Below are 41,886 nucleotides of genomic sequence, written 5' to 3' on the forward strand. Positions count from 1 at the left end.
CGAACTGGCCTTCGCTGGACTCGGTCAGGTAGCGGAATTCACCTTCCATCAACAGGCCACGCTTGGCCATGTAGCGGGGATAGAGGGTGGCGTCGTAGTTCGGCGCGAGGTTGAAGTAGTACGGCGTGACCAGCATGAAGCCGGTGTCGCTGCTGGTGCTGAACGACGGTGGCAGGAAGCCGGACTGGCGACGGTCGTCGATCGGGAAGTAGATATACGGGGTGTAGAGCACCGGAATATCTTTGACCCGCAGGGTGACGTTGGTCGCGGTACCGAAACCGGTAGCCGGGTTCAGGGTGATGTTGTTGCCCTTGAGCTCCCAGGCGTTGCTGTTCGGCTCACAGGTGGTGTAGGTACCGTCCTTCAGGCGGATGATGGCGTTCTCGGCACGCTTGGCGTACAGGGCGCTGCCGCGCACGCGAGACTTGTGCATCACGTATTCGGCGTTGTCGACCTTGGCCTCGCCCGTGTCGAGCTGGATGTCGGCGTGGTCACCGACGACCAGCGAGCCGTTGTCGCGGATCTTCACGTTGCCGCTCAGCTCGCCGCGGTTCTCGGCCTGGTAGAGGTTGGCCTCGTCGGCCTCGACCTGCATGCTGCCCTGGCGCATGACCACGTCACCGGCGAGGGTGGCAATCTGCTGCTCCTGCTGGTAGCGGGAAACCTTGGCACCGATGAAGGTCGGCGCTTCGTCCTTCGGCGTGTCGTCGCTCATGCCCGGACGGGTCGGTTCGATATAGGCGCCGGCGCAGTACGGACCGGCTTCGGCGAGCTGGGCTGCGGTCAGCTTCTCGCGAGGCACCCAGTCCAGGTGGCTGTAGTCGGCACTGCGGGATTTCAGACCACGGCCCTTGGCCTCGGTGACCAGGACTGGCTTGGGACCGTTGTCCTCGGCGCTGCCGGCCTGTTCCGGCGTGGCATTGGCCGAGCTCACCGCCGCGCCATCATGGATCGGGCGGGGTGGCAGGGTGGCGGCGTTGGTCTTGGGTTTGCAGTCCCATCCGCCGGATGCGGAAACCTGGCAGTCGAACTGCTCGGCGGCCACCACGTACGACGTGGCCAGAGGTTGCAGCGCCAGCAGACCGCCGGTGACCAGCAACGGGAATTTTTTACGAAACGCGGGGGATTTCAATGCCATCTTATTAGTCCGGGCTTCCTGCGTGCCATCTGCCCGCGTGTGGGGCCGCACGCCTCTCGATGGTCTGAAAAAGATGCTGGATGATAAAGCATGCCCCGCTTGACGGCTAGGCTCTCTAAGAAATGCATCCCAGTCGCCGATACAGCGATGAAAACAGGCTCGGAATGCGCATTTACAACCAGTAAACTCCGCTTCCTCGTCTGTATTCGCCTTGCCCGGCCTGCGTCCGAATACATTCCATATCCAGTCCGGGGCCGTCGGAGACCCTTGCAATGCCCGATCACGATGTACGCCTGCAGCACCTCACCGCCTGGCTCGACGAGCAACTGGCCAACCTGTTCCGCGCGCAGGGCTGGGGGCCGGTGCCCGCGGCCAGCCTGACCGCCGCCAGCAGCGACGCGAGTTTTCGCCGTTACTTCCGCTGGCAGGCCGATGGTCGCAGTTTCATCATCATGGATGCGCCTCCGCCCCAGGAAAACTGCCGTCCCTTCGTCGACATCGCCCGCCTGCTGGCCAGCGCCGGGGTCAATGTGCCGGTGATCCACGGCGAAGACCTGGAGCGCGGCTTCCTGCTGCTGAGCGACCTGGGCAACCAGACCTACCTCGACGTGATCGACGCCGGCAATGCCGACGCCTTGTTCCACGATGCCATCGATGCATTGCTGGCGTTCCAGCGTTTGCCACTGGATGCACCATTGCCCAGCTATGACACGGCCCTGCTGCGCCGCGAGCTGGAGTTGTTCCCCGAGTGGTACGTCGGCCGCGAGTTGGCGCAGCGCTTCGACGAACGGCAGGCCGCCGCCTGGCGGCGGGTCAGCGCGCTGCTGATCGACAGCGCCCTGGCCCAGCCGAAGGTGCTGGTGCACCGCGACTACATGCCGCGCAACCTGATGCGCAGCGTGCCGAACCCGGGTGTGCTGGATTTCCAGGACGCCGTCTACGGTCCGGTCACCTACGACATTACCTGCCTGTTCAAGGATGCCTTCCTCAGCTGGCCGCAGGCGCGGGTCGCCGGCTGGCTGCGTGACTACTGGCAACGTGCCCGGGCGGCGGGCATTCCGGTCCAGGCCGACTTCGAGGACTTCCACCGCGCCAGCGACCTGATGGGCGTGCAGCGTCACCTGAAAGTGATCGGCATCTTCGCCCGCATCTGCCACCGCGATGGCAAGCCGCGCTACCTGGGCGATGTGCCGCGCTTCTTTGCCTATATAGATGAAGTGATTTCCCGACGGCCGGAGCTGGCCGAGCTGGGTGAGCTGCTCGCCAGCCTGCGCCCGGCGGTGGAGGCGCGCCCATGAAGGCGATGATCCTCGCGGCGGGCAAGGGTGAGCGGATGCGTCCGCTGACCCTGCATACGCCCAAGCCGCTGGTGCCGGTGGCGGGCGTGCCGCTGATCGAGTATCACCTGCGAGCCCTGGCTGCGGCGGGCTTTACCGAGGTGGTGATCAACCATGCCTGGCTGGGCCAGCAGATCGAGGATCATCTCGGCGACGGCTCGCGCTGGGGCCTGAGTATCCGCTTCTCGCCGGAAGGCGAACCCCTGGAAACCGGCGGCGGCATCTTCAAGGCACTGCCGTTGCTGGGGGAGGCGCCGTTCCTGCTGGTCAACGGCGATATCTGGACCGATTACGACTTCGCCCGTCTGCGTCAGCCGTTGCATGGCCTGGCGCACCTGGTGCTGGTGGACAACCCGGGGCATCACGGTGCTGGAGACTTCCGCCTCGCAGGCGATCAGGTCGAGGATGGCGCCGGCGCCCCAGACACCCTGACCTTCAGCGGTATCTCGGTGCTCGACCCGGCGCTGTTCGCCGGCTGCCAGGCGGGCGCGTTCAAGCTCGCCCCGCTGTTGCGCCAGGCCATGGCCGCTGGCCGGGTCAGCGGCGAGCATTTCCGTGGGCACTGGGTGGATGTCGGCACCCTGGAGCGTCTTGCCGAAGTCGAGCGCCTGCTCGCCGAGCGCCGCTGACATGCTGTGGCCGAGCACAGTGATCGGAGCCGGTGCCGGCTTCGCTATCGCCAGCATTCCTGGCGCGCTGTTGGGAGCCCTGCTCGGGCAGGCGATGGACCGCCGTTTGCAGTTGCACAGCTGGGCGCATCTGCGGGAAAAACTCGGCGGTCGTCCGGTTCTGCGCGACGACGAGGTGCTGTTCGTCCTGCTGGGACGCCTGGCGAAAAGCGATGGTCGCGTCGTCGAGGCGCATATCCAGCAGGCACGCCAGGAAATGCAGCGTCTGGAAATGAAGGACCTCGCCCGGCAGAGAGCCATCGCCGCGTTCAACCTCGGCAAGGCCGGGCGCGAGAAGGTCGACGGGCATCTGCAACGCCTGAAGCTGCAGCCGCATGCCGCCGAAGGGGTATTGCGCGCCTGTTGCCGGATGGCCTGGGCCGACGGTCGTGCCGGGCGTGACGAGCGGGAATTGCTGCTGCACTGGGGCCGGCAACTGGGCTGGTCGGCGGCCAAAGTGCAGGCCCTGGCGGGCGACTACGAGCCGCGCAAGGCCGCGCTGGAAGGACCGGGCAGTTATGCCGAGGCCCTGCGCCTGCTGGGTGTGACCACGGACACCGGTTCAGGCGAGGTCAAGCAGGCCTATCGGCGCCTGATCAGCCGCAACCATCCGGACAAGCTGCAGGGCAGCGGCGCCAGCCCGGCCAGGGTCCGCGAGGCGACCGAGCGCACCCGCGAACTGCACCAGGCCTACGCCATCATCCGCAAGCACCGCGATTTCTAATCGATCTCGCTAGGGCTCAGCCAGCCACGAATCCGCCTGAACAACTGCTCCTGTTCCGCGGAGCGGTTGCCGGGCATGGCGGTCAGGGCGACCTGCTTGTAGTCGCTGTCCTTCATTCGCTTGCTGGCCTGCAGACGCTGCTTCGCCGCCTGACGGGCCGATCCCTGGTCGTTGTAGTAGAAGTCGGCGGTCGGCACTTTCAGAGTGGCGGTCAGGCTGTCCAGGCTGCGCTCGGCCTTGACTGGCGTCTGCACCGAAACCATCACCAGTTTCTGTACCTGCGCCGGCTGCCGTTCGCTCAGGTAGCGGGTTGCCCAGTAGGCACCGGTACCGCTGCCGAGGACCACGACGCTGCGCGCGTTGTGCTGCTGGGCGTAGGCCACGGCGGCGTCGAGGCGGGCGAAGATGCGCTCGGCATCGCTGTTGTCGCCGCTGTTCTCGGCGCTGGCGGTGTCGCTGGCTTCTGTCTCGCTCTCCACGGCGGTGGCCTGGGCGATATTGGCATTGGCGTCGGCCGGGGTGTCCTTGGCCGGTGCCGCCTTGCTGGTGTCTTCGGTCTTTGCTGCGGGCGCCGGGCTTTCGCTGCGTGCCACCGGGCTGTCAGTGAGCAGGTCGGGCAGCGCCAGGCTCAGGGTGCCCCAGTCGGCATCGGGGAATTTACGCCGCAGCGGGCCGACGGTCTTCGGCCAGTCGGCGCTTTCACCGGCACCGGCGAGGATCACCAGCACACCTTGCGGTGTCGGGCTGTTGGCCGGCTTCCACAAGGCCAGGAATGTGTCGCTGCCGGCTTGCAGGGTCTGCTGTTCTTCCTTGGGCACCTGGCGTTCCAGGGCAAGGGCGTCTTCCTGGTTGCGCTCGATCAGGGCAGGGCGCTGAGCGGTGGCGTCCGGGGCGGTTTCTGGCTTTTTGCCATCCTCGGCATGGGCACTACAAGGTAGTATCAAGGTCAGGCATAACGCAGGAAGCGTCGTGCGATAAAGTGAGAACATTGATCGATCCAGGCCAGAATGATACCGGCAGCCTAATGGTATTTGTCCGGGACGGCCACGTTTGGCGGCCGTCCTTCTATTGACGAGATTCAAGATGATTCGTTTGCGCCGTCTGTGGGTTATCGGCTGTCTGTGCTTGCCCTTGATCGTCCTGGCCGGCCCCGCGCCGTCGACCGTGCAACTGGGCCCGGCGCAGCAGCAGTGGCTCGAGCAGCACCGCAGCTTGCGTGTCGGGATGATCCTGCAGGCGCCCTTCGCCCAGTTCGACCGGCGCCTGCAGCAGTTGTCCGGGGTCAACGTCGAGGTGATGAACATGCTCGCGCGCAACCTCGGCCTGGACCTGACCTGGCGCAATTTCTCCGACCAGGCCGAGCTGGAGCATGCCCTCGCCGCCGGCGAGATCGACCTGGCCCCCGGCCTGACCCAGACCCCCGCGGGCCTGCGCCTGTGGTTGTTCAGCGATCCCTACATGCGCGTGCCGCAACTGATCGTCGGCCAGCGCAGCGGCGCGGTGATGGTGGATGTGGAGAAGATCGGCGACATCGAGCGGGTGGCCGTGCGCATGCCCAGTGCGGTGGCCGACTACCTGCGTGCGACTTACGCGAATCTCAACCTGCAGGGCGTTCCCGGCGAGCGCCAGGCCTTGCAACTGGTGGTCGGCGAGCAGGCACGTTATGCGGTGGTGGACGAGGCGCAACTGAGCCGCTTGTCCCGGGAAAGCGAATTCAGCGAGCTGGCTGTGGTCGGCGACATCGGTTTTCCCCAACTGCTGCGGGTGGCTTCGCGGCGCGACTGGCCGCTGCTGGCAGACATCCTCGAACGTGGTCTGCAGGCGATATCGGCGCGGGACCTGGAGGAATTGCACACGCGCTGGCTGCAACCCAAGTACCCGCGCCTGAGCGAATCGCCGGGCTTCTGGCAGAACCTTGCGCTGCTGTTTGCCGCACTGTTTTTCAGCGCGGTGGCGATCGTGGTCTGGCAGCGCCGTCAGCAGCACTTTCTCGAGCACAGCCTGCTCGCCGCGCGGGAGGATATTGCCCGCCGCCTGGACCGCGAGCAGGCCCTGCGGCTGAGCCAGTTTTCCCTCGACCAGAGCACCGTGGGCATTCTCTGGGTGCACTGGGACAGCCATGTGCGCTATGCCAACCGCGCCGCGGAAAGCATGCTCGGCTATGCGCCTGGCGGAGTGCTGGAGCGGCCGCTGATCGACTTCGAGCCGCAACTGCACATGGACCGCTGGCTGGACCTGTGGAAGCGCTCGCGGGCCAGTGTCGAGACGGCGCAACGCTTCGAAACCCAGTGGCTGCGTGCCGACGGCAGCCTGCTGCCGGTGGACGTGTCGTTGAGTTTCCTGCGCTTTCGCGATGCCGAATACCTGGTGGTCTATCTCACCGACGTCAGCGAGCGCCGCCGGGCCCAGGCGGCCCAGCGCGAGAGCGAGGCGCGGCTCAAGGGGATCGCCGCCAACGTGCCGGGACTGGTGTTTCGCCTGGAGCGCGATCCGGGTATCGACGAGTTGGAGTTCCCCTACATCAGCGAGGGCAGCGAGGCGCTGGTCGGCTACGCGCCGGCGGAGATCCAGGACCCGGAAATGGGCTTGCGCAACCTCGTGCACAGCGCCGACCGGGCCGACTATCACCGGGTCCAGGACCAGGCCCTGGCCAGCGACAGCGACTGGTCGTGGCAAGGCCGGATCCTCACTCGCCAGGGCGAACAGCGCTGGGCCGACATCAAGGCCAGTGCGCGGACCCTGAGCAATGGCCGGGTGGTCTGGGACGGTATCGTCTGGGACATCACCCAGAGCAAGCAGGTCGAGCTCGAACTGGCCAGCTCCCGCGAACAGCTGCGCGAGCTGGCCGCGCACCTGGAGAGCGTGCGCGAGGAGGAAAAGGCGCGAATCGCCCGCGAGGTGCATGACGAGCTGGGGCAGATGCTCACCGTACTCAAGCTGGAAACGTCCATGTGCGAGCTGGCCTATGCCGACCTCGACCCCGGGCTCACCGAGCGCCTGGGCAGCATGAAGAAGCTGATCGCCCAGCTGTTCCAGCTGGTGCGCGATGTGGCGACCGCGCTGCGTCCTCCGATTCTCGACGCCGGCATCGCCTCGGCGATCGAATGGCAGGCCCGTCGCTTCGAAGCGCGTACGCAGATTCCGTGCCTGGTGCAGGTTCCGGAACACCTGCCGCCGTTGAGCGACGCCAAGGCCACCGGGCTGTTCCGCGTGCTGCAGGAGGTGCTGACCAACGTCATGCGTCATGCCCGCGCGCATACTGTGGAGATCAGCCTGACCCTGGAAGGCGCGATGCTGTGCCTGCGCGTCAGCGATGACGGCGTCGGCTTCCGGGTGGACGACAGCGATGCCCGGCGCAGTTCCTTCGGGCTGGTCGGCATGCGTGAGCGGGTGTTGATGCTGGGCGGTGACATGCACCTGGAAAGTGAGCCGGGCGAGGGCACCAGCCTGAGCGTACGAATTCCTCTGGATTGAAACGGGAGCGCGACAGTGATTCGAGTATTGGTGGCAGAAGACCACACCATCGTGCGCGAGGGCATCAAGCAACTGATCGGCCTGGCCAAGGACATGCAGGTGGTGGGCGAGGCGGGCAATGGCGAGCAGTTGCTCGAGGCGCTGCGGCATACGCCGTGCGAGGTGGTGCTGCTGGACATCTCCATGCCTGGGGTCAACGGACTCGAGGCGATCCCGCGGATTCGCGCGCTGAACGCGCCGCCGGCGATCCTCGTGCTGTCGATGCACGACGAGGCGCAAATGGCGGCCCGCGCCCTGAAGGTCGGCGCCGCCGGCTACGCCACCAAGGACAGCGACCCGGCGCTGCTGCTGACCGCCATTCGCCGGGTCGCCGGGGGTGGTCGCTACATCGATCCGGACCTGGCCGACCGCATGGTCTTCGAAGTGGGCCTGACCGATACCCGGCCGCTGCACTCGCTCCTGTCGGAGCGCGAATTCTCGGTGTTCGAGCGCCTGGCCCAGGGCGCCAACGTCAACGATATCGCCCAGCAGCTGGCGCTGAGCAACAAGACCATCAGTACGCACAAGGCGCGTCTGATGCAGAAGCTGAATGTGACGTCGCTGGCGGAGCTGGTGAAGTATGCGATGGAGCACAAGCTGCTCTGAGTGTTCTGGAAGCGACCTCGGCAAGATTGATGTCGTCTGGGCGGGCCTCATCGCTGGCAACGCCAGCTCCCACAGTATCCGCAGCGCTGCTGAACCCTGTGGGAGCTGGCGTTGCCAGCGATGAGGCCATCAGCAACGGCACATATCTAAAACCGTCATCTTTGTAGGGCAATCCCTACAAGCACCTTTCCAGCCGGCTGATAGGAATCTCTCAGCCCCCCCGATTTTCGCCACCCCGACCCTTCTCTACGCTTGGATCACAGCAGTCATCCAACAAAAAGGTGCGGGTATGAGTGAGGTCAATTCGAACGCTGCGACCAGCGAGACGCTGGTCAGCTTCCGTGGTGTGCAGAAGAGCTACGACGGCGAGTCGCTGATCGTCAAAGACCTCAACCTGGATATCCGCAAGGGCGAGTTTCTCACCCTGCTCGGCCCTTCCGGTTCGGGCAAGACCACCAGCCTGATGATGCTGGCCGGCTTCGAGACGCCGACCGCTGGCGAGATCAAGCTGGCCGGTCGTTCGATCAACAACGTGCCGCCGCACAAGCGCGACATCGGCATGGTGTTCCAGAACTACGCGCTGTTCCCGCACATGACCGTGGCGGAAAACCTGGCCTTCCCCCTCAGCGTGCGCAACCTGAGCAAGACCGACATCAGCGAGCGGGTCAAGCGCGTGCTCAACATGGTCCAGCTGGATGCCTTCGCCCAGCGCTATCCCGGCCAGCTCTCCGGCGGCCAGCAGCAGCGCGTGGCCCTGGCCCGGGCACTGGTGTTCGAGCCGCAGCTGGTCTTGATGGACGAACCCCTCGGCGCCCTCGACAAGCAGCTGCGCGAACACATGCAGATGGAGATCAAGCACCTGCACCAGCGCCTGGGCGTGACCGTGGTCTACGTGACCCACGACCAGGGCGAGGCGCTGACCATGTCCGACCGCGTCGCAGTGTTCCACCAGGGCGAGATCCAGCAGATCGCCGATCCGCGCACCCTCTACGAAGAGCCGAAGAACACCTTCGTCGCCAACTTCATCGGCGAGAACAACCGCATCAATGGTCGCCTGCTCAGCCGCGACGGCGATCGCTGCCAGGTGGCCCTGGCCCGTGGCGAGAAGGTCGAGGCCCTGGCGATCAACGTCGGCGAGGCCGGCGAGCCGGTGACCCTGTCGGTGCGTCCGGAGCGCGTGCGTCTCAACGGCCACAGCGAAAGCTGTGTCAACCGCTTCTCCGGCCGTGTGGCCGAATTCATCTATCTGGGCGACCACGTGCGGGTCCGTCTGGAAGTCTGCGGCAAGGCCGACTTCTTCGTGAAGCAGCCGATCGCCGAACTCGACCCGGCGCTGGCCGTGGGCGACGTGGTACCGCTGGGCTGGGAGGTCGAGCACGCCCGCGCGCTCGATCCACTCCTGGAAGCCCACTGAGGTTTGCTAACCAACACCCTGCACTGTGGAGAGAATAAGAATGCTCAAACACTTGAAGTTGACCGCCCTGGCACTGGGTCTGTGCACCGCGACCCACGCCCTGGCGGCAAGCGATCTCACTGTGATTTCCTTCGGCGGCGCCAACAAGGCGGCGCAGGTCAAGGCGTTCTACGAGCCTTGGGAAAAGGCGGGCAAGGGCAAGATCGTCGCGGGTGAGTACAACGGCGAGATGGCCAAGGTCAAAGCCATGGTCGACACCAACAGCGTGTCCTGGAACCTGGTCGAGGTGGAGTCGCCGGAACTGGCTCGCGGCTGTGACGAAGGCATGTTCGAAGAGCTGGATCCGGCGCAGTTCGGCAGCGAGTCCGATTTCGTGCCGGGCGCCATCCAGCCATGCGGCATCGGCTTCTTCGTCTGGTCCACGGTGATGGCCTACAACGCCGACAAGCTGAAGACCGCACCGACCAGCTGGAAAGACTTCTGGGACACCAAGACCTTCCCGGGCAAGCGCGGCCTGCGCAAGGGCGCCAAGTACACCCTGGAATTCGCCCTGATGGCTGACGGCGTGGCACCGAAGGAGGTGTACAAGGTCCTCGCCACCAAGGAAGGCCAGGATCGCGCGTTCAAGAAACTCGACGAGCTGAAACCGAGCATCCAGTGGTGGGAAGCCGGCGCCCAGCCGCCGCAGTACCTCGCCTCCGGTGACGTGGTGATGAGCTCGGCCTACAACGGCCGCATCGCCGCCGTGCAGAAGGAAAGCAACCTGAAGGTGGTGTGGAACGGCGGCATCTACGACTTCGACGCCTGGGCCATTCCGAAGGGCGCGAAGAACGTCGAGGAAGCGAAGAAGTTCATCGCCTACTCGGTGCAGCCTGAGCAGCAGAAGATCTACTCGGAAAACATCGCCTACGGTCCGGCCAACTCCAAGGCGGTCGCGCTGCTGTCCGACGAGGTCAAGAAGGACATGCCGACCACCCCGGAAAACATCGCCAACCAGGTGCAGATCGACGTGGCGTTCTGGGCCGACAACAGCGAGCAGCTGGAACAACGCTTCAACGCCTGGGCGGCCAAGTAAGTCGCCCCTCCGGAGCGTCGGCGTGAGGCCGGCGCTCCCCGTTTTCCAAGATTTCCGGAGTTCGCTATGGCCATCGCAGTGCCCATCAAAGAAGGCGCAGGTCCCACCCTCAAGCAGCGCCTGGCGCGTGCCGAGCGGGTCAACCGCTTCAAGGCGCAGGCCCTGATCGCGCCGTTGGCGCTGTTCCTGTTGCTGGTGTTTCTCGTGCCGATCGCCGCGCTGCTGTACAAGAGCGTCGGCAACCCCGAAGTGGTGGGCGGCCTGCCGCGCACCGTGGTCGCCGTGGCCGAGTGGGATGGCAAGAGCCTGCCGGGCGAGCCGGTGTACAAGGCGCTGAGCGAAGACCTCGCCGAATCGCGCAAGAACCAGACCCTGGGCGACCTGTCCAAGCGCCTGAACATGGAGCTTGCCGGCTATCGCAGCCTGCTGGCGAAAACCGCCCGGGCGCTGCCGTTCAAGAGCGAGCCGGCTTCCTATAAAGAAGCCCTGCAGGAACTGGACGAGCGCTGGGGCGACCCTGCCTACTGGCAGGCGATCCGTCGCAATACCAGCGGCGTGACCCCGTTCTACCTGCTGGCGGCCCTCGACCACCGCATCGACGACCTCGGTGAACTGGCCCCGGCTACCCCGGACCAGGCCATCTACCTGGACATCTTCACCCGTACCCTGTGGATGGGCTTCGTCATCACCGCCATCTGCCTGGTCCTGGCCTATCCATTGGCCTACCTGCTGGCCAACCTGCCGACCCGGCAGAGCAACCTGCTGATGATTCTCGTGCTGCTGCCGTTCTGGACCTCGATCCTGGTGCGGGTGGCGGCGTGGATCGTGCTCCTGCAGTCCGGCGGCCTGATCAACAGCGCGCTGATGGCGGTGGGCATCATCGACAAGCCGCTGGAGCTGGTGTTCAACCGCACCGGTGTGTACATCTCCATGGTCCACATCCTCCTGCCGTTCATGATCCTGCCGATCTACAGCGTGATGAAGGGCATCTCGCCGACCTACATGCGCGCGGCGATCTCGCTGGGCTGCCATCCCTTCACCAGCTTCTGGCGCGTGTACTTCCCGCAGACCTACGCCGGTGTCGGTGCCGGATGCCTGCTGGTGTTCATCATGGCAATCGGCTACTACATCACCCCGGCACTGCTGGGCAGCCCGAACGACCAGATGGTCAGCTACTTCGTGGCCTTCTACACCAACACCAGCATCAACTGGGGCATGGCGACCGCGCTGGGCGGCCTGCTGCTGCTGGCCACCGTGCTGCTGTACCTGATCTATAGCTGGCTGGTCGGCTCCAGCCGCCTGCGCCTGAGCTGAGGAGCGAAATCATGCTGAGCCCCTACATGTCGCCCGTCGAGCGGGTCTGGTTCTACAGCTTGCGCATTCTCTGCGGGCTGGTCCTGCTGTTCCTGGTGTTGCCGGTGCTGGTGATCATCCCGCTGTCGTTCAACAGCGGCAGCTTCCTGGTCTACCCGCTGCAGGGCTTCTCGCTGCAGTGGTACCACAACTTCTTCGCCTCCGATGAATGGATGCGCGCCCTGAAGAACAGCATCATCGTCGCCCCGGCGGCGACGGTGCTGGCCATGATTTTCGGCACCCTGGCCTCGATCGGCCTGACCCGCGGGGACTTCCCCGGCAAGTCGCTGATCATGGCCCTGGTGATTTCGCCGATGGTGGTGCCGGTGGTGATCATCGGGGTCGCCAGCTACCTGTTCTTCGCCCCGCTGGGGCTGGGCAACAGCTTCCTCTCGCTGATCCTGGTGCATGCGGTGCTCGGCGTGCCGTTCGTCATCATCACCGTGTCGGCGACCCTGCAGGGCTTCAACCACAACCTGGTGCGCGCCGCGGCCAGCCTGGGTGCCTCGCCGATCACCACCTTCCGCCGGGTGACCCTGCCGCTGATCGCGCCGGGGGTGATCTCGGGGGCGCTGTTCGCCTTCGCCACCTCGTTCGACGAAGTGGTGGTGACCCTGTTCCTCGCCGGCCCCGAGCAGGCGACCCTGCCGCGGCAGATGTTCAGCGGGATTCGCGAGAACCTCAGCCCGACGATTGCCGCCGCCGCGACGCTGCTGATCGCCTTCTCGGTGATCCTGCTGCTGACCCTGGAGTGGCTGCGCGGGCGCAGCGAGAAGCTGCGGACCCAGCAACCCGCCTGAGGCTGGCGCGTTCCCTGTAGGAGCGGGCTTGCCCGCGAAAGGACCGCGCCAGCGGTCCCCGATAGCGGTGACGTCGGGGACCGCTGGCGCGGTCCTTTCGCAGGCAAGCCAGCTCCTACGGGGGGTATGTGAGTCAATGCTGGGCGTCCGACCACCGCACCGGCCTTTTCCCTGATGTACAATGCGCGCCACCGTGAATTTGCCCAAAGGTGCGCCATGCAGCCCTTCGCTATTGCCCCCTCGATCCTTTCCGCCGACTTCGCCCGTCTGGGCCAGGAGGTCGACGACGTGCTGGCCGCCGGTGCCGACATCGTCCACTTCGACGTCATGGACAACCACTACGTGCCCAACCTGACCATCGGTCCGATGGTCTGCTCGGCGCTGCGCAAGTACGGCGTGACCGCGCCGATCGACGTGCACCTGATGGTCAGCCCGGTCGATCGCATCATCGGCGACTTCATCGAGGCTGGTGCCACCTACATCACCTTCCACCCGGAAGCCTCGCAGCACATCGACCGCTCCCTGCAACTGATCCGCGACGGCGGCTGCAAGGCCGGCCTGGTGTTCAACCCGGCCACCGGCCTGGATGCGCTGAAGTACGTGATGGACAAGGTCGACATGGTCCTGCTGATGAGCGTCAACCCCGGTTTCGGCGGGCAGAAGTTCATTCCCGGCACCCTCGACAAGCTGCGCGAAGCCCGCGCCCTGATCGACGCCAGCGGCCGTGACATCCGCCTGGAAATCGACGGCGGGGTCAACGTCAGCAACATCCGCGAAATCGCCGCGGCGGGTGCCGACACCTTCGTCGCCGGCTCGGCCATCTTCAATACCCCGGACTACAAGGCCGTGATCGACCAGATGCGCGCCGAACTGGCCCTGGCACGCGCATGAGCGGCTTCGAGCAGCTGTTCCCGCAACGCCTGCCGAAGCTGGTGATGTTCGACCTCGACGGCACGCTGATCGACTCGGTCCCGGATCTGGCGGCGGCGGTGGATCGCATGCTGCTCGAAATGGGACGTCCCCCCGCGGGCATCGCCGCGGTGCGCCAGTGGGTCGGCAACGGTGCTCCGGTGCTGGTGCGCCGGGCCCTGGTCGGCGACATCGAGCATTCGTCGGTGAACGAACAGGAGGCCGAGCACGGCCTGCAGATCTTCATGCGCGCCTATGGCGAAAGCCATGACCGTACCGTGGTCTATCCGGGCGTGCGCGATACCCTGCGCTGGCTGCAGGAGCAGGGCGTGGAAATGGCCCTGATCACCAACAAACCTGAGCGTTTCGTCGGTCCGCTGCTGGACCAGATGCAGATCGGCCTCTACTTCCGCTGGGTCATTGGCGGCGACACCCTGCCGCAGAAGAAGCCTGATCCGGCCGCGCTGCTGCATGTGATGCGCATGGCCGCGGTCGAGCCGGACGACGCGCTGTTCGTCGGCGACTCGCGCAGCGATGTGCAGGCGGCGAAGGCCGCCGGGGTGAAGTGCGTGGGGCTGACCTACGGCTACAACCATGGCCGTCCGATCAGCGAGGAATTGCCGGCACTGGTGATCGACGACCTGCGCGCCTTGCTCCCGGTTGCTTCGCTGCAGCCACTGAGCTAACGTTGAGCCCTTCGACCCCCTACCTGGTAGAGATTCCATCGTGGTAGCACCTGGCAAACTCTGGATGAAAGTCATCAAGGCCCTGGCCCGTTGGCGTTGGCGCGCCTGACTTCCCTCCCGCCGGCTGCGATCCGGCACGTTTGCCATTTGATCTTTCTTGCCCTACCGCCACGAGGCAATCATGACCCGCGAAGAATTCCTGCGCCTGGCCGCTGAAGGCTACAACCGCATTCCCCTGGCCTGCGAAACCCTGGCCGACTTCGACACGCCGCTGTCGATCTACCTGAAACTGGCCGACCAGCCCAACTCCTACCTGCTCGAATCGGTGCAGGGCGGCGAGAAGTGGGGGCGCTACTCGATCATCGGCCTGCCGTGCCGCACCGTGCTGCGGGTCCATGACCACCAGGTGCGCATCACCCTCGACGGCGTCGAGACCGAGCGTCATGACGTGGAAGACCCGCTGGCCTTCGTCGAGACCTTCAAGGACCGCTACAAGGTGCCGACCATCGCCGGTCTGCCGCGCTTCAACGGTGGCCTGGTCGGCTACTTCGGCTATGACTGCGTGCGCTATGTCGAGAAGCGCCTGGGCAAATGCCCGAACCCGGATCCGCTGGGCGTGCCGGACATCCTGCTGATGGTCTCGGACGCCGTGGTGGTGTTCGATAACCTGGCCGGCAAGATGCACGCCATCGTGCTTGCCGATCCATCCCAGGAAAATGCCTACGAACAAGGCCAGGCGCGCCTGCAGGAACTGCTCGAGCAACTGCGCCAGCCGATCACCCCGCGCCGTGGCCTGGACTTCAGCGGCCCAGCGGCTGCCGAACCGGCGTTTCGCTCCAGCTTCACCCAGGCGGACTACGAGCGTGCGGTGGATACCATCAAGGAATACATCCTCGCCGGCGACTGCATGCAGGTGGTGCCGTCGCAACGCATGTCCATCGACTTCGGCGCCGCGCCGATCGACCTGTACCGGGCGCTGCGCTGTTTCAACCCGACGCCGTACATGTACTTCTTCAACTTCGGCGACTTCCACGTGGTGGGCAGCTCGCCGGAAGTGCTGGTGCGGGTCGAGGACAACCTGGTCACCGTGCGTCCGATCGCCGGCACCCGTCCACGCGGCGCCACCGAGGAAGCCGACCGGGCCCTGGAAGAAGACCTGCTGTCCGACGAGAAAGAGATCGCCGAGCACCTGATGCTCATCGACCTGGGCCGCAACGATACCGGTCGGGTATCGGAAGTCGGCTCGGTGAAGCTCACCGAGAAGATGGTCATCGAGCGTTATTCCAACGTCATGCACATCGTTTCCAACGTCACCGGCCAACTGAAGAGCGGCCTGACCGCGATGGACGCGCTGCGGGCGATCCTGCCGGCGGGCACCCTGTCCGGTGCGCCGAAGATTCGCGCGATGGAGATCATCGACGAGCTGGAGCCGGTCAAGCGCGGTGTCTACGGTGGTGCGGTGGGGTATTTCGCCTGGAACGGCAACATGGACACCGCGATTGCCATCCGTACCGCGGTGATCAAGGACGGCGAGCTTCATGTCCAGGCCGGTGGCGGCATCGTTGCCGACTCGGTGCCGGCGCTGGAGTGGGAAGAAACCATCAACAAGCGCCGGGCGATGTTCCGTGCGGTGGCGCTGGCTGAGCAGAAGCCTCGGTAACAAGACTGTTGTAGGAGCGTGGCTTGCCCGCGAAGGACCGCATCGCGGTCCTTTCGCAGTGGTTCGTCACACGACAAGCCAGCTCCTACGAGGTGGTGGGCGTCAGAACTCCAGGCTCAGCGCCAGATTCACCCCCTGCTGGGTCAACTCATCACTGGTGACCCGGTTGTAGCTCCCGCGCAATGCCAGTCCCGGCGCCAGGGTCTGGCTCACACCAAGACTCACCCGCGTCAGGCTGCTATGCGGCGCATACCCGGTCAGGGTGAAATCGTTCGCCGGCAGGCTGTTGAGGTGTATGGTCAGGTCCTGGCGGTCATCCTCGAACTCGTGCTCCTTGGCCACCTCGCCGAACGCCAGCGTCGCTGGTGTCACCTGGAATTTCCCTTGCAGACCCAGGCCCAGCCGTCGCGAATCGCGCTTCTGGTCATCGAAGGTCAGCGCTGTGGAGCGTGAACCCTCTTCGCTGTAGCCATCCACCTTGATCCGTGCGTAATCGGCGCTGACGAACGGTGACAGATGCCACGGACTTCCCGGTTCCGCCAGGTCGAAGCCGAGGCGGGCGGACACTGCGAGCAGGTCGCCATCCGTGTCGCCTTTCTCGCTGCGATCGTTCGGGCCGAGGGCGAAAGTGCGCTTCAGGTCGTCATAGTCGAGCTTTCCGCCGGTCAGCGCGGCATCAGCCCACCAGCGGTCGTGGTTGAACTGCGCGAACACCGTGGCGAGATAACTGTTCAGGCGGTAGTCGGAATCCTGCGGGCCCGCTTCAAGCTTCTGCCGATAGAAGCCGCCGGCAATACCGACACGCCAGTTTTCGTCGAGACGATAGCTGCCGCCCACAGTGAGGCTGTAGCCGTGACCGTCGGCACTGGCCGAACTGCTCTGGCTGTCGAGGTCGAGCTTCTGGCCGCTGGCGGCGACGATTGCCTGCCATTGTCCGACCGCCTGCCAGTCGGCCTGCCACTGGTTGCGCAGTTCGCTCTGGTGGACGTTCAGGGTGCCGTAGGCCATTTCCGGCAGAAGGGTCAGCTCCCAAGGCGCGGAGAGAATGGAGTAGCCGTAGTCGGCGATCATCTTCTGACCGGCGATGGTCGGGTGCACCGAGTCGTTGAACAGCAGCTTGGTCGGGTCCGGGTTGGTGCCGTTGGCGCCGTAGACCGGGTTCTGCGTACAGCCGTTGCCGCTGTAGCAGGTGCGCAGCAGGTTCTGGTCGGCGGCCAGGCCGAACTGCGTCGGCGCAGCGAGTGCCTCGTTGAACAGCAGGGGAATGTTCAGCGGGATGATTTCGGCATCGATGCGCGCCAGCTGGCTGACCAGCGTCTGGTTGAACACCGCGCTGAGCTGCGAGCTCGGGCCCTGCAGTGGCGTGCCGTTGAGCGCCGGGGTCAGGCCGAGGTCGGGCAGCAGCCAGACCATGATGTAGCGCGCGCCGGCCTGTTGCAGCGCCTGGGCGCTGGCGGCCAGCTGGCTGGCCGAGGTGGCCGCGGCGACGGGCGAGGTGATCAGCCCCTGGAGAAAGTCGTTACCGCCGCCGGTGAGGTAGTACAGCGCATTCGGATCGGCCAGGCGCCCGCCGGCCAGGTAGCCGGGACGCTGGCGCAGCACCGTGCCGGCGCCGGGGTTGCCGGGCGGGATGACCACCAGGGATTCGCCGGTGATGGACTGGTAGATCTGGTCGGTGCGATAGCCTCCGGTCGCCCAGTTGTTGCCGTCGGGGAGCCCCAGCGCGGCGTTCACCGGCGAAGTGGAAGCGTTCAGGTCAGCCGCGGCGACCCCGAGATAGCCGCCGAGGATCATCGACGACACCGGGGCGAAGGTCCCGTCCGGGTTGCGGTTGGTGTAGCGCTGGCTGCTGCCGGGCGCGCCCGCGGGGTCGGGGAACTGGCCGGCATCGGCGAGGCTGTCGCCGAAGACGATCATGGTGGAGTAGGGGGATGGAGCGGCCATGGCACTGGAGCAGGCGGCGGCCAGCAGGCACGCGGCCGATTGACGCAGATAGCGGCGTTTTCTCATCGCAAGAGTCCTTCTTGTCATTGTTTTTGGGCATTGCGCGGGTTGAAGGTAGCAAATCCGTCGCTTCCTGGCCTGCCGATATTGCACGCATTGTTTCCGTAAGCTACTGTGCCGAAACGTATGAACGAGACCTACCCCGTGTTGATCGTCAGCAAACTCTTGATGCGCGTTATCAAGGCCCACGCCCGTTGGCGTTGGCGCGCCTGACTTTATCTCCTGCCGGTTTCCCGGCCCGTTACGTTTTGCCTTTCTGAAATGATTTCACACACCTCTGCAACAGTTGGTAATGACTGGGGCGGGTGGCACTGCATGTCGGCAGTCGGGAAGGCAGTCATTCAAAGTCAGTATTCAAGAGGTTGAACCCAGATGTTACTGATGATCGACAACTACGATTCCTTTACCTACAACGTCGTGCAGTACTTCGGTGAGCTGGGGGCGCAGGTCAAGGTCATTCGCAACGACGAACTGACCATCGAGCAGATCGAAGCCCTGCAGCCCGAGCGCATCGTCGTTTCTCCCGGGCCGTGCACCCCGACCGAAGCGGGTGTCTCCATCGCCGCCATCCATCATTTCGCCGGCAAGCTGCCGATCCTTGGCGTGTGCCTGGGCCACCAGTCCATCGGCCAGGCCTTCGGTGGCGATGTGGTGCGCGCACGCCAGGTCATGCATGGCAAGACCAGCCCGGTCATCCACGAGAACAAGGGCGTGTTCGCCGGTCTCAACAATCCGCTGACCGTGACCCGCTACCACTCGCTGGTGGTCAAGCGCGAAACCCTGCCGGACTGCCTGGAAATGACCGCCTGGACCGCCTTCGAAGATGGCGCCGTCGACGAGATCATGGGCCTGCGCCACAAGACCCTGAACATCGAGGGCGTGCAGTTCCACCCCGAGTCGATCCTCACCGAGCAGGGCCATGCGCTGTTCGCCAATTTCCTCAAGCAGACCGGCGGCCACCGCTAAGGATTGAGTATGGATATCAAGAATGCGTTGAGCCGGATCGTCGGCCACCTGGACCTGTCCACCGAGGAAATGCGCGATGTGATGCGCCAGATCATGACTGGCCAGTGCAGCGAAGCGCAGATCGGTGCCTTCCTGATGGGCATGCGCATGAAGAGCGAAAGCATCGACGAGATCGTCGGCGCCGTCTCGGTGATGCGTGAGCTGGCGGACAAGGTCGAGCTCAACAGCCTTGATGGCGTGGTCGATATCGTCGGTACCGGCGGCGACGGCGCGAATATCTTCAACGTTTCCACCGCCTCGGCACTGGTCGTCGCCGCCGCCGGCTGCACCGTGGCCAAGCATGGCAATCGCGCGGTCTCCGGCAAGAGCGGCAGCGCCGACCTGCTGGAAGCCGCCGGCATCTACCTGAACCTCACGCCGATCCAGGTCGCCCGCTGCATCGACAGCGTGGGCATTGGCTTCATGTTCGCCCAGACCCACCACAGTGCCATGAAACATGCCGCCGGCCCACGTCGCGACCTGGGTCTGCGGACCCTGTTCAACATGCTCGGCCCGCTTACGAATCCGGCTGGTGTGAAGCACCAGGTCGTCGGCGTGTTCACCCAGGCCCTGTGTCGCCCGCTGGCGGAAGTGTTGCAACGCCTGGGCAGCAAGCATGTGCTGGTGGTGCACTCGAAGGATGGCCTGGACGAATTCAGCCTCGCTGCGCCGACCTTCGTCGCCGAGCTGAAGAACGGTGAAATCAGCGAATACTGGGTCGAACCGGAAGACCTCGGGATGAAGAGCCAGAGCCTGCACGGCCTGGCGGTCAGTGGTCCGGAAGAGTCGCTGGCGCTGATTCGCGATGCCATCGGCAAGCGCAAGACCGAGAATGGCCAGAAAGCCGCGGAAATGATCGTGCTCAACGCCGGCGCTGCCCTGTACGCCGCCGACCTGGCGATGACCCTCAAGCAGGGCGTCGAGCTGGCCCACGATGCACTGCACACCGGCCTGGCCCGGGAAAAACTCGAGGAACTGGGCGCCTTTACCGCGGTATTCAAGCAGGAGAATGAAGGATGAGTGTGCCGACCGTTCTGGAAAACATCCTCGCCCGCAAGGTCGAGGAAGTCGCCGAGCGCAGCGCCCGGGTCAGCCTCGCCGAGCTGGAGCGTCTGGCCGCGGCGGCCGATGCGCCACGCGGTTTCGCCAATGCGCTGATCGAGCAGGCCAGGCGCAAGCAGCCAGCGGTGATCGCCGAGATCAAGAAGGCTTCGCCGAGCAAGGGCGTGATCCGCGAGAATTTCGTTCCCGCCGAGATCGCGGTCAGCTACGAGAAGGGCGGGGCGACCTGCCTGTCGGTGCTGACCGATGTCGATTATTTCCAGGGGGCCGACGCCTACCTGCAGCAGGCCCGCGCCGCGGTGCAACTGCCGGTGATCCGCAAGGACTTCATGATCGATCCGTACCAGATCGTCGAAGCCCGTGCCCTGGGGGCCGACTGCGTGCTGCTGATCGTCTCCGCCCTGGACGACGTGAAGATGGCCGAGCTGGCCGCCACCGCCAAGAGCGTCGGTCTCGACGTACTGGTGGAAGTGCATGACGGCGACGAGCTGGAGCGTGCGCTGAAGACCCTCGACACACCGTTGGTCGGGGTCAACAACCGCAACCTGCACACCTTCGACGTCAGCCTGGAAACCACCCTCGACCTGCTGCCGCGCATCCCTCGCGATCGCCTGGCAATCACCGAGAGCGGCATTCTCAACCGGGCCGATGTCGAGTTGATGGAAATCAACGAGGTCTATTCCTTCCTGGTCGGCGAAGCGTTCATGCGGGCCGAGCAGCCGGGTGTGGAGCTGCAGCGTCTGTTCTTCCCCGGACGTGTGGTGCCAGGCCAGAACGGTCTGGATTGATCGATTCGAAGCCGGCGGATGCCGGCTTTTTCATTTCTGTAGGAGCTGGCTTGCCTGCGATGGACCGCAACGCGGTCCCGATTGCGCTGCTTTGGAGAGGGGGAAAAGGACATGAGCGAACAACCTGTAGCCGTCACCGTCGAAGCCGGACTGCATGCCGAGCAGGATCTGCTGGCGGCCGTGTGCAAGGGCGAGCGCGATCACGGCCTGCTGTTCTGGCGTCCGACCGACCGGGCGCTGGTGATGCCACGTCGCATGAGCCGGCTGGAGGGCTTCGAGGCGGCCTGCGGCGAACTGGCGATCTCCGGCTGGCCCGTGCTGCTGCGCGAAACCGGCGGTGAGCCCGTGCCGCAATCGTCGGCGGTGATCAATATCGCGCTGGTCTATGTGGCGCCGCGCAGCGAAGGCGATCAGAACCGCATCGAAAGCGCTTACGAGCGCCTGTGCCTGCCGCTGTGCGAGGTGCTGCGGGAGTGGGGCGGGGTGGCCTCGGTCGGCGAGATCGAAGGGGCGTTCTGCGACGGGCGCTACAACGTCAATCTCAATGGTCGCAAGCTGGTCGGCACCGCCCAGCGCTGGCGCCAGGGCCTCGACGGCAAGCGCCCGGTGGTGCTGGTGCACGGTGCACTGCTGCTGGATAACGAACGCGAGTCGATGGTCGCGGCGGTCAACCGCTTCAACGAATGTTGCGAGCTTGAGCAGCGCTGCCTGGCCGACAGCCATATCGCCCTGCACGAAGTGGTACCCGAGGCGCCGCTGCTGGAGCGCCTGGCCCAGGCCTACGCCCAGACCCTCTGCGCCATCCCGCGGGACTAGCGGGTGCCGAAGACCACCATGGTCTTGCCTTTCACATGCACCAGGTTGCGTTCTTCGAGGTCCTTGAGAACGCGACCGACCATCTCCCGCGAACAGCCGACGATCCGACCGATTTCCTGACGGGTGATCTTGATCTGCATGCCGTCCGGGTGAGTCATGGCATCGGGTTGCTTGCACAGCTCCAGCAGGCAGCGGGCGACCCGGCCGGTGACGTCGAAGAACGCCAGGTCGCCGACCTTGCGGGTGGTGTTGCGCAGGCGCTGGGCCATCTGGCTGCCCAGGGCGTAGAGAATGTCCTGATCCTGGCGCGCCAGTTCACGGAATTTCTCGTAGCTGATTTCCGCGACTTCGCACTCCGTCTTGGCCCGCACCCAGGCACTGCGCTGCTGTTCCTTGCCCGCTGGTTCGAAGAGGCCGAGTTCGCCGAAGAAATCGCCGCTGTTGAGATAGGCGATGATCATTTCCCGACCATCGTCGCCTTCGATCAGGATGGTGACCGAACCCTTGATGATGAACGACAGGGTTTCAGCGGTATCGCCGGCACTGAGGATGTTGCTTTTGGCCGGGAAGCGGCGGCGCTGGCAATGTGCGAGCAGCTTGTCGACGTTCTTGATCTTGGCTGAAAGTGGTGCGGCAACCATGGTTAAGCCCCGAAATACGCGGTCCGTGAGTATTTGTAGTTTTGGGATGGGTGCAAAACGCCATCAATTTGGCGTCAGTTTATCAGACACGGCCTCTGTATCGGCATATTTACTCAAACGCTTAAGCCTTTTCGCCTGTGCCTGTAGGGACTAAGCTGGCAGCCATTTTTTCAAGCATGCGGAGATCGGGTTATGAAGGCGCGTATCCAGTGGGCCGGTGAGGCCATGTTTCTGGGCGAATCGGGGAGCGGGCACGTCGTGGTGATGGACGGTCCGCCCGATGCCGGCGGGCGTAACCTGGGCGTTCGGCCGATGGAAATGCTGTTGCTGGGCCTGGGCGGCTGCAGCAACTTCGATGTGGTCAGCATCCTGAAGAAATCCCGCCAGGCCGTGGAAAGCTGCGAAGCCTTCCTCGAAGCCGAGCGCGCCAGCGAGGATCCGAAGGTGTTCACCAGGATTCACCTGCGCTTCGTGGTCAAGGGTCGTGGCCTGAAGGAGGCCCAGGTCAAGCGCGCGGTGGAGCTGTCGGCGGAGAAATACTGCTCGGCTTCGATCATGCTGGGCCGTGCGGGCGTGGAGATCACCCACAGCTACGAGATCGTCGAACTCGGCTGAGTGCTCAGCGCCGCAGTGCCGGTAGCCAGCTCATCAGGCTGGCCGGCAACGCGGCGCGCCATCTTTCGCTGAGGCGCTCGCGGTGCCGCTGATAACGCAGGCCGAGGCCGATGACCGCCAGGCCGATCAGGCTCAGTACCAGCGGGAACAGCAACGACTCGGCGAACACCTCGTACGACAGATAACCGAGGTACGCCGCCACTCCCAGCGCGCCGAAGACCATGAACATCGGGCGGCGCAGCAGTACCGCGACCAGCATCAGGACGACGTTGATCAGGCAGTACAGGGCCTTGCCCAGTTCACTGTCGCTGTTCATCGACGTCAGTCCGCCCCAGAACGCCAGCAAACCGGCCAGATAACCCCAGAACGCATAGTCCCTGCGGGTGCGGCCGTCGATCAGCAGGAATGCCAGCAGCAGGCCCAGGCCGAACCATAGCGAGACTTCCTGGCGTTGCTCCCAGGTGAAGGTGTCGCCGTGGAACCATTCGCTCAGGTCCATGGACATGAACCACAACGCCACGGCGATCGGCATGACGATGAACGGGAAGGGGATCAGCCGCAGCATCAACAGGCCAGCCGCTATCGTCGCCACTTCCATCAGCAGCCAGCCGCCCTGCACGTAGCGGTAATAGTCGTGGTAGTCGGCCTGGGTGTCATCCAGCGGCCACAGCCCGGTGAGGCGCTCGATGGCGAACGCCGCCAGCGGCACGATGCTCACCGCCACCGCGGCGAGTACGCCGGCGGGAATCGGCTGGCCACGGCGTTGCATGGCCAGGCCGGCGCAGGTCAACGCGGCGATGTACAGCAGCGCAACGGCGAGCAGTGCGTGGTCACCAATGCGCATCCAGGCTTCGCTGAGCAGCCAGCCCATGGCCCCCATGATCAGCAAGGCGCCGAGATAGAACGCCACATGAGCCAGCTGGAAGCTGGGTTGCTCCACCGGCTGCTGGCGCAGGAAGCGCAGCAGCGCCTGTTCCTGCTCGGCGCTCAGCACGCCGGCGTCAACGGCGCGAGCCAGATCCCGGGTTGCGAAGCGCTCGTTCATCGGCGATCAGATGCGGTAGGTGCTTTTGGTCATGACCTTGGCCATCAGGCTCATGCCGAACTTGACCGGAGGCGGGAAACGGAAGCCGCCGGCATCCAGTGCCGCTTCCGCGTGATGTTCCTCGTCGATGCGCATCTGTTCGAGGATCGCCCGGGATTTCTCGTCTTCTGCGGGGATTTGCTCAAGGTGTTCATCCAGATGCTTGCACACCTGGTGCTCGGTGGCGGCAACGAAGCCCAGGCTGACCTTGTCGCTGACCAGCCCGGCGAGCGCGCCGATGCCGAAGGACATGCCATAGAACAGCGGGTTGAGCACGCTCGGCGAGCTACCCAGCTGGCGAATGCGCTGTTCGCACCAGGCCAGGTGGTCGATTTCCTCATCGGCGGCCTGTTCCATCGCCTTGCGCACTTCCGGCAGCTTGGCGGTCAGGGCCTGCCCCTGGTAAAGCGCTTGGGCACAGACTTCACCGGTGTGGTTGATGCGCATCAGTCCGGCGACATGGCGGGCCTGCTTGTCGTCGAGCTCGGATTCGGGCTGGACGATCGCAGGAGACGGGCGGGCAGGTTGGCCGCTGAAGGGCAGCAAGGTGCGCATGGCGGTGTCGGCCTGCAGCAACAAGCGGTCGAGCGGCGAGTATTGACGTTCGGTAGCCATCGGGCACCTCCGCAAGAATGTGCCCGACAGTTTAACCCAATCCCTGTTACAGGGCTTGCGCTGGATCAGCCCGGTGGCCAGTGCATCTGACGCTGGCCGAGCACATGCATATGGATGTGGTAGACGGTCTGGCCGCCCAGCTCGTTGCAGTTCATCACGACGCGGAAGCCGTCTTCGCAACCCAGTTCCCGGGCCAGGCGCTGGGCGGTGAACAGGATGTGTCCGGCCAGGCCCTTGTCTTCCTCGGTGAGGTCGTTGAGGGTGCGGATCGGCTTTTTCGGGATTACCAGGAAGTGTACCGGTGCCTGCGGGGCGATATCGTGGAACGCCAGGACCTGGTCGTCCTCGTAGATGATCTTCGCCGGGATTTCCCGGTTGATGATCTTGGTGAAGATAGTATCCACAACGCTTGCTCCATGGTGGTGGTCGGGCCTGAGTGTACTCAGCCGCTGCGCTGTCGCCCAGTGGCGATTCGCTCAGCGCGGACAGTAGGCGCGATTGATCGCACCGGCCAGCTTGCGGCTGATCCAGCGGCCCAGCAGGCGTGGCGCGCGGGCCAGCCAGCGATTGCGGCGGCCGGGGATGATGATGGCCTGGTTGCGGTCCAGCGCGCGTACCGTGTACAGCGCTACTTCTTCCGCGCTCAGGCAGCGCTTTCCGTTGTCCAGGCGGGGAATGCGCCGGTTCGGCGAGCGTACCGGGCCGGGGCAGAGCACCGAGACTTTGATCCCGGTCTGTCGGAGTTCTTCCCGCAGGCCTTCGGAGAAGTGCAGCACGTAGGCCTTGCTCGCGGCGTAGCTGCTCATCCACGGCCCCGGTGCGAAAGCGGCCAGCGAGGCGACATTGAGGATCTGCCCGCCGCCCTGCACGGCCATGGCGTTGCCTAGGGCATGGCAGAGGCGAGTCAGGGCAAGGATGTTGACCTCCACCAGATCCTGCTCGTCGCCCCACTCCTGAGCGAGGAAATGCCCGTAGGAGCGAATCCCGGCGCAGTTGACCAGCAGATCGATCTGTCGCTCGCCTTCCTCCAGCTCCAGCAGGAAACCCGACAGGCGCAGCGGCTCGCCGAGGTCGCAGGCGCGGAACAGCACCTCCACACCGAAACGCTGGGTCAGCTCGATGGCGACCGGCTCCAGCCGTTCGCGCTGGCGCGCCACCAGGATCAGGTTGCGACCGCGCCGCGCCAATGCTTCGGCCAGTGCCAGGCCCAGACCGCTGGAGGCACCGGTGATCATGGCGTAACGGGTCATGCAGTTCTCCAATGGCGGGGTGTTCGAAAAGGGCGGGTAGTCTACAGCGAGCGCGGGGCAAAGGCTGCCCCGTCAGCGTGGCCAGTGCGTGCCGAGACGATTCGCCGTGGCCAGCGCCTGGCGATACTCCTCGTCGAGACGGGCGATCAAGTCTTCCGTCGGCAATTGCTCATCGATGGCGCCGACACCTTGCCCGGCGGACCACACGGTTTTCCACGCCTTGGCTTCCTCGTGGATTGGCTTGAGCTGGATATCGCCGCCTTTGGCCAGGCTGCCCAGGTCATACCCGGCGCGTTCCAGGCTCTGGCGCATGAAGCTGGCGGGTACGCCGGAAACCGCCGGGGTGTGCACGATATCGGCGGCCTTGGCTTCCAGCAGCATGGTCTTGTATTCCGCCGAGGCCTGGCTCTCCCGGCTGGCGATGAAATGGGTGCCGAGATAGGCCAGGTCGGCGCCCAGCAATTGCGCGGCGAGGATCTCGTGACCGCGGTTGAGGCAGCCGGCGAGCAACAGGGTCTTGTCGAAGAACTCGCGGATCTCGCTGACCAGGGCGAACGGGCTCCAGGTCCCGGCATGCCCGCCGGCACCAGCGGCGACCGCGATCAGTCCGTCGACGCCAGCCTGCGCGGCTTTTTCCGCATGGCGGCGCGTCGTGACATCGTGGAACACCAGGCCGCCATAGCTGTGCACGGCGTCCACCACTTCCTTGACGGCACCAAGGCTGGTGATCACCACGGGCACCTTGTGCTCGATGCACACCGCGAGGTCGGCCTGCAGCCGTGGATTGCTCTGGTGGACGATCAGGTTGACCGCGTAGGGCGCGGGATTGTCCAGCTCGGCCAGGCCGGCGTCGATTTCTTCCAGCCAGGCCTTGAAGCCCGCGGTATCACGCTGGTTCAGTGCGGGAAAACTGCCCATCACGCCGTTGCGGCAACAGGCCAGGACCAGCTGCGGGTTCGAAATCAGAAACATCGGAGCCGCCACCACGGGCAGGCGCAGGCGTTGTTCGAGCAGAGCGGGCAATGACATGGCAGGTTCTCGAGTGAGTGATGGCTACTGTCAGAACGGCTTGACGACCACCAGAATTACGATGAGCAGCAGAAACACCACCGGCACTTCGTTGAACCAGCGGAAATAGGTATGACTGCGGGCGTTTTCACCACGGGCGAAGCGTTTCACGTTGGCGCCGCACATGTGATGGTAGCCGGTGAGCAGCACCACCAGCGTCAGCTTGGCGTGCAGCCAGCCCTGGCTCAGCCAGCCGGGGGTCAGGTAGAGCATCCAGATGCCGAAGACGAACGCGGCGATCATCGCCGGGCCCATGATGAAGCGGTAGAGCTTGCGCTCCATGATCACGAAGCGCTCGCGGCTGATCTGGTCCTGGCTCGCGGCGTGGTAAACGAACAGGCGCGGCAGGTAGAACAGTCCGGCGAACCAGCAGACGATGCTGACGATGTGCAGGGCTTTGATCCATAGGTACAGCATGTTTTCTATTCCTTGGCGGTTCACGGTCGTCAGATAGTAGTGGTTAGGCGCCGCGCCCGTCATCTCAACGGTTGTAGGTGTCACCCCGGACCCCTATCATCGCTGGTTTTCCAGTCGGTTCGTTGATAGGGGGCAGTTCATGGTCAAGGTCGGTATCGTCGGCGGCACGGGTTACACCGGTGTCGAGTTGCTGCGTCTGCTGGCACAGCATCCTCAGGCTGAAGTCGCAGTCATCACCTCGCGCTCGGAAGCGGGCCTGGCGGTGGCCGACATGTACCCGAACCTGCGAGGCCATTACGACGGTCTGGCCTTCACCGTGCCGGACACCAAGACCCTGGCCGCCTGCGACGTGGTGTTCTTTGCCACGCCGCACGGCGTTGCCCATGCCCTGGCCGGTGAGCTGCTGGCGGCCGGCACCAAGGTCATCGACCTGTCCGCCGACTTCCGCCTGCAGGACGCCGACGAGTGGGCCAAGTGGTACGGCCAGCCCCACGGCGCGCCTGAACTGCTGAAGGACGCGGTCTACGGCCTGCCGGAAGTCAACCGCGAGCAGATCCGCCAGGCGCGCCTGATCGCCGTTCCTGGCTGCTACCCGACCGCTACCCAACTGGGCTTCCTGCCGTTGCTGGAAGCCGGTATCGCCGATACTTCGCGGCTGATTGCCGACTGCAAGTCGGGCGTCAGTGGCGCCGGGCGTGGTGCCAGTGTCGGCTCGCTGTTCTGCGAGGCGGGCGAGAGCATGAAGGCCTATGCCGTCAAAGGTCACCGTCACCTGCCGGAAATCCGCCAGGGCCTGCGCCGCGCCGCCGGCGGTGAAGTCGGCCTGACCTTCGTGCCGCACCTGACCCCGATGATTCGCGGTATCCACTCGACCCTGTACGCAACCGTCGCCGATACCTCGGTGGACCTGCAGGCACTGTTCGAGAAGCGCTATGCCGATGAACCGTTCGTCGACGTCATGCCGGTCGGCAGCCATCCGGAAACCCGCAGCGTGAAAGGCGCCAACGTCTGCCGCATCGCCGTGCACCGCCCGCAGGACGGCGATCTGGTGGTGGTACTGTCGGTCATCGACAACCTGGTGAAGGGCGCGTCCGGCCAGGCGGTGCAGAACCTCAACATCCTCTTCGGCCTCGACGAGCGCCTGGGCCTGTCCCACGCCGGCCTGCTGCCATAAGGGGCTGACACATCGGGCTGCGGGCGGCACTTATACTTTCCGCTTGTAGCCTGATGCCGCTTCTATAGTTGACCGATTTTCTAGGGGAAGCGGATAATGCGCGCCATCACGCAATGGCGGCATAACGCCGGGAGATATTCAGCATGAGCGTCGAATCCTTCACCCCTTCGGCTTTGCAGTTCACGCACAACGCCGCGCACAAGGTGAAGACCCTGGTTGACGAAGAGGGCAATGATCGTCTGAAGTTGCGAGTTTTCGTGACGGGCGGTGGCTGCTCCGGCTTCCAGTACGGCTTCACCTTCGATGAAGACATCGCGGAAGATGACACCATCGTCGAGCGCGAGGGCGTTGCCCTGGTGGTCGATCCGATGAGCTTCCAGTACCTGGCCGGTGCTGAAGTGGACTACCAGGAAGGCCTGGAAGGTTCGCGTTTCGTCATCAAGAACCCGAACGCCACGACCACCTGTGGTTGCGGTTCTTCGTTCTCGATCTGATTCGCCGGGACCCTTTGCTGACGCCGCGCTAATGCGCGGCGTTTTGCTTTCTGCGGTTCACGCCGGGTAGATGGCGCCGAGCACGCGCAGGCCGCGGGCACCGGTGACGCTGGGGCGGTTGCCGGCAATGCCTTCCAGACAGCAGTGCGCCAGCCAGGCGAAGGCCATGGCCTCGACCCAGTCCGGGTCGACACCGAACGCCGCGGTGCTGCTTACCTTCGCGTTCGGCAGCAGGTCGGCCAGGCGTTGCATCAGCGCGCCGTTGTGCGCGCCGCCGCCACAGACCAGCAGGACCTGGGTGTCCTCCTGGGCCTTCCTCAGCGAATCGACGATGCTCAGTGCGGTCAGTTCCAGCAGGGTGGCCTGCACATCCTCGTCGGCGCAGGCCGGCTGGGTGCTCAGGTGGTGCTGTAGCCAGGGCAGGTTGAACAGCTCCCGGCCGGTGCTCTTGGGGCCGGTCCCGGCGAAGAACGGATCGCTCAGAAGATTGCCCAGCAGGCCAGGAAGGACCTTGCCGCTGGCTGCCCAGGCGCCGTCGGCGTCGTAGCCGAGTCCCTGCTTCTGGTTGATCCAGGCGTCCAGCAGCACATTGCCGGGACCGCAGTCGAAGCCGCTGACCGGCTTGTCCTTTTCGATCAGGCTGAGGTTGCTGAAACCGCCGACGTTGAGCACCGCCAGGCGTTCGCCCTGGCTGGCGAACAAGGCATCGTGAAACGCCGGTACCAGCGGCGCGCCCTGGCCGCCGGCGGCAACGTCGCGCCGGCGGAAGTCACCGACCACGGTAATGCTGGTGAGCTCGGCGAGCAGGGCGGGGTTGCCGATCTGCACGGTGAATCCACGGGCGGGTTCGTGGCGGATGGTCTGGCCATGGCTGCCGATGGCGCGGATATCTTCAGGGCGAAGATGCTGCGCATCGAGCAGATGCTGGATGCCCTGGGCCGCGAGGCGTACCCACTCGGCTTCCGCCAGGGCGGCGCGGGCGATCTCGTCGGGACCGCTGGCGCACAGGCCAAGCATGGCCAGGCGCAGCGTCTCGGGCATGGGAATGTAGTGGCTGGCGAGCAGAGAGACCTGCGGCGCCTGCTCGATCAAGGCGATGTCCAGACCATCGAGGCTGGTGCCGGACATCACGCCAAGGTAAAGGGCCATGGGTCAGCGCTTGTTCAACGCCAGCATGGTGGCCTTTTCCTGGTCCATGCGTGCGATGAGTGGCTGGCTGAGTTGCATGAAGCGCTGGCGTTCGGCCTTGGCGATCGGATCGGCCATCGGCAGTTTCTGGCCCAGCGGATCGACGTGTACGCCGTTGACCTGGAACTCGTAGTGCAGGTGCGGTCCGGTGGACAGGCCGGTGGTGCCGATGTAGCCGATGACCTGGCCCTGCTTGACGGAACCGCCGGTCTTCACGCCCTTGGCGAATCCCTGCATGTGTCCGTAGAGGGTCTGGTAGGTGTTGCCGTGCTGGATGATCACCGTGTTGCCGTAGCCGCCGCGACGACCGGCGAGCAGGACCTTGCCGTCACCGGCGGCCTTGATCGGCGTGCCGCGTGGCGCGGCATAGTCGACGCCCTTGTGGGCGCGGATCTTGTTCAGGATCGGGTGCTTGCGTCCGGCCGAGAAGCGCGAGCTGATGCGGGCGAAGTCCACCGGCGTGCGGATGAACGCCTTGCGCATGCTGTTGCCGTCGGCGGTGTAGTAGCTGGTGGTACCGGCCTTGTTGGTGTAGCGCACGGCACTGTAGGTCTTGCCGCGGTTGGTGAAGCGCGCGGAAAGGATGTTGCCGGTGCCGACCACCTTGCCGTCGACCACTTTCTGCTCGTAGATCACGTCGAATTCGTCGCCCTGGCGGATGTCCTGGGCGAAGTCGACGTCATAGCCGAAGATGTTGGCCATATCCATGGTCATGTTGTGCGACAGACCCGCGCGCTGGGCCGAGGCCGAAAGCGAGCTCTTGATCACGCCGTGCACGTAGGCGGAGCGGGTCACCGGCTTGGTCACTTCGCGGTTGAAGGCATAACCGTTGGCACTCTTGGTCAAGCGGATGGTTTCCAGATCGCTTACCTTGCTGTGCAGGCTGGCCAGCTGGCCGTCCTTGTCCAGTTCGATCTGCAGTACCTGGCCATGCTTGAGCTGACTGAACTGTTTCGCCTGCTTGTTGCTGGCCAGCACTTCATGCACCGCATTGGCGGGCAGGCCGAGCTTGGCGAACAGGGTCGACAGGGTATCGCCACGGGCAACGGTGACTTCGCGGTGACCGGGTTCCTTGGCAGGGGCTGCCTCGGCGACTTCCTCGGCCTTGGGGGCCGGCTCGGTCTTGGCGGTTTCTTCGCTCGGCGTCGTGGCGGTGTCGATCTGGGCGAATGGCGAGGCGCTGGACTCTTCCACGGCCAACGGCTGCTCGGGCTGGGCCTTGAGCTGCTCGGCAGGGGCTTCCAGCTCCAGATTCAGAGTGGTGCGTTTGGCTTCGACCTCGCTGGATGGGAACACCAGCAAGGCCAGGCTGAGTAAGGCGGCGATGCCGCTGGCGGCCAACAGGTGGCTCTTCGGATAAAGCGGGGGCGCTTTAGGCGGTGAGTTGGTCATGAGTGAGATGGCTTTGAAAAAGATGAAATGGAAAAGATGAATGACATGATGAAGATGAAATAACTGTATAAAATATAACCAAATCCCTTCCAAAGCAAGCGACGCAGACGTCAGCAGCCAGTCCGCGGGTCACATCCGGCCCGATCTTGTAATTGACGGCTGATCTTGTATGGTTGGGGCCCTTTAGAATCTGAGCCTGCGGGTCTGTTTATGAAGTCGGTTGAAGAGCAGCTAGCGCTGATCAAGCGTGGAGCGGAAGAGGTACTGGTCGAGTCCGAACTGGTCGAGAAACTCAAGCGCGGTCAGCCGCTGCGCATCAAGGCGGGTTTCGATCCCACTGCACCCGATCTGCACCTGGGGCACACGGTGCTGATCAACAAGTTGCGCCAGTTCCAGGATCTGGGGCATCAGGTCATCTTCCTGATCGGTGACTTCACTGGCATGATCGGCGACCCGAGCGGCAAGAGCGCCACCCGTCCTCCGCTGACCCGCGAGCAAGTGCTGGACAATGCCGAGACCTATAAACAGCAGGTTTTCAAGATTCTCGATCCGGCCAAGACCGAAGTGGCGTTCAACTCCACCTGGATGGACAAGCTGACTCCGGCCGACTTCATTCGCCTGGCCTCGCAGTACACCGTGGCGCGCATGCTCGAGCGCGACGACTTCGACAAGCGCTACACCAGCAACCAGCCGATCGCCATTCACGAGTTCCTCTATCCGCTGGTGCAGGGTTACGACTCCGTGGCGCTGAAGGCCGACGTCGAGCTGGGTGGTACTGACCAGAAGTTCAACCTGCTGATGGGGCGCGAGCTGCAGCGGGGTTATGGTCAGGAGGCTCAGAACATCGTGACCATGCCGCTGCTGGAAGGTCTCGACGGCGTGAAGAAGATGTCCAAGTCGCTGGGTAACTACGTGGGCATCCAGGAAGCGCCGGGCGTGATGTACAGCAAGCTGGTGTCGATCCCGGACACCTTGATGTGGCGTTACTTCGAGCTACTCAGTTTCCGTTCGCTGGAAGAGATCGATGGCTTCCGTGCCGAGGTCGCTGCCGGCGCCAACCCGCGTGACATCAAGATCAAGCTGGCGGAAGAGATTGTGGCTCGCTTCCATGGTGAAGAAGCGGCGGCCAACGCTCATCGTGCCGCGGGCAACCGCATGAAGGACGGCGAGCTGCCGGAAGACCTGCCGGAGATCGAAGTGGTCGCGTCGGAAGACATGCCGATCTCGGCCGTGCTGAACAAGGCGGGCCTGGTGAAGAACTCCGCGGCGGCTCGGGATCTGCTGGCTGCCGGTAGCGTGCGTGTCGATGGTGAGGTCGTCGATCGTGGTTTCGTCTTCGCTCTGGGTGAGACCCGTATCTGTCAGGCTGGCAAGAAGGCCTTTGCGCGGATCACGCTGAAGGCCGAGTAAGGAAAGGGCCCTCTATATATAGAGGTGTCAGTTCTGTTTCAGGGCTGTTTTGAAAAAAGTTTCAACTCAGCCCTTGACGCCCTGCTTTATCTCTCTATAATTCGCCCCACTTCCGGCGCAGTCGAAACGGAAAACTCCTTGAGAATCAATGAGTTGGATGTTTCAGGTAGTATCGGAAGTGCTTCGGTCGTAGACGAAGGCGGTTGAAAAAGGCAGTTGACAGCAGGTTGTAAAAAATAAACGCTTGACAGACTTAGAGGAAGGCGTAGAATGCGCGCCTCGGTTGAAGCGAAAGACTTCAGCCACCGCTCTTTAACAACTGAATCAAGCAATTCGTGTGGGTGCTTGTGATAATGGACTGATAGTCAGAAAGATTATCAGCAGAACGCTGGCGGCAGGCCTAACACATGCAAGTCGAGCGGATGAGAAGAGCTTGCTCTTCGAGTTAGCGGCGGACGGGTGAGTAATGCCTAGGAATCTGCCTGGTAGTGGGGGACAACGTTTCGAAAGGAACGCTAATACCGCATACGTCCTACGGGAGAAAGCAGGGGACCTTCGGGCCTTGCGCTATCAGATGAGCCTAGGTCGGATTAGCTAGTTGGTGAGGTAACGGCTCACCAAGGCGACGATCCGTAACTGGTCTGAGAGGATGATCAGTCACACTGGAACTGAGACACGGTCCAGACTCCTACGGGAGGCAGCAGTGGGGAATATTGGACAATGGGCGAAAGCCTGATCCAGCCATGCCGCGTGTGTGAAGAAGGTCTTCGGATTGTAAAGCACTTTAAGTTGGGAGGAAGGGCAGTAAGCTAATACCTTGCTGTTTTGACGTTACCGACAGAATAAGCACCGGCTAACTCTGTGCCAGCAGCCGCGGTAATACAGAGGGTGCAAGCGTTAATCGGAATTACTGGGCGTAAAGCGCGCGTAGGTGGTTCGTTAAGTTGGATGTGAAAGCCCCGGGCTCAACCTGGGAACTGCATCCAAAACTGGCGAGCTAGAGTAGGGCAGAGGGTGGTGGAATTTCCTGTGTAGCGGTGAAATGCGTAGATATAGGAAGGAACACCAGTGGCGAAGGCGACCACCTGGGCTCATACTGACACTGAGGTGCGAAAGCGTGGGGAGCAAACAGGATTAGATACCCTGGTAGTCCACGCCGTAAACGATGTCAACTAGCCGTTGGAATCCTTGAGATTTTAGTGGCGCAGCTAACGCATTAAGTTGACCGCCTGGGGAGTACGGCCGCAAGGTTAAAACTCAAATGAATTGACGGGGGCCCGCACAAGCGGTGGAGCATGTGGTTTAATTCGAAGCAACGCGAAGAACCTTACCAGGCCTTGACATGCAGAGAACTTTCCAGAGATGGATTGGTGCCTTCGGGAACTCTGACACAGGTGCTGCATGGCTGTCGTCAGCTCGTGTCGTGAGATGTTGGGTTAAGTCCCGTAACGAGCGCAACCCTTGTCCTTAGTTACCAGCACGTTAAGGTGGGCACTCTAAGGAGACTGCCGGTGACAAACCGGAGGAAGGTGGGGATGACGTCAAGTCATCATGGCCCTTACGGCCTGGGCTACACACGTGCTACAATGGTCGGTACAGAGGGTTGCCAAGCCGCGAGGTGGAGCTAATCTCACAAAACCGATCGTAGTCCGGATCGCAGTCTGCAACTCGACTGCGTGAAGTCGGAATCGCTAGTAATCGCGAATCAGAATGTCGCGGTGAATACGTTCCCGGGCCTTGTACACACCGCCCGTCACACCATGGGAGTGGGTTGCACCAGAAGTAGCTAGTCTAACCTTCGGGAGGACGGTTACCACGGTGTGATTCATGACTGGGGTGAAGTCGTAACAAGGTAGCCGTAGGGGAACCTGCGGCTGGATCACCTCCTTAATCGACGACATCAGCCGTATCATGAGCTCCCACACGAATTGCTTGATTCATTGAAGAAGACGGAAAAGCAGCTTATTGGGTCTGTAGCTCAGTTGGTTAGAGCGCACCCCTGATAAGGGTGAGGTCGGCAGTTCGAATCTGCCCAGACCCACCAATTAAGTTACACCGCCTCAGTCTGGGGCCATAGCTCAGCTGGGAGAGCGCCTGCCTTGCACGCAGGAGGTCAGCGGTTCGATCCCGCTTGGCTCCACCATAATCTGCATCCTGTTCAAAGCTTAGAAATGAGCATTCGCGTCGAATGTTGATTTCTAGTCTTTATTGACTGGTCCGTTCTTTAAAAATTTGGGTATGTGATAGAAATAGACTGAACGACACTTTCACTGGTGTTGATTCAGGCTAAGGTAAAATTTGTGAGCAACTCGTAAGAGTGTTGCAAATTTTCGGCGAATGTCGTCTTCACAGTATAACCAGATTGCTTGGGGTTATATGGTCAAGTGAAGAAGCGCATACGGTGGATGCCTTGGCAGTCAGAGGCGATGAAAGACGTGGTAGCCTGCGATAAGCTTCGGGGAGTCGGCAAACAGACTTTGATCCGGAGATCTCTGAATGGGGGAACCCACTCAGCACAAGCTGAGTATCTTGTACTGAATACATAGGTACACGAGGCGAACCAGGGGAACTGAAACATCTAAGTACCCTGAGGAAAAGAAATCAACCGAGATTCCCTTAGTAGTGGCGAGCGAACGGGGACTAGCCCTTAAGTTGATTTGAGATTAGTGAAAGGCTCTGGAAAGTGCCGCCATAGTGGGTGATAGCCCCGTACACGAAAATCTCTTGTCAATGAAATCGAGTAGGACGGAGCACGAGAAACTTTGTCTGAATATGGGGGGACCATCCTCCAAGGCTAAATACTACTGACTGACCGATAGTGAACCAGTACCGTGAGGGAAAGGCGAAAAGAACCCCGGAGAGGGGAGTGAAATAGAACCTGAAACCGTATGCGTACAAGCAGTGGGAGCCTACTTTGTTAGGTGACTGCGTACCTTTTGTATAATGGGTCAGCGACTTATATTCAGTGGCGAGCTTAACCGAATAGGGGAGGCGTAGCGAAAGCGAGTCTTAATAGGGCGTTTAGTCGCTGGGTATAGACCCGAAACCGGGCGATCTATCCATGGGCAGGTTGAAGGTTAGGTAACACTGACTGGAGGACCGAACCGACTACCGTTGAAAAGTTAGCGGATGACCTGTGGATCGGAGTGAAAGGCTAATCAAGCTCGGAGATAGCTGGTTCTCCTCGAAAGCTATTTAGGTAGCGCCTCATGTATCACTCCAGGGGGTAGAGCACTGTTTCGGCTAGGGGGTCATCCCGACTTACCAAACCGATGCAAACTCCGAATACCTGGAAGTGCCGAGCATGGGAGACACACGGCGGGTGCTAACGTCCGTCGTGAAAAGGGAAACAACCCAGACCGTCAGCTAAGGTCCCAAAGTCATGGTTAAGTGGGAAACGATGTGGGAAGGCTTAGACAGCTAGGAGGTTGGCTTAGAAGCAGCCACCCTTTAAAGAAAGCGTAATAGCTCACTAGTCGAGTCGGCCTGCGCGGAAGATGTAACGGGGCTCAAACCATGCACCGAAGCTACGGGTATCACTTAGGTGATGCGGTAGAGGAGCGTTCTGTAAGCCTGTGAAGGTGAGTTGAGAAGCTTGCTGGAGGTATCAGAAGTGCGAATGCTGACATGAGTAACGACAATGGGAGTGAAAAACTCCCACGCCGAAAGACCAAGGTTTCCTGCGCAACGTTAATCGACGCAGGGTTAGTCGGTCCCTAAGGCGAGGCTGAAAAGCGTAGTCGATGGAAAACAGGTTAATATTCCTGTACTTCCGGTTATTGCGATGGAGGGACGGAGAAGGCTAGGCCAGCTTGGCGTTGGTTGTCCAAGTTTAAGGTGGTAGGCTGGAATCTTAGGTAAATCCGGGATTTCAAGGCCGAGAGCTGATGACGAGTTGCCTTTAGGCGACGAAGTGGTTGATGCCATGCTTCCAAGAAAAGCTTCTAAGCTTCAGATAACCGGGAACCGTACCCCAAACCGACACAGGTGGTTGGGTAGAGAATACCAAGGCGCTTGAGAGAACTCGGGTGAAGGAACTAGGCAAAATGGCACCGTAACTTCGGGAGAAGGTGCGCCGGCGAGGGTGAAGGACTTGCTCCGTAAGCCCATGCCGGTCGAAGATACCAGGCCGCTGCGACTGTTTATTAAAAACACAGCACTCTGCAAACACGAAAGTGGACGTATAGGGTGTGACGCCTGCCCGGTGCCGGAAGGTTAATTGATGGGGTTAGCTAACGCGAAGCTCTTGATCGAAGCCCCGGTAAACGGCGGCCGTAACTATAACGGTCCTAAGGTAGCGAAATTCCTTGTCGGGTAAGTTCCGACCTGCACGAATGGCGTAACGATGGCGGCGCTGTCTCCACCCGAGACTCAGTGAAATTGAAATCGCTGTGAAGATGCAGTGTATCCGCGGCTAGACGGAAAGACCCCGTGAACCTTTACTATAGCTTTGCACTGGACTTTGAATTTGCTTGTGTAGGATAGGTGGGAGGCTTTGAAGCGTGGACGCCAGTTCGCGTGGAGCCATCCTTGAAATACCACCCTGGCAACTTTGAGGTTCTAACTCAGGTCCGTTATCCGGATCGAGGACAGTGTATGGTGGGTAGTTTGACTGGGGCGGTCTCCTCCTAAAGAGTAACGGAGGAGTACGAAGGTGCGCTCAGACCGGTCGGAAATCGGTCGTAGAGTATAAAGGCAAAAGCGCGCTTGACTGCGAGACAGACACGTCGAGCAGGTACGAAAGTAGGTCTTAGTGATCCGGTGGTTCTGTATGGAAGGGCCATCGCTCAACGGATAAAAGGTACTCCGGGGATAACAGGCTGATACCGCCCAAGAGTTCATATCGACGGCGGTGTTTGGCACCTCGATGTCGGCTCATCACATCCTGGGGCTGAAGCCGGTCCCAAGGGTATGGCTGTTCGCCATTTAAAGTGGTACGCGAGCTGGGTTTAGAACGTCGTGAGACAGTTCGGTCCCTATCTGCCGTGGACGTTTGAGATTTGAGAGGGGCTGCTCCTAGTACGAGAGGACCGGAGTGGACGAACCTCTGGTGTTCCGGTTGTCACGCCAGTGGCATTGCCGGGTAGCTATGTTCGGAAGAGATAACCGCTGAAAGCATCTAAGCGGGAAACTTGCCTCAAGATGAGATCTCACTGGAGCCTTGAGCTCCCTGAAGGGCCGTCGAAGACTACGACGTTGATAGGTTGGGTGTGTAAGCGCTGTGAGGCGTTGAGCTAACCAATACTAATTGCCCGTGAGGCTTGACCATATAACACCCAAGCAATTTGAGCGACGAGCCAGATTGCGGTGTGGTGAAGACGAAACGAACCGAAAGTTTGCGACTCACAAGACATCACATACCCGATTTGCTGTAGCGCCGAAAGGCGAGACGGCACACAGAATGAACTCAGTAGTGAAACGACGCATCGCCGATGGTAGTGTGGAGCTTCTCCATGTGAGAGTAGGTCATCGTCAAGATTCAATTCCGAAACCCCTATCTGCAAATGCAGGTAGGGGTTTTGTCTTTCATGGGCGAAATAAATCCATCGAGCGTATCTGGGGCAAATCGCAGACCGGTGCCTCTCTGATTTCTATGCAATCTCACCGGTCATGGCTATCATGCGTGCCTCATTATGTATCGAGATTGGCATGCTGAAGTTGTTAACGCTCCTCAAGGACGGTCGATTTCATTCTGGTGAAGCCTTGGGCGCAGCACTGGGGGTGAGCCGCAGTGCTGTCTGGAAGCAATTGCAGCTCCTTGAGTCGGAACTGAATCTAACGGTTTACAAGGTTCGTGGCCGCGGCTATCGGCTGGCCTCGCCCTTGATGCTGCTCGATGCGGAACAGATTTCCCGGTTGACCGCCAAAGCATCCTGGCCGGTGCTGATTCATGACGAAATCGACTCTACCAACGCCGAGGCTTTACGCTTGATCGCGAGCGGTCGGGCGGCGCCATTCCTGGTGTTGGCCGAACGCCAAAGTGCTGGGCGTGGGCGCCGCGGTCGCGCCTGGTTGAGTCCGTTTGCGCAGAATCTCTATTACAGCCTGGTGCTGCGGGTAGAAGGTGGCATGCGCCAGCTCGAAGGGCTCAGCCTGGTAGTGGGCTTGGCGGTTCGGCAGACGTTGCTTTCCCTCGGTGTCGCCGGCGCTGGGCTGAAATGGCCAAACGATGTACTTGTGGAAAATCGCAAGGTGGCGGGGATTCTCCTGGAGTTGGTTGGTGATCCGGCGGATGTCTGCCATGTCGTGCTCGGTATCGGGATCAACGTCAATATGCAGGAGGCCGATATCGATCAGGCCTGGACTTCGCTCGCCCTTGAGTGTGGGCGGTTGGTCGACCGAAATCAGCTTGCGGCTCTGCTTAGCGATAATATGCAGGCCTATCTGGCTCGTCATCACGAGCATGGCTTTGCCGGCCTGCAGGGGGAGTGGGAAGACGCTCATCTTTGGCAGGGCCGGGCTGTTTCGCTGATTGCCGGCTCCAATAGCATTAATGGTACGGTTCTGGGCGTCGATCGTCAGGGCGCCTTGCGACTTGAGGTTGATGGGGTTGAAAAGAGCTTCAGTGGTGGAGAGCTCAGCTTGAGGTTGCGCGATGATTCTTGAGCTCGATTGTGGGAACAGCTTTATCAAGTGGCGGGTTATCCGGCGTGCCGATGCCGTAGTCATGGCCGGGGGGGTTGTCGACTCGGATAAGGCGTTGCTGCTTGCGGTGGGGGCGACTGGGCTTTCTCCGCGCTTCTGTCGGTTGGTGAGCGTTCGTAGCGAAGAAGAAACCAGTGTGCTGGTAGAGGCGCTTGTTGCTTCCTTTGCACTCTCGGTTCGAAAGGCTGGCCCTGCACGGGAACTTGCGGGTGTTCGGAATGGCTATGAAGACTATGAGCGACTAGGGCTGGATCGGTGGCTGGCTTTGTTGGGTGGTTATCATCTGGCGAAGAGGGCGTGCGTTGTCATCGATCTCGGTACGGCGGTCACCTCCGATTTCGTGAGTGCGAGTGGTGAGCATCTCGGTGGCTTCATCTGTCCTGGAATGCCTCTGATGCGTAATCAGTTACGCACGCATACACGGCGAATTCGTTACGACGACGCATCTGCCGAGCAGGCGCTGACGAGCCTGGCGCCCGGGCGTGCGACGGTGGAGGCGGTGGAGCGTGGTTGCATGCTGATGCTGCAAGGATTCGTCCTGACCCAGCTCGAGCAGGCGCGTGCGCAGTGGGGCGAGGAGTTCACCTTGTTCGTTACGGGTGGTGATGCTTCGCTGGTGAACAAGGTGGTGCCATTGGCTCGCGTTGTTCCTGATCTGGTATTCGTTGGGCTCGCCATCGCTTGTCCATTGGACTGAGGTGCATATGCGTTGGTTGTTTCTTCTGCTACTGGTCCTGAATGTCTTCTATTACGTATGGCACCAGCAGGAGGCTCCACTCAAGGCCAAGGAGGTGGAGTCTCTGTCTCTGTACAAGGGCAGCCAGCAGGACATTCGCCTGCTGAGTGAGGCTCGAGAGGCAAAGTCCGAGAAGGATTGTCTGTACCTGGGAGGGTTGGCGACGCCCGAAGTGCTTGAAGCCTTGCGGCAACGCCTGATCAGCCTGGATATCGCCTCCAGAAAGGTCGTCGGCAAGGTGGCGGACAACCCGGGTTGGTGGCTGCAGATCAGGCCTGAAAGCCGGCATTTGCTGGACGAAACCCTGGTCAGCAGTCTTTCCCGTGATTTCAATGACTTAAAGAGTAAAATAATGCAGTGCGAGGGTATTGCAACGGTCGAATAGTTTGCATAGAATGGCGCCCGCTTCACAGGGATAACCACTAAGTGGCTGAACTGAGAAGCTGCTGTCAAAGAAGCTAACCTCAAGATTTTAAAGAGAAAAAGCTTGACAGCGGGACGGCAAGGATAGAGAATGCCGACCAAGCTCAGGAGGGGTTCCCGAGCGGCCAAAGGGATCAGACTGTAAATCTGACGTCTACGACTTCGAAGGTTCGAATCCTTCCCCCTCCACCAGTTTAGCGAGAGCTGCAAGCTCCGCGGGTATAGTTTAGTGGTAGAACCTCAGCCTTCCAAGCTGATGATGCGGGTTCGATTCCCGCTACCCGCTCCAGATTGCGGCTGTTGCAAAATGTGTTTCGCTCTTGTAGCTCAGTTGGTAGAGCACACCCTTGGTAAGGGTGAGGTCAGCGGTTCAAATCCGCTCAAGAGCTCCATATAACAAGGCAGATATGAAAATATCTGCCTTTGTTTTAATGGGTGTCATGGCTTAATTCTTCTGTTGGAGGATCGTATCGATGGCTAAGGAAAAGTTTGAACGTAACAAGCCGCACGTTAACGTCGGCACCATTGGTCACGTCGACCATGGCAAGACTACGTTGACTGCAGCGCTGACTCGCGTCTGCTCCGAGGTTTTCGGTTCGGCTCGTGTTGACTTCGACAAGATCGACTCGGCTCCAGAAGAGAAGGCTCGTGGTATCACCATCAACACCGCTCACGTGGAGTACGACTCGAACGTGCGTCACTACGCGCACGTTGACTGCCCAGGCCACGCCGACTACGGCGCGATCCTGGTTTGCTCGGCCGCCGATGGTCCGATGCCACAAACCCGTGAGCACATCCTGCTGTCCCGTCAGGTAGGCGTACCGTACATCGTTGTCTTCCTGAACAAGGCTGACATGGTTGACGACGCAGAGTTGCTGGAGCTGGTCGAGATGGAAGTTCGCGACCTGCTGAGCACCTACGACTTCCCAGGCGATGACACCCCGATCATCGTTGGTTCGGCTCTGATGGCCCTGAACGGCCAGGACGACAACGAACTGGGCACCACCGCTGTCAAGAAGCTGGTTGAGCACCTACGACTTCCCAGGCGATGACACCCCGATCATCGTTGGTTCGGCTCTGATGGCCCTGAACGGCCAGGACGACAACGAACTGGGCACCACCGCTGTCAAGAAGCTGGTTGAAACCCTGGACAGCTACATCCCAGAGCCAGAGCGT

General features: G+C 62.2%; 34 protein-coding genes, 5 tRNA genes, 2 rRNA genes and 2 pseudogenes (1 of these 43 cut by a window edge). 31 read left to right on the forward strand and 12 right to left on the reverse strand.

Annotated features, from left to right (window positions below; translation table 11 throughout):
* Nucleotides 1–1,138, reverse strand: partial view of an LPS-assembly protein LptD gene (locus RTI28_RS10360; RefSeq protein ID WP_316920368.1) — the beginning only. It extends 1,682 nt beyond the left edge of the window; 1,138 of the gene's 2,820 nt are visible here — the first part of the coding sequence; its start codon is at nt 1,136–1,138; the stop codon falls past the left edge of the window.
* 272 nt (nt 1,139–1,410) lie between these two features.
* On the opposite strand from RTI28_RS10360, the gene RTI28_RS10365 reads away from it, so the two are divergent.
* Genes RTI28_RS10365 through RTI28_RS10375 form a run of 3 tightly spaced genes read left to right on the forward strand, consistent with a single transcriptional unit; the run spans nt 1,411 to nt 3,867 of the window.
* Entirely contained in the window at nt 1,411–2,436 is a 1,026-nt protein-coding gene (locus tag RTI28_RS10365; RefSeq protein WP_316920369.1) for an aminoglycoside phosphotransferase family protein, read from the forward strand.
* On the forward strand, nt 2,433–3,104 hold the full coding sequence (gene murU / locus RTI28_RS10370; RefSeq protein WP_316920370.1) for an N-acetylmuramate alpha-1-phosphate uridylyltransferase MurU: 672 nt from the start codon (nt 2,433–2,435) through the stop codon (nt 3,102–3,104). The genes RTI28_RS10365 and murU overlap by 4 nt, the downstream gene beginning before the upstream one ends.
* A 1-nt stretch (nt 3,105) precedes the next feature.
* Nucleotides 3,106–3,867 carry a TerB family tellurite resistance protein gene (locus RTI28_RS10375; RefSeq protein WP_316920399.1) on the forward strand — a complete coding sequence of 254 codons (762 nt, stop codon included), beginning with the start codon at nt 3,106–3,108 and terminating at the stop codon, nt 3,865–3,867.
* Here RTI28_RS10375 and RTI28_RS10380 read toward each other — a convergent pair.
* Complete coding sequence (locus tag RTI28_RS10380; protein ID WP_316920371.1) at nt 3,864–4,856, reverse strand: alpha/beta hydrolase family protein; 993 nt, start codon at nt 4,854–4,856, stop codon at nt 3,864–3,866. The genes RTI28_RS10375 and RTI28_RS10380 overlap by 4 nt on opposite strands.
* Nucleotides 4,857–4,950: 94 nt before the next feature.
* On the opposite strand from RTI28_RS10380, the gene RTI28_RS10385 reads away from it, so the two are divergent.
* From RTI28_RS10385 to trpE, 9 genes and pseudogenes are all read left to right on the forward strand, one after another.
* The gene (locus tag RTI28_RS10385) at nt 4,951–7,341 is read left to right on the forward strand and encodes a PAS domain S-box protein (RefSeq protein WP_316920372.1); all 2,391 of its coding nucleotides are present in this window, start codon (nt 4,951–4,953) and stop codon (nt 7,339–7,341) included.
* Between the two features lie 15 nt (nt 7,342–7,356).
* Nucleotides 7,357–7,986, forward strand: a complete 630-nt coding sequence (locus RTI28_RS10390) for a response regulator transcription factor (protein WP_316920373.1) — start codon at nt 7,357–7,359, stop codon at nt 7,984–7,986.
* A gap of 289 nt (nt 7,987–8,275) precedes the next feature.
* Nucleotides 8,276–9,400, forward strand: a complete 1,125-nt coding sequence (locus RTI28_RS10395; RefSeq protein ID WP_316920374.1) for an ABC transporter ATP-binding protein — start codon at nt 8,276–8,278, stop codon at nt 9,398–9,400.
* 40 nt (nt 9,401–9,440) lie between these two features.
* Complete coding sequence (locus RTI28_RS10400; protein ID WP_316920375.1) at nt 9,441–10,475, forward strand: ABC transporter substrate-binding protein; 1,035 nt, start codon at nt 9,441–9,443, stop codon at nt 10,473–10,475.
* 66 nt (nt 10,476–10,541) lie between these two features.
* Nucleotides 10,542–11,789 carry an ABC transporter permease gene (locus tag RTI28_RS10405; RefSeq protein WP_316920376.1) on the forward strand — a complete coding sequence of 416 codons (1,248 nt, stop codon included), beginning with the start codon at nt 10,542–10,544 and terminating at the stop codon, nt 11,787–11,789.
* A gap of 11 nt (nt 11,790–11,800) precedes the next feature.
* On the forward strand, nt 11,801–12,628 hold the full coding sequence (locus RTI28_RS10410; RefSeq protein WP_316920377.1) for an ABC transporter permease: 828 nt from the start codon (nt 11,801–11,803) through the stop codon (nt 12,626–12,628).
* Nucleotides 12,629–12,844: 216 nt separating this feature from the next.
* The gene (gene rpe, locus RTI28_RS10415; RefSeq protein WP_316920378.1) at nt 12,845–13,519 is read left to right on the forward strand and encodes a ribulose-phosphate 3-epimerase; all 675 of its coding nucleotides are present in this window, start codon (nt 12,845–12,847) and stop codon (nt 13,517–13,519) included.
* Nucleotides 13,516–14,332, forward strand: a pseudogene (locus RTI28_RS10420) (phosphoglycolate phosphatase). Before rpe ends, RTI28_RS10420 begins: the two are co-directional and overlap by 4 nt.
* A gap of 72 nt (nt 14,333–14,404) precedes the next feature.
* On the forward strand, nt 14,405–15,883 hold the full coding sequence (trpE, locus tag RTI28_RS10425; RefSeq protein WP_316920379.1) for an anthranilate synthase component I: 1,479 nt from the start codon (nt 14,405–14,407) through the stop codon (nt 15,881–15,883).
* A 102-nt stretch (nt 15,884–15,985) separates the two neighbouring features.
* On the opposite strand, the gene estP is transcribed toward trpE, so the two are convergent.
* A complete protein-coding gene (gene estP, locus RTI28_RS10430; RefSeq protein ID WP_316920380.1) occupies nt 15,986–17,893 on the reverse strand; it encodes an esterase EstP in 1,908 nt (635 codons plus the stop codon).
* A 366-nt stretch (nt 17,894–18,259) separates the two neighbouring features.
* Here estP and RTI28_RS10435 point away from each other — a divergent pair, with 366 nt between their 5' ends.
* The 4 genes from RTI28_RS10435 to RTI28_RS10450 all read left to right on the forward strand — a co-directional run bounded on the left by RTI28_RS10435 (nt 18,260) and on the right by RTI28_RS10450 (nt 21,558).
* Entirely contained in the window at nt 18,260–18,853 is a 594-nt protein-coding gene (locus tag RTI28_RS10435) for an aminodeoxychorismate/anthranilate synthase component II (protein WP_316920381.1), read from the forward strand.
* 9 nt (nt 18,854–18,862) lie between these two features.
* Nucleotides 18,863–19,912 (forward strand): anthranilate phosphoribosyltransferase, encoded by a 1,050-nt coding sequence (gene trpD, locus RTI28_RS10440; protein WP_316920382.1) that lies wholly within the window; start codon nt 18,863–18,865, stop codon nt 19,910–19,912.
* Nucleotides 19,909–20,742 carry an indole-3-glycerol phosphate synthase TrpC gene (gene trpC / locus RTI28_RS10445; RefSeq protein ID WP_316920383.1) on the forward strand — a complete coding sequence of 278 codons (834 nt, stop codon included), beginning with the start codon at nt 19,909–19,911 and terminating at the stop codon, nt 20,740–20,742. The genes trpD and trpC overlap by 4 nt, the downstream gene beginning before the upstream one ends.
* 111 nt (nt 20,743–20,853) lie before the next feature.
* Nucleotides 20,854–21,558, forward strand: coding sequence for a lipoyl protein ligase domain-containing protein (locus tag RTI28_RS10450; protein WP_316920384.1), 705 nt, complete (start codon nt 20,854–20,856; stop codon nt 21,556–21,558).
* On the opposite strand, the gene crp is transcribed toward RTI28_RS10450, so the two are convergent.
* Nucleotides 21,555–22,199 (reverse strand): cAMP-activated global transcriptional regulator CRP, encoded by a 645-nt coding sequence (gene crp / locus RTI28_RS10455; RefSeq protein WP_316920385.1) that lies wholly within the window; start codon nt 22,197–22,199, stop codon nt 21,555–21,557. The two genes, RTI28_RS10450 and crp, sit on opposite strands and share 4 nt — an antisense overlap.
* 192 nt (nt 22,200–22,391) lie before the next feature.
* Between crp and RTI28_RS10460 the strand changes: the two genes are divergently transcribed.
* Nucleotides 22,392–22,814 (forward strand): OsmC family protein, encoded by a 423-nt coding sequence (locus tag RTI28_RS10460; RefSeq protein ID WP_316920386.1) that lies wholly within the window; start codon nt 22,392–22,394, stop codon nt 22,812–22,814.
* Nucleotides 22,815–22,818: 4 nt separating this feature from the next.
* Here the strand turns inward: RTI28_RS10460 and RTI28_RS10465 are convergent, their stop codons facing one another.
* From RTI28_RS10465 to hemJ, 6 genes are all read right to left on the reverse strand, one after another.
* Nucleotides 22,819–23,859 (reverse strand): DUF2157 domain-containing protein, encoded by a 1,041-nt coding sequence (locus RTI28_RS10465; RefSeq protein ID WP_316920387.1) that lies wholly within the window; start codon nt 23,857–23,859, stop codon nt 22,819–22,821.
* Nucleotides 23,860–23,865: 6 nt separating this feature from the next.
* Nucleotides 23,866–24,513, reverse strand: a complete 648-nt coding sequence (gene coq7 / locus RTI28_RS10470) for a 2-polyprenyl-3-methyl-6-methoxy-1,4-benzoquinone monooxygenase (RefSeq protein WP_316920388.1) — start codon at nt 24,511–24,513, stop codon at nt 23,866–23,868.
* Between the two features lie 65 nt (nt 24,514–24,578).
* A complete protein-coding gene (locus RTI28_RS10475; protein ID WP_042123865.1) occupies nt 24,579–24,917 on the reverse strand; it encodes a histidine triad nucleotide-binding protein in 339 nt (112 codons plus the stop codon).
* A 72-nt stretch (nt 24,918–24,989) separates the two neighbouring features.
* Nucleotides 24,990–25,763 carry an SDR family oxidoreductase gene (locus RTI28_RS10480; RefSeq protein ID WP_316920389.1) on the reverse strand — a complete coding sequence of 258 codons (774 nt, stop codon included), beginning with the start codon at nt 25,761–25,763 and terminating at the stop codon, nt 24,990–24,992.
* 72 nt (nt 25,764–25,835) lie between these two features.
* Complete coding sequence (locus tag RTI28_RS10485) at nt 25,836–26,792, reverse strand: nitronate monooxygenase family protein (RefSeq protein ID WP_316920390.1); 957 nt, start codon at nt 26,790–26,792, stop codon at nt 25,836–25,838.
* 30 nt (nt 26,793–26,822) lie between these two features.
* Complete coding sequence (gene hemJ / locus RTI28_RS10490) at nt 26,823–27,245, reverse strand: protoporphyrinogen oxidase HemJ (RefSeq protein ID WP_170946394.1); 423 nt, start codon at nt 27,243–27,245, stop codon at nt 26,823–26,825.
* A 142-nt stretch (nt 27,246–27,387) separates the two neighbouring features.
* Between hemJ and argC the strand changes: the two genes are divergently transcribed.
* Together argC and erpA are read left to right on the forward strand one after the other, a co-directional pair.
* Nucleotides 27,388–28,422 (forward strand): N-acetyl-gamma-glutamyl-phosphate reductase, encoded by a 1,035-nt coding sequence (gene argC, locus RTI28_RS10495; RefSeq protein ID WP_316920391.1) that lies wholly within the window; start codon nt 27,388–27,390, stop codon nt 28,420–28,422.
* A 143-nt stretch (nt 28,423–28,565) separates the two neighbouring features.
* Nucleotides 28,566–28,916 (forward strand): iron-sulfur cluster insertion protein ErpA, encoded by a 351-nt coding sequence (gene erpA, locus RTI28_RS10500; RefSeq protein WP_009408529.1) that lies wholly within the window; start codon nt 28,566–28,568, stop codon nt 28,914–28,916.
* 57 nt (nt 28,917–28,973) lie between these two features.
* On the opposite strand, the gene RTI28_RS10505 is transcribed toward erpA, so the two are convergent.
* The gene (locus RTI28_RS10505) at nt 28,974–30,065 is read right to left on the reverse strand and encodes an anhydro-N-acetylmuramic acid kinase (protein ID WP_316920392.1); all 1,092 of its coding nucleotides are present in this window, start codon (nt 30,063–30,065) and stop codon (nt 28,974–28,976) included.
* Between the two features lie 3 nt (nt 30,066–30,068).
* Nucleotides 30,069–31,496, reverse strand: coding sequence for a peptidoglycan DD-metalloendopeptidase family protein (locus RTI28_RS10510; RefSeq protein ID WP_316920393.1), 1,428 nt, complete (start codon nt 31,494–31,496; stop codon nt 30,069–30,071).
* 210 nt (nt 31,497–31,706) lie between these two features.
* Between RTI28_RS10510 and tyrS the strand changes: the two genes are divergently transcribed.
* The 12 genes and pseudogenes from tyrS to RTI28_RS10570 all read left to right on the forward strand — a co-directional run.
* The gene (gene tyrS, locus RTI28_RS10515; protein ID WP_316920394.1) at nt 31,707–32,906 is read left to right on the forward strand and encodes a tyrosine--tRNA ligase; all 1,200 of its coding nucleotides are present in this window, start codon (nt 31,707–31,709) and stop codon (nt 32,904–32,906) included.
* 364 nt (nt 32,907–33,270) lie between these two features.
* Nucleotides 33,271–34,796: ribosomal RNA gene (locus RTI28_RS10520) — 16S ribosomal RNA — on the forward strand.
* A 77-nt stretch (nt 34,797–34,873) separates the two neighbouring features.
* Nucleotides 34,874–34,950: transfer RNA gene (locus tag RTI28_RS10525), tRNA-Ile, on the forward strand.
* A 23-nt stretch (nt 34,951–34,973) separates the two neighbouring features.
* Nucleotides 34,974–35,049 (forward strand) — tRNA-Ala (locus RTI28_RS10530).
* A gap of 235 nt (nt 35,050–35,284) precedes the next feature.
* A 23S ribosomal RNA gene (locus RTI28_RS10535) occupies nt 35,285–38,175 on the forward strand.
* Together the 16S and 23S rRNA genes with 2 tRNA genes alongside form the textbook arrangement of a ribosomal RNA operon.
* 380 nt (nt 38,176–38,555) lie before the next feature.
* Nucleotides 38,556–39,512 carry a bifunctional biotin--[acetyl-CoA-carboxylase] ligase/biotin operon repressor BirA gene (birA, locus tag RTI28_RS10540; protein WP_316920395.1) on the forward strand — a complete coding sequence of 319 codons (957 nt, stop codon included), beginning with the start codon at nt 38,556–38,558 and terminating at the stop codon, nt 39,510–39,512.
* Entirely contained in the window at nt 39,502–40,248 is a 747-nt protein-coding gene (locus RTI28_RS10545; protein WP_316920396.1) for a pantothenate kinase, read from the forward strand. Before birA ends, RTI28_RS10545 begins: the two co-directional genes overlap by 11 nt.
* A 7-nt stretch (nt 40,249–40,255) precedes the next feature.
* Complete coding sequence (locus RTI28_RS10550; RefSeq protein ID WP_316920397.1) at nt 40,256–40,672, forward strand: hypothetical protein; 417 nt, start codon at nt 40,256–40,258, stop codon at nt 40,670–40,672.
* Nucleotides 40,673–40,817: 145 nt separating this feature from the next.
* A tRNA-Tyr gene (locus RTI28_RS10555) sits at nt 40,818–40,902 on the forward strand.
* Between the two features lie 23 nt (nt 40,903–40,925).
* A tRNA-Gly gene (locus tag RTI28_RS10560) sits at nt 40,926–40,999 on the forward strand.
* Between the two features lie 27 nt (nt 41,000–41,026).
* Nucleotides 41,027–41,102 (forward strand) — tRNA-Thr (locus tag RTI28_RS10565).
* Between the two features lie 81 nt (nt 41,103–41,183).
* A pseudogene (locus RTI28_RS10570) lies at nt 41,184–41,744 on the forward strand (GTP-binding protein); the annotation flags it as partial.
* Nucleotides 41,745–41,886 lie beyond the last annotated feature (142 nt).

Origin of the sequence: Pseudomonas sp. zfem002 (assembly GCF_032621685.1) — a bacterium.
Lineage (GTDB): Bacteria > Pseudomonadota > Gammaproteobacteria > Pseudomonadales > Pseudomonadaceae > Aquipseudomonas > Aquipseudomonas japonica.

Excerpts from the sequence above, each read along its gene's own strand:
- RTI28_RS10365 (WP_316920369.1), top strand. The coding sequence starts at position 1,411 with ATGCCCGATCACGATGTACGCCTGCAGCACCTCACCGCCTGGCTCGAC.
- murU (WP_316920370.1), top strand. The coding sequence starts at position 2,433 with ATGAAGGCGATGATCCTCGCGGCGGGCAAGGGTGAGCGGATGCGTCCG.
- RTI28_RS10375 (WP_316920399.1), top strand. The coding sequence starts at position 3,106 with ATGCTGTGGCCGAGCACAGTGATCGGAGCCGGTGCCGGCTTCGCTATC.
- RTI28_RS10380 (WP_316920371.1), bottom strand. The coding sequence starts at position 4,856 with ATGTTCTCACTTTATCGCACGACGCTTCCTGCGTTATGCCTGACCTTG.
- RTI28_RS10385 (WP_316920372.1), top strand. The coding sequence starts at position 4,951 with ATGATTCGTTTGCGCCGTCTGTGGGTTATCGGCTGTCTGTGCTTGCCC.
- RTI28_RS10395 (WP_316920374.1), top strand. The coding sequence starts at position 8,276 with ATGAGTGAGGTCAATTCGAACGCTGCGACCAGCGAGACGCTGGTCAGC.
- RTI28_RS10400 (WP_316920375.1), top strand. The coding sequence starts at position 9,441 with ATGCTCAAACACTTGAAGTTGACCGCCCTGGCACTGGGTCTGTGCACC.
- RTI28_RS10405 (WP_316920376.1), top strand. The coding sequence starts at position 10,542 with ATGGCCATCGCAGTGCCCATCAAAGAAGGCGCAGGTCCCACCCTCAAG.
- RTI28_RS10410 (WP_316920377.1), top strand. The coding sequence starts at position 11,801 with ATGCTGAGCCCCTACATGTCGCCCGTCGAGCGGGTCTGGTTCTACAGC.
- rpe (WP_316920378.1), top strand. The coding sequence starts at position 12,845 with ATGCAGCCCTTCGCTATTGCCCCCTCGATCCTTTCCGCCGACTTCGCC.
- trpE (WP_316920379.1), top strand. The coding sequence starts at position 14,405 with ATGACCCGCGAAGAATTCCTGCGCCTGGCCGCTGAAGGCTACAACCGC.
- estP (WP_316920380.1), bottom strand. The coding sequence starts at position 17,893 with ATGAGAAAACGCCGCTATCTGCGTCAATCGGCCGCGTGCCTGCTGGCC.
- RTI28_RS10435 (WP_316920381.1), top strand. The coding sequence starts at position 18,260 with ATGTTACTGATGATCGACAACTACGATTCCTTTACCTACAACGTCGTG.
- trpD (WP_316920382.1), top strand. The coding sequence starts at position 18,863 with ATGGATATCAAGAATGCGTTGAGCCGGATCGTCGGCCACCTGGACCTG.
- trpC (WP_316920383.1), top strand. The coding sequence starts at position 19,909 with ATGAGTGTGCCGACCGTTCTGGAAAACATCCTCGCCCGCAAGGTCGAG.
- RTI28_RS10450 (WP_316920384.1), top strand. The coding sequence starts at position 20,854 with ATGAGCGAACAACCTGTAGCCGTCACCGTCGAAGCCGGACTGCATGCC.
- crp (WP_316920385.1), bottom strand. The coding sequence starts at position 22,199 with ATGGTTGCCGCACCACTTTCAGCCAAGATCAAGAACGTCGACAAGCTG.
- RTI28_RS10460 (WP_316920386.1), top strand. The coding sequence starts at position 22,392 with ATGAAGGCGCGTATCCAGTGGGCCGGTGAGGCCATGTTTCTGGGCGAA.
- RTI28_RS10465 (WP_316920387.1), bottom strand. The coding sequence starts at position 23,859 with ATGAACGAGCGCTTCGCAACCCGGGATCTGGCTCGCGCCGTTGACGCC.
- coq7 (WP_316920388.1), bottom strand. The coding sequence starts at position 24,513 with ATGGCTACCGAACGTCAATACTCGCCGCTCGACCGCTTGTTGCTGCAG.
- RTI28_RS10480 (WP_316920389.1), bottom strand. The coding sequence starts at position 25,763 with ATGACCCGTTACGCCATGATCACCGGTGCCTCCAGCGGTCTGGGCCTG.
- RTI28_RS10485 (WP_316920390.1), bottom strand. The coding sequence starts at position 26,792 with ATGTCATTGCCCGCTCTGCTCGAACAACGCCTGCGCCTGCCCGTGGTG.
- argC (WP_316920391.1), top strand. The coding sequence starts at position 27,388 with ATGGTCAAGGTCGGTATCGTCGGCGGCACGGGTTACACCGGTGTCGAG.
- erpA (WP_009408529.1), top strand. The coding sequence starts at position 28,566 with ATGAGCGTCGAATCCTTCACCCCTTCGGCTTTGCAGTTCACGCACAAC.
- RTI28_RS10505 (WP_316920392.1), bottom strand. The coding sequence starts at position 30,065 with ATGGCCCTTTACCTTGGCGTGATGTCCGGCACCAGCCTCGATGGTCTG.
- RTI28_RS10510 (WP_316920393.1), bottom strand. The coding sequence starts at position 31,496 with ATGACCAACTCACCGCCTAAAGCGCCCCCGCTTTATCCGAAGAGCCAC.
- tyrS (WP_316920394.1), top strand. The coding sequence starts at position 31,707 with ATGAAGTCGGTTGAAGAGCAGCTAGCGCTGATCAAGCGTGGAGCGGAA.
- birA (WP_316920395.1), top strand. The coding sequence starts at position 38,556 with ATGCTGAAGTTGTTAACGCTCCTCAAGGACGGTCGATTTCATTCTGGT.
- RTI28_RS10545 (WP_316920396.1), top strand. The coding sequence starts at position 39,502 with ATGATTCTTGAGCTCGATTGTGGGAACAGCTTTATCAAGTGGCGGGTT.
- RTI28_RS10550 (WP_316920397.1), top strand. The coding sequence starts at position 40,256 with ATGCGTTGGTTGTTTCTTCTGCTACTGGTCCTGAATGTCTTCTATTAC.